A 56616-nucleotide genomic window follows, 5' to 3' on the forward strand; every position below is an offset into this window, starting at 1 on the left:
CATCGCCTGCAAATACACCGATTGTGTCGAGGTATGCCCCGTCGATTGTTTTTACGAGGGCGAGAATACGCTGGTCATCCACCCCGACGAATGCATCGACTGCGGCGTGTGCGAACCCGAATGCCCCGCCGATGCGATCCGTCCCGATACCGAGCCTGGGATGGAAAAATGGGTCGAGTTCAACCGCAAATACGCCGAGATGTGGCCCGTCATCACATCGCGCCGCGACCCGCTGCCCGGTTACCAAGAGATGGACGGCAAGCCCGGAAAGCTGGATCTTTTGTCGGAAAATCCCGGCGAAGGCGGCTGAATCCGCGACTTTGGGTGCGAGCCTCGCTTTGAAATTGCCTAAATTTATGCTATGTAACGCGTGACAGGTTGTACCGCGATCCCGAATGGCATCCGTTTGCACCGCCTCGGTGGGGGTTTCCCGCCGGGGTGTGCTGTGGTGTTCGGGTAGGAAAGGATATTATGAGCAAGTCGAAAAAGCCGGAATTTCATCCGAACGATTACATCGTCTACCCCGCCCATGGTGTGGGGCAGATCATCTCGATCGAGGAACAGGAAGTCGCCGGCTTCAAGCTGGAACTGTTCGTGATCGTCTTTGAAAAGGACAAGATGACGCTGCGCGTTCCGACCAACAAAGCGATCGAAATCGGCATGCGCGCGCTGGCCTCGGGCGATGTGGTCGATCATGCGCTGAAGACGTTGAAGGGCAAGGCCAAGGTCAAAAAGGCCATGTGGTCGCGCCGCGCGCAGGAATACGACGAGAAGATCAACTCGGGCGATTTGATCGCGATTGCCGAAGTGGTGCGCGATCTGCACCGCGCCGACGATCAGCGCGAGCAAAGCTATTCTGAGCGTCAGTTGTACGAGCGCGCGCTGGAGCGTTTGACCCGCGAGCTGGCCGCCGTGAATGGCAAAGACGAAGTCAGCATGGCCCGCGAAATCGATACCCTGTTGGTTGGCCGCGCGGCGTAAGCCCCGCCTGCTACCCACGACGCCGCCCGATCACCCCGCGCCTTTCAGGCTGCGGGGTTTTTCCTTGTTCAAAACCCCGCGGATCGGGGATTGCCCTCTCGCACCGGCGGGGGAAACGCCCTATAACGGTGGGGTGCTGCTCAAGAGGCCTACATGACGACTTTCTTTCCCGCCGACTTTGCACCTGCAGGGCTATCGCCTGTCGAAATGGCGAAATTCGCGTCCGCCCGCCGCGCCAGCGCCTTCGTGGAAAGCGGCATGCGTGTTGGTTTGGGGACAGGGTCGACGGCTGCGTGGCTGGTGAAATGCTTGGGCCACATGGTGCGTGCGGAGGGGTTGCAGATCCGCGCCGTGCCGACGTCCGAACGCACGGCCCAACAAGCCCGCGCCGAGGGGATCGAGGTTGTCAGCTTGCAAGATGTCGGTTGGCTGGACCTGACGATTGACGGTGCAGATGAATTCGACCCCGCCTTGAACCTGATCAAAGGCGGCGGCGGTGCGCATCTGCGCGAAAAGATCGTCGCGACCGCCAGCGACAGGATGATCGTCATCACAGACCCCTCGAAGCAAGTCGCCACGCTGGGGATGTTTCCCCTGCCGGTCGAGATTGTGCCCTTCGGCTGGCAAGCGACCCGGCAGCTGATCGAGGAGTCGCTGCTGGGCGTCGATGTGGGCGCCCGCAAATCTACCTTGCGTATGAACGGCACCCAGCCCTTCACCACCGACGAAGGCAACCTGATCATCGACCTGCATCTGGGGCGCATCGGTAACGCGCGCCAGCTGTCGCTGGTGCTGAACCAAATTGCTGGTGTGGTCGAAAACGGCCTGTTCGTGGATATTTGCGACACTGTGGTCATCGGCCACCCCGATGGGCGCGACGAGGTGATCGACCTGATCCCCGACCTTGAAAGCTTGGTCGATGCGGGCGGCGAAGACAACATTTTCAAAGACATTGCGGACTGAAGCCATGAGCTATGATTTCGACCTTTTTGTAATTGGCGGCGGTTCGGGTGGCGTGCGCGCGGCGCGTGTGGCGGCGGCTTCGGGTGCCCGTGTGGCCTTGGCCGAGGATGACCGCATGGGCGGCACCTGTGTAATCCGTGGCTGCGTGCCCAAAAAGCTGATGGTCTACGCATCGGGTTTTGCGGAGTTTCCTGCTGAAGCTGCCGCCTTTGGCTGGGACTTCAGCGAAGGCCGCTTTGATTGGGCGCGCTTTCGCAGCAGCCTGAATATCGAACTGGATCGTTTGGAAGGCGTTTACGAGCGCCTGCTGTCCGGGTCCGAGGTTGTCACCTACAAAGCGCGCGCTGCGCTGGCAGGGCCGCACGAAGTGCGCCTGAGCACGGGCGAGACCGTCAGCGCCAAAGTTATCTTGATTGCGACCGGTGGCCGCCCGCAGCGCCCCGAAATGCAGAATGCACATCTGGGCTTGATTTCGGATGACCTGTTCGCGCTGCCCAGCCTGCCGACGCGCCTGCTGATTATCGGCGGCGGCTATGTTGCGTGTGAATTCGCGGGCGTTTTCAACGGTTTTGGGACGCGCGTTGTGCAGGCCTATCGCGGCAGCCAGATCTTGCGCGGCTTTGACGAGGAAGTACGGGCCCATGTCGCAGCTGGCATGGTCCGGCGCGGCGTCGATCTGCGCCTAGGGGTTGAAATTGCAGCGATGGGCCCCGCCGGTGCGCCTGACGCCCCCGCACCCGAAGGCTACCGTGGCCCGATCACTGTCCGTTTCAGCGACGGCAAGGTCGAAGAATTCGACACCGTGCTGTTTGCAACCGGCCGCGTGCCGAACACCCGCGATCTAGGCCTGTCGGCGGTGGGGATCAGCTTGGGTAAGCGCGGCGAAATACCTGTCGATGCCTATTCGCAAACCGCTGTCCCGTCGATCTATGCCGTGGGTGACGTGACCGACCGTGCCGCGCTGACGCCCGTCGCCATCCGCGAGGCGATGTGCTTTGTCGACACGGTCTTCCGCGACAAACCGACCGCGATGGATCATAGCCTGATTGCGACCGCCGTTTTCACCCAGCCCGAGGTTGGCACCGTGGGCCTGACCGAAGACGACGCCCGCGCGCGCGGCCCGATCGAGGTTTATGCCACCACATTCAAGCCGATGCGTTCGGCCTTTGCGGGCGGTGACGAGAAGGTGCTGATGAAGCTGATCGTTGACCAAGCGACCCGTAAGGTATTGGGCGTGCACATTGTTGCCCCCGACGCAGGCGAGATGATCCAGTTGGCTGCCATTGCCGTCACCATGGGCGCCACGAAAGAGGACTTCGACCGCACCGTCGCGGTGCACCCGACCATGGCCGAAGAACTTGTGACCATGCGCAGCGTGACGCGTGTTTAGTTTGCGGGATCAAGGGCTTGAACCCAAGCGCCTGATCCCCATTTAAGTGAGTAGATGGGCGGATTTTGCCGCCCCTGATGGAAGGAAGCAGAGGCTCTATGTCTGGAAACAACGGGGGCCCCTGGGGCGGCGGCGGAAATCGTGGCAAGGGGGATGACGACAACCGTCCTGCGGGGAATAAACCCCCGCAGCGACCTACGAACGAGGGCGGGTCTGTTCCCGAACTTGACGCGCTGATGAACAAAGGCCGCGAGCAGCTGCGCGTTCTGATGGGCGGCAACGGCGGCGGGCAGGGCGGCGGCAACGGCCGTGCGCAGATGCCGCGCCAGCCTATTAACAAAGGCATCATCGGTGTGGGTGTCGTGGCACTACTGGGCCTGTGGGCCTTTGCCTCGTTCTACACCGTGCGGCCCGAAGAACAGTCGGTCGAACTGTTCCTCGGCAAGTATAGCTCGATCGGCGAGCCGGGCCTGAACTTCGCGCCGTGGCCGTTCGTGACGCATACGGTGGTCAACACCACATCCGAACGGACCGAAGTTGTCGGGGCGTCGATCTCGAACGCCGCATCGTCGGGCGCGGGGCTGATGCTGACGACCGATGCGAACATCGTCGATATCGGCTTTCAGGTTGTCTGGAACATCAACGACCCGGCAATGCTGCTGTTCAACATCGCCGACCCGCAGCTGACCGTGAACGCTGTCGCCGAATCCGTCATGCGCGAGATTATCGCCGCATCGCCGTTGGCGCCGATCTTGAACCGCGATCGCGGCCTGATCGCCGACACCGCGCGCGAGCGGATTCAGGAAATCCTGAATGAATACAACAGCGGTATCAACATCATCCGCGTCAACTTGGAACGCGCCGACCCGCCGACCGAGGTGATCGACAGTTTCCGCGAAGTGCAAGCCGCCGAACAGGAACGCGACCGTCTGGAACGCGAGGCCGACGCATATTCGAACCGCGTCATGGCCGCATCGCGTGGTCAAGCCGCGCAGATTTTGGAAGGCGCCGAAGCCTATCGCGCCCAGACCGTCAACGAAGCCGTGGGTCAAGCCTCGCGCTTCAGCGCGGTTCGCACCGAATACGAACTGGCCCCCGATGTCACGCGCCAGCGGATCTACATCGAGACGATCGAGAACGTTCTGGGTGCGACGGGTGCGACCGTCCTCGACCCGTCGCTGACGGGCGCGCAGGGGGGCAGCGGTGTCGTGCCGATTTTGCCGCTGAACGATTTGGCCAATACGAACACTGTTGCTGGCGCCGTGGCCGGCACCGCGACGCAGGGGAACTAAAACATGAAAAGTTCAACCGGAATTGGCCTGCTGATCGGTGTGGCCGTCGTCGCGTTTTTGGGCACATCGTCGGTCTATGTCGTGGACGAACGCGAAAAGGCATTGGTGCTGCAGTTCGGCCAGATCAAGCAAGTCCGCGAGGAGCCGGGCATCGGCTTCAAGATCCCGTTCATTCAGGACGTGGTGAAATACGACGACCGCATCTTGTCGCTGGATACTGATGCGATCGAAGTGACCCCCTCGGATGACCGCCGCTTGGTCGTCGATGCTTTCGCACGCTACCGCATTGTCGATGTCGTCCGCTTCCGTCAGGCCGTCGGCACAGGCGGTCTGCGTGTCGCCGAGGATCGCTTGCAATCGATCCTGAATGCGCAGATCCGCGAAGTGCTGGGTGCGAACCAAGTGACGTCGGATACGATCCTTTCGTCGGATCGCGGTAGCCTGATGAACCGCATTCGCGACCGCGCCCGTAGTGCCGCCGCCAGCCTGGGGCTGGATGTGGTTGACGTGCGCCTGAAGCAGACGAACCTGCCCAGCCAAAACCTGGACGCGACCTTTGCCCGTATGCGCGCCGAACGCCAGCGCGAGGCCGCCGACGAGATCGCCCGTGGTAACGAGGCCGCGCAGCGCGTGCGCGCACTGGCCGACCGGACTGTGACCGAGACGATCTCGGAAGCTGACCGTGATGCGAACGTGGCCCGAGGCGAGGCGGATGCCGAAGCGGCCCGCATTTTCGCCGAGGCTTACGGCCAAGATCCTGCGTTCTTCGCCTTCTATCGGTCGATGCAAGCCTATGGCACGGCACTGACCAAGGGGAATACCCGCATGGTGCTGACGCCCGACAACGCGTTCTTCGACTATCTCTATTCGGCAGATGGTCCTGAAAACGAATAAGAAAACAGCCAAGGCGGCCGATCATCCGGCCGCCTTTTCCATTGAAATAATCCTCACATCCCTTTGACGCACGCCGAGTTGTCCCCCCACGCCATTGCAAGACACGGCCGCCCGCATAAATATCCAACGCGGGCGACGGTTCTATCGCCCTGCTTAATCTGAGGAGACTGTCGTGACACAGAAGTCTGATGTAGGCGTTCTGTCGCTTGTCCGGCCCCGCAAGCTTGTGGCTGCCCTGATGCTGGGCAGTGCCATTGCCATTGCGGTCATGCCGCAGGTCCTGCCCGCACAAGAGGTCGTGACGCCCGTTCAAGCCTTGACGCCTGAACAATCGCCCATCCAAATGCGGCCGATGTCGTTTGCTGATCTGGCCGAACAGGTCAGCCCTGCCGTGGTGAATATTACGACCAGCATGTTGGTTGCATCGCCCAGCAACAACCCCGCCGAAGGCACCCCGTTCGAGGATTTTTTCCGTCAGTTCGGGCCGCGCCAAGGCCAAGAGGCCCCTACCCAACGTGCCAACGCGCTGGGGTCGGGTTTTGTCATTTCGGCTGATGGCTATATCGTGACGAACAATCACGTGATTGCCGACGCCGATCAAATCCAAATCGAATTTTTCTCGGGCGACAGCCTGCCGGCGACGGTCGTCGGCACCGACCCCAATACCGATATCGCGCTTCTGAAAGTGGACGCCACCGATTTGCCCTATGTGGAATTCGGTGATTCCAACGGCGATGGCTCGCGCGTGGGGGATTGGGTCATGGCGATGGGGAACCCGCTGGGTCAGGGGTTCTCGGTCTCGGCCGGTATTATCTCGGCGCGTAACCGCGAATTGTCGGGGACGTATGACGACTACATCCAGACCGACGCTGCGATCAACCGGGGCAACTCGGGTGGGCCGCTGTTCAACATGGAAGGTCAGGTTATCGGCGTGAACACCGCGATTTTGTCGCCAAATGGCGGTAGCATCGGCATTGGCTTTGCGATGTCGTCGTCGGTGGTTAAAGGCGTAACCGACCAGCTGCGCGAATTCGGCGAGACGCGCCGCGGCTGGCTGGGCGCGCGCGTCCAGGCTGTCACGCAAGAGATGGTCGGCGCAATGCCGGGGCTGGATAAAGCCGCCGGTGCGCTGATTTCCGATGTGCCCGAGGGGCCTGCCCGTGACGCCGGCCTGAAAGCCGGTGACGTCGTGCTGACCTTCGATGGTAAAGACGTGACGGATTCGCGCGGCTTTGTGCAGATGATTGGTGCCGCCGGTGCGGGCCAGAACGTCACCTTGGGCGTGCTGCGCGATGGCGAGGTCTTCGACCTGCCGATCACACTGGGCCGCCGCGAGGAAGCTGAAGGGCAGGTCGCCGCTGGCGCCAACCAAACCGCGCCTTCGTCTGCCCACTACGAAGGCCTTGGCCTGAAATTGCAGGAAGTGACGCCAAGCCTGGCCGAGCGTTTCAACCTGCAGGCCGAATCCGGACTTGTCATCACTGAAGTCGACCCTGAAAGCGAGGCCGCTGCACGCGGTTTGGCTGCTGGCGATGTGATCACCGATGTGTCGAACACGCCGGTGAAAACCTCGGACGATGTCGAGCAGATCGTTAAGGCGGCGCGTGATGCTGGCCGCACTTCGGTCATGTTGTTGGTGCGTCGCGGCGGAGATCCGCGCTTCGTTGCCCTGCCGATCGACTAACGAACAGTGCAGGGCGCCGGACCACAGGTTTCGGCGCCCTTTTCTTGACTTGCGCACTGGTGCAAGGCAGCTGCAGGCGCTAAAAGCCCGCCGTTATCGTAGCGACAGTATTGAAGCAGGAACGTCCCATGGCCCGCATTACCTATGTTGAATTCAACGGAACCGAGCATGTCGTCGATGTTCCCACGGGTCTGACGGTCATGGAGGGGGCGCGCGACAACGGCATCCCCGGGATCGAGGCCGACTGCGGCGGCGCGTGTTCCTGTTCGACCTGCCACGTCTACGTCGATCCGGCGTGGGTCGCCCAGCTACCCGAACGCGACCCGATGGAAGAAGACATGCTCGATTTCGCGCTTGAGCCTGATCCGGTGCGCTCACGCCTTAGCTGCCAACTGCGCGTTACCGACGCGCTTGATGGCCTGCGCGTGAATATGCCCGAACGTCAGATCTGATCGCGGCGGCGCCTTAGGCGCCACCGGCAATCTGCAGCGCGTAGGTGCGACCGCGCTTGACGTAGTTGATGATATTGTCGCCGATGGCTGTCACTTGGCCGCCATCTAGACCGTCGCCGACACGCACAACCTCGACCCGTCCGTTCGGCATGCGCACCAGTGCGCGACGATCATTTTGGCGGCCCATTACCCCTATCAGATTGATTTCACGCGTATTTATGGCGCGCGCTGTGGTTGCCGCCTGCGCGACCGACCCCGGAACCGCGCCCGTGGGCGAGGCGGGGATATCGATTTCGTCCGCTTCGGCGGCCTCTTCGCGGGTGGGGGCCGCATTTCCGGTGCGCGCGGCAGGGCGGGCCGCAGCTGCGGCTTGTTGTTGTGCCACCGGATCGGGCGCGTTCTGCATGATCGAGTTCAAGGCCGCGACGACGTCTCCGCCGACCGCACCGGGGGAAGCGGGGGTCGCTTGCGCTTGGGCCTGCGCGGCTGCGGCTTGCGCCTCTTGTGCGGCGGCTGCGGTTGCTGCTGCGGCAGCCGTTGTGATCGCGGCAGGGCGATCAGGTGGCAGCGGTGTGATAGGCGCGTTCAGTGCAAGCGCAGCCGTCTCCTCGATCTCGGTCGGGCGCGGTGCAGGGCGCGCGATCGCGGGGCCGGGTTCAACTGCGGCGACGGTATCTTCAGGTCGGGCCGTCTCGGTCAGCGCGACCGTGGCGGTGTCGCTTGTGGTGGCTTCGGGCGTGTCCTGCGCCTCTTCCTCTGTCGCGTCAGGGGCCGTTTGCTCGACTGGCGCAACTGCCGCCGGCACCAGATCATCGGGGCGAAGCGGGGGGACGGTTGCGGGCAGGCCAGCGAAGATACGTCGGCCATCGGGCAGGGGCGTGCCTTCGGGGGTGGCAAGGACGAAGCCGCGGGGGTCGCGCGGCAAGCGCGTACCAGCGGCTGGGGGGGCCGCTTGCGCCTCGGGCGTGTCTTGTAGGGCACCTTCTGCTGTCAGTGGCGGGGGCGCTTGTGGCAACTGCGCTGCCAGCGCGGCCAATTGGGCGTCGGTCGTCGCATTCCGGCCAGACAGGGCCATCTCCCCCTGACGCGGATCGGCCCCAAGTCGCGCGCTCCGGATCCAGACGCCCGTGGAATCGTGGAACGCCTCGGCATCAGCCAGCGCGATGGGGCTGCTGGATGCGGGCCCCTCGCCGGTGGAGGGTTGAGGGGCGGCGGTCTGCATCGCTTGGGCGACCGCATTTGCCGCGCCCTGCGCCGCCGCATCCGGCACGGCCGCAACTTGGGCTTCCGGCGCATCGGGATTGAATAGTGCGCTGATGGTTCGCCCGGCGGGGGTCAACAGCGCCACGATCAGCATCACCACCAGCAACACCACGCTGAGGATTACCCACATATACCGGCGAGACAGGACAGGTTTTTTCTGTAGCGGCGGGAAGGGGTTCGCCGAAGCGGACTTGCCCGTGGGTTGGGTGTCAGCTGGGCGCGCGATGGCCTTGGGCGCCACCAGCACCGCAGGGTCTATTTTGGGTCGCGGGGTGGCCTTTGCCTGAACTGCGCGCTTTACAGGCGCTGCCACGGCGGGCATGGGCGCTGTCGGCACTGTCACCGTGGGCGCGACTACCGTTGGTTTGTCGATTGTGGGCCGCTCGATTGCAGGTGTGGCGATTGCGGATGTGGGCGCGGAAGGGATGTCCGGCAGTAAATCAGGCTTTGCAGCCACCGGCAGCACGGCGGCTGCCGCCTTCGGCGTTTTCTTCTGCACCTGCGGCGCGGCCTGCGACGGCGCCTTCAGACGGTCGCCGAAAAACGCCGTGATGCGGGCGGCTAACTGCGTCGCGTTTTCCAGAAGCTGCGCCGTGTTGTCTTGCGCAGGTTTCGGGGGCGGGGCGGGTGCTGCGGCGTCGGCATGCGCGCGCGCCTCGGCCCGCAGGCTGCGGGCGGTCAGCGCGGGCGAGATCAGGTTGGGCACCTTGACCGCAGGGGTGGGGCCAATCACCGGTGGCGCAGCCTCGGTTTCGACTGGCAAGACAACGGCTGGCACTTCGATTGGGACTACTTCGCCTTGCGCGACATCCTCGGGGGTCGATGGCGGCACGATGGGGCTGTCGACCTCGACAGTTGGTTCGGGCATGACCACGTCATCTCGCACCGCGATGAGCGGCGCGGATGGGCTGTCGGTAGGCGTTTCAATAGCGGCCTCAGCTGCGGGTGCGACGCTGACTGCAATGGCAGGCGCGTCGACTTCCGTCTTGTCCGCATCTTCGGTGTCGTCGGGCATAAGCACTGGCGGCAGGATCACGTCCGCTACGACGTCCGCTGCGACCACCTGCTCGGCGGGGGCTTCAACATCGGCAAGTGCTTCCTCCGGCTGATCGTCTGGCGCGTCGGTAACCTCGGGGTCAGGGGACGCGGCCTCGCCGCTGTTCTCCCGCGCAGCGTTGGGGGTATCAGTTTCATCTATCGCGGCTGCGGCTGTCTCGGCTTCCGTGGCCTCGGGGGTGATAGCTTGAGGCTCGCGCGCTGCCCCCTCAGCTTCGGCTATTGCAAGCGGTGCGTCGGTTGCGACATCTGCTTTGGCACCTAACGCACTAGTGGCCTCGTGCGCCGCCGTTTCGATGCCATCACCCTGCGGTTCCGGCTGGTCGTCCTCGGCTTGATCTTCGGCAACTTCCGCCGCGGCGGCGACTATAACCTCGGTCGTGTTCAGCGGCGGGAAATGGGCAGGGGCGGGAAAGGCGGCATCGGCGCTGCGGCAGGTGTGACCAATGGGGGTGAAGCCGTAATGCGTGGCGAAGCCCTCGGCCTCGGCCAAGGTCTCGGACGCGACAGCGGCGACGTAAATCTTGCCGTCGGCGTTCGCGATGTCGAAATGCAGGTCGGCTTGCGCATAGGGGGTGGCGGCGGCCAGCTCGGCGCGCGCCGCGTCATCGCCAAGATCGGCGTCGAAGGTCATGAACCGTACTTGCGCATTGGGCAGTATGATCCGCACCGGCAAGGCCGACCCCTTGGGCAGGCCCACAGCTTTCGCGCCGCGACCGTGAAGCAGGGTCAATTCTTGCGCAAGGCTGGGGGAATCCAGCGCCGATGTGCCCAGCGTTTCCCAGCCATCCGCGCCCGAGGCAGGGGGATCCACGGGCCATCCGGACCTGCGCCGCAGCAGGCGGATACCATCAAAATCTAAAGCAAGCGCAAGTTCCACAGTCATAATTCAGCCCTATCACGGCGGCCCACATCAGGGAACACTGTCGGGCCTCGGCCCCAGCACCTATAGCAGAAAATCGCCTGAGCAAGACAGAGTTTTCAATTGCACTGCGCTTTGCGCCCATCCACAGATAAAACATCCGTGCAGTGCCATACCGGATGCTGCCGCGCCTTACTCGTTACGAGGATAATATGAAGCATTCCATTACGACGTTGGCCGCCGTCACTGCGGTTGCCCTGATGGCCGCACCGGCATTTGCGGATGACCGCACCATGACCGTCACGGGCAACGGCACTGTTACCCTATCGCCCGACATGGCCCGCGTCAGCGTTGGCGTCTCGGCCGATGCCGATACCGCTGCCGAAGCGATGTCGAGTATGAGCGCCGATCTGGCCGCCGTCATGGCCAAAATCGAGGCCGCCGGTATCGAGGCGCGCGACGTGCAGACCAGCGCGATCAACCTCAGCCCGCGCTACGATTACCCCGAACAGGGCGGCCCCGTCATGGTCGGCTATAACGCATCGTCCAGCCTGCAACTGCGCGTGCGTGCGCTGGACACGCTGGGGTCGGTGCTGGATAGTGTGGTCGCCGATGGTGCCAATCAGGTCACCGGCGTTTCGTTCGATGTGCAGGATTCCAGCGCCGCTGTTGACGAGGCGCGCCGCAATGCCGTTGCCGACGCCGTCGCCCGCGCCACGCTATATGCCGATGCGGCTGGCGTGACCTTGGGCACGCTGCAAACGCTGAACGAATACGGTAACACCCCGCGCCCCATGCCCATGCCCGAGGCGCGCATGATGGCTATGGCCGCCGATGCGGTCCCCGTCGCGGCGGGCGAGCTGTCGATTTCGGTCTCGGTCACCATGGTGTATGAAATCGAGAACTGATCCCGGTCAGTGCGGGTTGTGGATCAGCGGATCCACAACCCCTCGGCCTTGATGCGCTGGCGGTAGCGCTGCTCGTTTCTAGGCGGCTTGTTCTTGTCGAACAGCGCCAGAACCTTGGCGCCTTGGTTCTGGAACACCATCTTGTCGAACGCGGGATAGGTTTTCAGCACGTCGCGGATGGCATCGTCTTTCACGATCCCCTCGAACGCTGCAATAGTCGCCGCATCTTCACGTGCATAAAGCAGGGGCAGGGTGCGATAGTGGCAGGTGAGCGCGCCGTCGAACCCGTCCATCGCGGGGCCGGGGCGCCCGCCGCCCAGCTTGGCGATGACCAGCGGCAGCGCGACCTGATCCAACCACGGGTGCAGCGGCTGGATGACAAGCTCCTCGGGGGCATTGTCGCGGATGCCGCAGGCATATTCGCGGAAATAGGCCTCGAACGCGGCGGGGTCGCTGCCGGTAAACCAGCCCGCGTTGAAATAGAGGTAGCGTTCCCAATATTCGTCAGGCTCGCTCAGGTCCAAGGTCGGATCGAAGGGGATGTCGAACTTGTCGTAAAGCGATTTCCAGATGGCAGTGTAGCCCGGCCAGTACACTTCCTCGACCGGCCATGTCCCCTCGCGCCGCATCGAGGCGGTGGGGCGCGAGAAATCGATTTGCGCGGTTGATATGTCGCCCAAAATCAGCGTGTCGGTATCGAAAAAGATGAAATTTTCGCCGGCGGGCAGGGCGGACAGCGCCTCAATCTTGTTGCCATAGGGGTAGCTTTGGCCGAAATCCCGGTTGGTGAACGGTACGATGCGCGCGCCATATGTGTCTGCCAAAATGGCGCGGATCTGCGGGCTGATGCGTGGATCGCTGTCCCAATGTGACGAAGGCTGCGGCTCGGCTACGATGAAGGCACCGGTGAAATTCGGCGCGTTGCGGCGCAGCGAGGCCGCGAAGACCAGCGCCTCGAATTGAAGACGACCGGCCTGCGCGACGATCATAATGTTGAACGGCGCGGGTTTGGCCGCAGCGCGCGGCTTGCTCGCCGGCTTGGCGGCTACCTTTGTCGGCGCGTTGGGCGTGGTGGCCTTGGCTGTCGCACTTTTGCCCGCCGTCGTTTTGGGAGTAGTGGTTTTAGTGGTCGCGGGCTTTTTGGTGGCAGGCTTTTTCGGCACAATCGCCGCCTCGGGCGCAACGGGTGCTTTGCGCAGGGTGCGCTTTGCTGGTTCGGTCGTTGTCTGTTCGGCCTTCGCGGCTGCTAAGACGGGCTGATCCGCGGCGGCTTGGTTAATGACGGGCTGGTCGGGGGTAGGTTGGTTGAGGGTGGTCTCTGCTGCGGCTGCTGCTTCTGGTGCTTCGGTTTTAGGTTTCTTCAAGGCACGCTCCGCTTGTCGCTGGGCTTTACGATCGGCGCGCTGCTGCTGGTTTACAGCTTTGCGCTGGGCGATTGCCGCCTGTTTCTGGGCTTTGGTCGCCGGATCACCCACCGGATCGCCTGCTGGGCTGGCCTTTTCATCGGTCTTGTTCGAACGTGTCATTGCCTGATCCTGTTGCGACTGCCGCACCCAAAGGATTAGCGGCGTCGCACCAGCCTGGCAAGATTCGTTTGCCTTCAAACGGTTGCTGGCTGGGTTGCCTGCCACTGCACAATCGCTTGTGCGCGCGCATCCGACGGGGCGGTGCCGAACGCCCGCCGGAACTGGCTGGTGAACCATGATGCATCGTTGAAACCGCATTCCAGTGCCAATTTGCTGATGGGAACGCTACGGCGTTCTGGGTCTACGATCATCGCATGCACCCGTGCCAGCTTGCGCGCATTCACGTAATCGGTAAAGGACACTTTGTCTTTGGCGAACAACGACCGCAGATACCGCGCCGAAATACCGTTGAGTGTGGCAATTCGCTCGGCGCTCAGCAGGGGATCGATCAGGTGTTCTTCGATCTTGGCCTTGATGGCCGCAAGCCGACGGCGCGCTTCCAACCCCGCGTTTTGCGCGGCGAGGCCCATCTGTTCGGCGCTTGTGTTGCAGGCCGCTGCGAACAGCTGCCGCAGCTTGATTTCAAATGCGGCGCTGTCGACTGGCATGCCCTGATCTGCCAAGCGGTGCAGGCTGCGCGCATGGTGCAAAACCTCTGCCCATTGCGGGGAGAAAGGCAACCTTTGCCGCAGCAGGGGCGTTGTCGCGGGTGCCAGTTCCAACAGTTTTTGCCACGGGGTCGAGATATACATGATGTGTACGCCGGGGGCATGGTAGTGCACAGTGCCCGGCCTTTGCATCGGGTCAAGATAGATCCAGCCCGGTGCGCCACGCACATCGGGGCCGGCCCCTTGGTTGATCGTGTATTCACCGCCAAGGCAGATGTGTGCCATCACGTCGTCAGGCATCTGCGTGCCCATCGGCAAAGATCGATGGTAAGTCGCTGGGCTGTGCCAAATTTTTGAAACAAGGCTGCCACCCGGTAACTGGGTGATGCGCGCGCGCGACGTTAACGGCGGGCTGGATTTGTCCAGCGTGGGTCCCCCCATGGGGACGACCAGCTTTTCAAAGGCCGCCGCGCGTTGGCTTTTGGCAATGCGCGACGTGTCGATGTTGTGTTCCCGCAAATCCGTTGTCCCCCCACCCCGGCGCGTTGTGGCAACAGCAGATAAAAAAACGACTTAAAAGGCAAGCTTCTTATCTTATTGGAGACAGGGGAACGGATCGCTAAAGATTAGGCCTCGGGCCAGATGTGGTGGAACACACCCTCGCGGTCGAGGCGGCGGAATGTGTGCGCACCAAAGAAGTCGCGCTGCCCCTGGATCAGGTTGGCGGCGCCGCGACCGCGACGCAGATCGTCGAAGTAGGCCAGAGCCGACGACAGGGCAGGCACCGGAACGCCCGCAGCGGCGGCCTTGGCGACGACCTTGCGCAGGGCCACTTGGCCCAGCTTGACGCGTTCGGCAAAGGCGGGCACCAGTAGCAGGTTCTGCACACTTGCGCCGCCTTCATAGGCTTGCATGATGTCTTGCAGCAGCACCGAGCGGATGATGCAGCCGGCGCGCCAGATGCGGGCAATCTCGCCCATGGGCAGATTCCAGCCAAACTCCTCGGATGCGGCGGCCAGCACCGTATAGCCCTGCGCGTAGGCCACGATCTTGGCGGTCTCCAGCGCGGATTCTAGCTCGGCGATATCGGCGGGGGCGGTGCCGAAAATGGCCGCATCAATCCCCAGATCGCCGTAAACCTCGGCTGCGGCCAGGCGCAGATGACGTGCGGACGAGATACAGCGGGCGGCGACAGCGGCTTCCAGCGCCGTCGCGCCGATGCCCAATTTTTGCGCCTCGATCACCGACCAGCGGCCAGTGCCTTTTTGGCCTGCCTCGTCAACGATCAGGTCGACCAGCGGCTTGCCGGTTTCGGTGTCGACTTCCTTCAGGACGGTCGCGGTAATCTCGACAAGGTAGGACGACAGGCCGCGCGTGTTCCAATCGGCGAAAACGTCGCCGATCTGGCCGGCAGGCAGGCCCGAGCCGTCGCGCAGGATGGCGTAAATCTCGGCGATCATCTGCATGTCGGCATATTCGATGCCGTTGTGGATGGTCTTAACGAAGTGGCCCGCACCATCGGTGCCCAGCCAGTCGATGCAGGGGCTACCGTCGTATTTCGCTGCGATCGGCTCCAGCAAGGGTTTCAGGCGTTTGAACGCCTCGGCCGAGCCGCCAACCATGATCGACGGGCCATGGCGCGCACCGGATTCGCCGCCCGACACGCCCATGCCGACAAAGTGCAGGCCGGTGCCGTCATACAATGCATTGCGGCGGCGGGTGTCGTTGAAGTCGGCGTTGCCGGCGTCGATGATGATGTCGCCGTCTTCCAGCAGGGGCTGCAGTTGGGCCAACTGCTCGTCCACGGCGCTGCCCGCGCTGAGCATCAGCACGATCACGCGCGGGGTGGCAAGGCTGGCCACAAAATCCTGCAGCGTTTCCGAAGGGTGCAGACGCTCAGCCAGATCGGGGTTTTCGGCCTTCAGTCGCGTCGCTTTTTCATGCGTGCGGTTATAGAGGCCGACATCGAACCCGCCGTTATCGGCAAAGTTCAGCGCCAGCATCGCGCCCATCACACCAAGACCCAAGACCCCAAGGTCTGCCTTCTTCGTCTGCATTCAATATCCTCCTGCGCGGGGTTGGGCCTAGCTATATCCAAAATGGACGACTTTTCCAACCGCGCCTTTGGTTAGCGCGATCCAACGCCGACGGCCAGCCGATTTATTCGGGCGGCTTGCCTGTATCGTCGGGCGGGGGCAGCAGGGCGGGTCCGTCGGTCTTGCTGTCTTTTTTGCCGCGCCCAAAGCCTAGGCGTTCCAGCCCCAGCTTCGTACCCAGCCCCAGCCCTGCGCCGATGCCGTGCACCGCGCGGCCGATTTCCTGCCGGATCGCGCCGCCTTGGGGCGTCAGACGCACGCGGTTACGCTGCACCATCAACCCCTCGATCACGTTGGCCGCAAGGACCTGATGCAGCGTTTCGATGTTCCACTGCGGCGCGGTGCTGCGGACGGGAATGGGCAGCGGCAGCGGCGCGCCGACCGCGTCTGATAGTTCGTCACCGATGGTGCGCATGGCGGTAGATATCGCGGCGACCGCTTCGGGCGGCAGGGCGACTGCGGTATCGGCGGGCAACAGCGCGTCGACCCAAGCCGCGACAGGGATCAACGGCGGGCGGCGGCGGGCCTTGTTTTCGTCCAAGGCGGCGAACCAGTCGCGCAGCGCGGCCACGTCCGGCGCGCGCGCGGGGCGGTTTGCCTTCAGCACCCAAACAACGATGTCGGCTTGAAGCAGGTGGTCGCGGGCGATCTGGCGGGCACGCTCGCTGCCATCCAGACCGGCCAGATCCAGCAGCGTTGCGGGCACACCGCCCAGCATGGTGGTATAGGCCGTGGCACCGGGGGTGGTGGGCGGCATATCGGTCTCGGCGCGGTTTTCACCCAGCAGTGCGTTGATGAGCGTCGATTTTCCGGCGCTGACCTGCCCCGCAAAAACCACGCGCAGCGGGGTGTCGGGGCTGGCGATGCGGCTTTCGTCCAGTGCGGCGTCCTCGCGGCGCAGTTTCAGCAGCTCGGCATCCGAGAATCGCAGATGCCCCGAATACAAGTCGACGGCGGCTTTGGCGACCTCTTGCAACAACACGGTTTGAACCAGCGATATCGCCTCGCTCGTCAGCATGTTCTGGTGGCCGCCTGCGGCGGCACGGTCGATTTCCTGAATGACGGCCAAGGGCGGGTTGCGCAGCAGGCGCACCACGCGCCACGCGTTTTGCCCCACATTCCACAGCGCCTGCGCGCGGTCGCGGTTGCGCCACAGCCAGATGATCGATTTCAACGACAAGCTATCGCTAAAGGGGATGTGCCGCCGCAGGTCGGCTCGAAAGCGCGACGAGACCCGCTCGGTCAGCAAAAGGGCCTCGGGCAGCGTAAAATCCAGCGCGGATTTGCCTTTTTCACCCGAATGCGCGGCGACGGTTGCAATGACGTCAAACGCCAGTGGCTGCAGGTCTTCCCACGCGGTCGAGGCGCCAAGGCGGGTGGCGATCACCTCGAGCGCGGCATCATAGGCTTTTTGCGCGCGATCGTCCCATTCGGGGTTGGGCGCGACGCCTGTATCGGCCAGCGCCGCTTTGGCAGTGCGGGCGCGGCGCGGCCAGCGGCGGATGATCAGCGCGATCAGCGACAGCGCCGCAGAAATTCCGGCGAAATACAGCAGCCAGCCGTGGTCGAACAACCAAAAGAACCCCAGCACCATTGCTGCGGCCATGGGAATGGCGACCGCACCAATGGCGGCGAGGCGCTCGACACGCAGCAGCCAGCCACGAATAGGGCTACGGCTCATTTATGATCCTTGGGCTGGCGGCGCAGGGCGTCGGCATAGACCGTCCGCAGCGCCTCGGGAGAGGGGGTGGCGCCGTTCATGTGGTGGAACAGAAAGTAGGCAGCCGCGCGGCCCAAGGCGTAAGTTGTCGCAAAGCTGACAGTGCCGGATGCGGCTGCGACAACGGTTTGGCCGTAGACAGGTATGAATTTGCCCAATTGGCGCAGCCCGAACAGCGCGGCATAGCGCGCGGCGGTTCCCGCGCCCAGCGCGATGAAAAACCGCATCAGCAAGGCGCGCGACCACTTGGCCCCATATTCGGTGCCCAGCCAGTTCATCATCGCCAGCTGCGTCCCCGGCACCGAAAGGGCGCCGACGGCCGGAATAATGTCGCTGGTGCCGGCGACGCCTGCGAAGGTCAGAATGCGCGGGCGCAGCAGCGCGAACTGCGCGGCTTCGGCGTCAGCCGCGCTAGATTTGGCAAGGATGTCTGCTACCTCGGGCAGCAGGGCCGACAGTTTGTCGACCAAGGTGTTCAGCCCCTCGGCGGTGTACCCGCCCACGGGCAGTTGCGACAGTTCCAGATAGGGCAGGGCGCGGCCGACGGCTTCTTCGTAATCCTGCCGCGTCAGCGCGATTGCACGGGCGCGGGCGCCGTCTTCTACCAGATCGCCGCCTGTCAGCACCAGCAACACAGGCGATTTGCGTCCGACGCGGCGCAGCACATCCAGCACCTCGCCCTGAACAGGGTCGTCCAGCCGCGCGACGGCGACAATCATATGCGCGCTGCCCGCCAAAACGGCGACGTCATCGGCGGGGTCGTAGCCGACCTCGCCCAAGCCGCGCGTGTCCATGAACCGCATGACCGGCGCATCGGGCGGAAAGTCTAGCGCGCGCGACGTTTTGGTGCAGCTTTGAAACCCGTTGCCGATGGCCACGTCGCTAAGGCCCGTCAGACTGGCGATCAGGCTGCTTTTGCCGGCGCCGGTTTTGCCCAGCAGCCACAGCGTTGGCACGGGGGCGATCTGGGGCAGATCGGCGGCGTTTTTCTTGCGGTCGGCCATGATACACCCTTTCACTTGCGGGCCGCCTAGGGCGGCGGCACAGCTAGAAGATAGGCGCTTCTGCCCCGCCTTCAATGAAAAAACACAGGGAATCACCTGCGGCGCGCCATCCCGTGGGGGCTGGGTATAACCTGCGGCGGCCTGTGCATAACCCTAGGGGAATCCCCCGCGAACGCAAAATCTTGTGGATATGATTGTGGCTTCTACAAGTTGCGCTTGCCCCGCCCGCACCGCGTCTGACCTTATCATCACAACACCGCCGCCCCTGATGAAACACTCGCTGCCCGAGGCCCTATGCCCGTATCCGCCCACCACATATCGCACCCGATCGATCTGGTCGAAGACATCGCCCAGCACCACGCATGGGAATTTGATCGCATCACGCGTGACGACATCGCCATGGTGGTCGAGGGGCTGTGGCGGTCCTACACCATCACCCTGTCATGGAGCCCCGAGGACGAGGCTCTGCGCCTGTTCTGTACGTTTGAAATGGAACCGCCGCCCGCGCGCCTGCCCGCGCTTTACGAGGTTCTGAACCTGATCAACGACCGGTGCTGGGCGGGGTCGTTCAGTTGGTGGACCGACCACCAGATGATGGCGTTCAAATATGCGCTGTTTTTGGCCGGCGGCCAGCAGCCCTGCACCGCACAGATCGACATGATGATCGCCACCGCCATCAGCAACGCCGAGCGGTATTTCCCTGCGCTGCAAATGGCGACATGGGGCGAACTGGCCCCTGCCGAGGCCCTGCGCACCGCCATCACCGAGGTGCACGGTCACGCCTGACCTTTAGTGCTGGTGCAGGTTCACCCTTGGCGCTAGCCTTCGGCAAAAGACTTTAGCCGGGGGTTGAAATGATTGATGATTCCGTTCGCGATAAGGGCCTCGTGCTGCTGGGATGCGGTAAGATGGGCTCGGCCATGTTGGCGGGCTGGCTGGCGGGCGGTCTGCCAGCAACGTCGGTGTGGGTGAACGACCCCCACCCGTCGGATTGGCTGCTGGGGACGGGGGTTCACGTGAATCAACCGCTGCCCGCTCATCCCGCCGTGGTGCTGATCGCCGTAAAGCCGCAGCAGATGGCCGATGCGCTGCCTACCCTGCAGGCGCTGGGTAACGGCGATACGCTTTTCCTGTCGATCGCCGCAGGCATCACCATCGGGCGGTATCAAGACATTTTGGGCGCGCAAACCCCCATCGTGCGCGCCATGCCAAACACGCCCGCAGCTATCGGGCAGGGCATCACCGCGCTGATCGGAAATGCCAATGTCACCGCGACGCAGCTGGAAACGGCCGAAGGGCTGCTGCAGGCCGTGGGCCAGACCGTGCGGCTGGAGACGGAAGACCAGATCGATGCCGTGACCGCGCTGTCGGGCGGCGGGCCAGCCTATGTCTTCCACCTCATCGAAACGCTGGCCGCCGCGGGCGAGGCGGTGGGCCTGCCGCCCGATATGGCGATGACGCTGGCCAAGGTGACGGTGGCAGGGTCGGGTCAGCTGGCCATCCAGTCGCCCGAAACACCCACGCAACTGCGCATCAACGTGACCTCGCCCAAGGGCACGACGCTGGCTGCGCTGAATGTGCTGATGGACGAAGAAAGCGGATTCCCCGCGCTGGTGCCCAAAGCCATCAAGGCCGCACGCGACCGTTCGGCCGAATTGGCATCGGGGGCGTAAGTGATGGCGGATTATGACGATTTTCAGAAGCTCGACATTCGCGTCGGCCGCGTGACCCGCGCCGAACCTTACCCCGAGGCCCGCAAACCCGCGATCAAACTGTGGGTCGATTTCGGCGGCGAGATTGGCGAGAAGCGATCCTCGGCCCAAGTCACGGTGCACTACACGCCCGAGGCATTGGTCGGTAAACAGGTGCTGGGCGTGGTCAACTTCCCCCCGCGCCAGATCGGCAAATTCGTGTCCGAGGTTCTGATTTTGGGCCTGCCCGACACCGATGGCGCTGTGGTGCTGGTCACGCCTGACGTGCCGGTGCCCGAGGGGGGGCGGCTGCATTGAAACTGTTCATATCCCGCCTGATGCCCGACCCCATTCTGGCCCGCGCCCAGAAAGACTACGCCGTCACCCTGCGCCCCGAAGCCGTCCGCCCGCTGAGCGAGGACGAGATGGTCGACGCGCTGACCACGCATGATGCGCTGCTGGTCACGCTGGGCGACAGGTTTACTGCCGAAGTATTCCAGCGTGCGTTGGCGGCTGGGGGCGGCAAGATCCGCGCGCGGCTAATAGCGAACTTTGGCGTAGGCTTTAACCACATCGACGCCGACGCGGCGCGCGCCGCAGGTGTCGAGGTGACGAACACCCCCGGCGCCGTCACCGATTCCACCGCCGACATCGCCCTGACGCTGATCCTGATGACCTGCCGCCGCGCGGCCGAGGGTGAGCGTCTGGCGCGTTCAGGTCAGTGGCAAGGCTGGGGGCCGGTCGAGATGCTGGGCCAGCATGTGACGGGAAAGACGCTGGGCGTCGTCGGTTTTGGCCGCATCGGGCAGGCGATTGCGCAGCGCTGCCTTTATGGTTTTGGCATGGATGTGATTTATTACAATCGCTCGGCCAAGGATGCAGGGTTTCCTGCCGAAAAGGTCGATGATCTGCACGACCTGATGGCGCGGGCCGATATCGTGGTGACGGCGGTTCCGGGCGGGAATACGAATATCGTCGATGGCCCCGCGCTTGCGGCGATGAAGTCGACCGGCGTGATCGTCAACATCGCGCGCGGTGATGTGGTCGAACAAGATGCGTTAATCGATGTGTTGCAGCGCGCGGCCATTGCGGGCGCGGGCTTGGATGTATACCGCGACGAGCCTGCCGTTCCCGCCGCCCTGCGGGCGCTGGACAACGTTGTGCTGCTGCCGCATTTGGGCACATCCACATTGGAAGTGCGGCTGAACATGGGCAACATGGCGCTGGACAATATCGACGCGGTCGCCGCGGGTCAGGTGCCGCCCAACCGCGTTTAGTTGGGTAGCACCTCGCCCATAGCTTCACGCCAGTGACGGCGGCAGAGCGAGACATAAGTTTCGTTCCCGCCGATCACCACCTGATCGCCATCGTGGGCGACTTGACCATCAGGCCCCTGGCGCACCACCATGGTGGCCTTTTTGCCGCAAAAACAGATCGTGCGGACTTCACGCATCTCGTCCGATAGGGCCAGCAGCGTCGCCGAGCCGGGGAACAGCTCGCCCCGAAAATCCACCCGCAGGCCAAAGCACATAACAGGCACGCGCAGGTCATCGACAGCGCGGGCCAGTTGCCACACCTGATCGGGCGACAGGAACTGCGCCTCGTCCACCAGCACGCAGGCGATGGGGCCATCGGCCATGCGCTGGGCGATGCGGGCGAACAGGTCGTCGTCGGGCAGGTAGGTATCGGCATCGGCGCCGATTCCGATGCGGCTTTCGATGCGCCCGACCCCCGCGCGATTGTCGAAGGCGGCTGTCAGCAAATAGGTCTGCATTCCACGTTCGTTATAGTTGTAGGCCGCCTGCAGCAGGACAGTCGATTTGCCCGCATTCATGGTCGAGTAGTTGAAGTAGAGCTTTGCCATTATTTCTGTAGCGAGAAGACATAGGTTCCCAGCGCCAACAGGCCCGCAGGCACAGGGATCGACGCGCCGTCGCGTTCGATCAACACCGGCTCGCCCAGATCACCCTCGCCAAAGGCGGGCATCGCGCCATTGTGGCCGCCTTGGCCAAAACCGTCGATGGTCGACAGCACGCTGTTCCACGGGAAGTTGCCGCCGTTGCGGGCGCTGATCGTGGTCAGGTCGCTGGCGGGCGGGGTCAGGTTCAACCCCATCGCGACCGACCCAGTCGCATCGCGGCCATGGCACGAGGCGCAGTTCGCCATAAACATTTGCGCGCCGTCGAATTCGCGCTCGGTGCTGAAAATCGCGCAAGCGGTGATCAGCGGCAGGCAGACGATGGCCGCGATCAGCGGAATACGGGTTGTGGTCATGGCTGGGCACCCCCTTGTGGTGTGGCTTCGATCAGGCGCCCCGCGTCCAGACGCAGGATTCGGTCCATGCGGGCGGCCAAGTCTAGATTATGCGTCGCGATCAACGCGCCAAGCCCTGTTTCACGTGCCAGCGCGATCAGCGTGGAAAAAACCTGATCCGAGGTTGCAGGGTCAAGGTTGCCGGTTGGCTCATCTGCCAGCAGCAGGCGCGGGCTGTTGGCCATGGCGCGGCAAAAGGCGACGCGTTGCTGCTCGCCCCCCGACAGGGCGGCAGGGCGATGGCTGGCGCGGTGGGCAATGCCGACGCGGTCCAGCAGGCTGGCGGCGCGCGCGGCAGCGTCTTTTTCGCTGGTGCCATTGGCCAGTTGCGGCAGGATGATGTTTTCGGCGGCCGAAAACTCGGGCAGCAAATGGTGGAACTGATAGACGAAGCCGATGCTGGTGCGCCGCGCGGCGGTGCGGCGGCGGTCGTTCGCGCCGGTCATATCGGTGCCGTCGATGCCGATTTTGCCGGTATCGGCGCTGTCGAGCAACCCCGCGATGTGCAGCAGGGTTGATTTGCCCGCGCCAGATGGCGCAACCAGCGCCACAACCTCGCCCGCGCGCAGCGTCAGGTCGATACCGCGCAGAACCGGCACGGCGTCGGCGCGGCCTTTGGCATAGGTTTTTTCGATCCCATGCAGGGACAGGACGATGTCATTCATAGCGCAGCGCCTCGATCGGGTTCATGCGGGCCGCACGACGGGCGGGGAAGATGGTGACGATCCAGCTAAGGCCCAGCGACAGTCCCATGGCCGACAGGATGCTGCCAGCCTCGAGCTTGGCGGGCAGGTGGTAGATACCGCGGATTGACGGGTCCCAGACCCCGCCGCCCGAGACATAGTTCACCACGCTGAAAATCGGGTCGATATAAATGGCAAACAGGCTGCCTAGCATAATCCCCAGCGCCGTGCCGATGGTGCCGATGGATGCCCCGCAGATGAAAAAGACCCGCAGAACAGACCCTTCGGTCAGCCCCATTGTGCGCAAAATGCCGATGTCGCGTCCCTTGTTTTTCACCAGCATTACAAGGCCCGAGATAATGTTCATGGCGGCGATCAGCACCAGTATCGACAGCAGCACGAACATCACGTTGTCCTCGACCGTCAGGGCGCGCAGGTAGGCACCTGCGCTGTCTTTCCATGTCCACGGCATTGCGCGGGGGCCTGCGGCTTCCATCAGGGCGGGGACGATCGCGTCGACGTCTTCGGGGTCGGCGACCATCACCTCGATCTCGTCCACGACGCCGTCGCGGTTGAGGAAGCGCTGGGCTTCGGCCAGCGGCATATACAGGCGGACGCGGTCGATGTCGTAGCGGCCTGCGGTGAAAACATAGGTGACGGTATAGGCGTTCGCGCGCGGCACGGTGCCCATAGGCGTGCGCGCGCCGTTTGGGGATGTGATGCGGATGGTGTCCCCGACTTGCACGCCCAGCGTCCGCGCCACGCCCGAACCAATCGCGACGCCGCCTTCGAAATCGTCCAGCGTGCCTTGCGATTCCTCGGGGTGGGCGACGCGGGGGATGGTTGCTAGATCGGCGGCGGAAATGCCGTAGATGTCGACGGGCGCGTTATAGCTGCCTGCCGTCGCCAGCGCGGTGGCGCGCACCAAGGGTGCCGCGCGGGTGACGCCCGGCACGGCGGCCACATCAGCGGCCATCTGCGTGTAATCGGAAATGGTGCGACTGCTGACGCCGTTTTTGTCTGTCAGCGGATATTGCATCAGTGTGACGTGGGCGTTCGACCCCAGCATGGTATCCACGAATTCCTCGCGGAAACCGGCGCGGATCGACAGAGTGGCTACCAGCGCGAACACCGCCAGCGTAATGCCGATCAGGCTGATCCATGTCATGACCGAAACGCCGCCTTCGGCGCGGCGGGCGCGCAGGTAGCGCCAAGCGATCATCCATTCGAAACGGGCGAAGGGCGGGGTGGATCTGGCCATGACGCGCCTTTAAGTCTTGGGGCGCCCCCGAAGGGGCACCCCTGTTGATCAGATGTTGGCGTAGATTGCCGCGATGCGGGCGATGGCGTCCGCGGGGGTCATTTCCTCGGACACACCGGTGCGGCGGCTGGTCAGTTCGACCACGCCGTTTTTCAGCCCCCGTGGGCCGACGGTGATGCGCCACGGCAGACCGATCAGATCCATGGTGGCGAATTTGCCGCCCGCACGTTCGTCGCGGTCGTCATACAGCGGGTCAAGGCCAAGGGCGATCAGGCTGTCGTGGATGTTTTCGCATGCAGCGTCTGCTTCGGCGTCGCCTTGCTTCAGGTTCACGATGCCGACGTGGAAGGGCGTAACGCCCTCGGGCCAGATGATGCCCTTGTCGTCGTGGTTCGCCTCGATCAGCGCGCCAATCAGGCGGCTGACGCCGATGCCGTGGCTGCCCATTTCGACGGGGACTTGCGTGCCTTCGGCGGTTTGGACTGTCGCGCCCATCGGCTCGGAATATTTGGTGCCGAAGTAGAATATCTGGCCGACTTCAATGCCGCGGCCCACCTTGCGGCGCTCCTCGGGGATCTGGTCGAACAGGGCGGCGTCATGCGTCTCGTCGGTGCGGGCGTAAAGGGTGGTGAACTCGCGGCAGATCTCGGCAACCTCGTCGCGGTTGTCGAAGTTTACTTTGCGATCACCCAGCTTCAGATCGGTGACGGCCTCGTCGTAGAAAACCTCGGATTCGCCGGTGTTGGCCAGCACCAGGAATTCATGCGTGTCATCGCCGCCGATCGGGCCGCTGTCGGCGCGCATCGGAATGGCGGTCAGGCCCATACGCTCGAAGGTGCGCAGGTAGGTGACCATGTGGCGGTTATAGGCGTGCAGCGCATCTTCCTTGGTCAGGTCGAAGTTGTATCCGTCTTTCATCAGGAACTCGCGGCCGCGCATGACGCCGAAACGGGGGCGCAGCTCGTCACGGAATTTCCACTGGATGTGATACAGCGTCAGCGGCAGGTCTTTGTAGCTGCGGACATAGGTGCGGAAGATGTCGGTGATCATCTCCTCGTTCGTGGGGCCGTACAGCATGTCACGCTCGTGACGGTCTTTGATGCGCAGCATTTCGGCGCCGTAATCGTCATAGCGGCCGCTTTCGCGCCACAGGTCTGCCGATTGCAGTGTCGGCATCAGAAGGGGGATATGGCCCGCGCGCTGCTGTTCCTCGTGGACGATCTTCTCCAGGCGCGCCAGCACCTTATAGCCCAGCGGTAGCCAAGCATAGATGCCGGCCGACTCTTGCTTGATCATGCCCGCGCGCAACATGTAGCGATGGCTGACGATCTGCGCCTCGGCGGGGTTTTCTTTCAGAACGGGCAGGAAATAACGGCTGAGGCGCATGCAAGGCGTCCTTGGGCAGGTGATTACAACTTAACAGCAGGTGATAGGCGGTTGGGCGGATACAGGCAAGGGCGCGTTGGCCGCACTTGCGCGTTGGGCGAAGCTGGGTCACTACTGGCGGAATTGATCCTACGTATTGGCAGGGGGTTTTGGTGCAGAAACAAGCGATTTACTGGCTTTTGGCAACGGTGGTTTTCATCGCCTTGCTGTATACGGTCAGCGGTGTGCTGTTGCCGTTCGTGTTGGGGGCCGCCATCGCCTACCTGCTGGACCCAGTGGCCGATAAAATGGAACGTTGGGGCCTCAGCCGTGTCTGGGCGGTGTCCATCATTTCGCTGGTGGCGCTGCTGGTGGTGGTGATCGCGATTCTGATCATCGTGCCGATGCTGATCAACCAGGCCCTGCAGCTCGTCAATTCGATGCCGCGCTTTGCCGAGCAGTTCATCAACTGGGCGCGCGAAGCATTCCCCGAGCTTTCTGACGAACAAAGTACCATGCGCCAGACGCTGAACCAGACGCTGACCAACATTGCGAATGCCATTCAGGCCCGCGGCGGCGAGGTGATCGGCAGCGTCGTCGGCAGCGCCATGAGCGTTGTTTCCATCGCGATGGTCATGTTTGTGGCGCCGGTGGTGGCATTCTATCTGCTGCTGGACTGGGACCGGATGGTAAGCCACGTCGACGAGTTGATCCCGCCGCGCAACCGCACTGTCGTCCGCCAGATTTTTTCCGATATCGACCACACCCTTTCGGCTTTCATTCGCGGGCAGGGTTTGGTTTGCGTCATCTTGGGGGCGTTCTATGCCGTCACGCTGATGCTGGCGGGGCTGAATTTCGGGATGGTGATTGGCTTTGGCGCGGGCATGGTATCGTTCATTCCCTACGTCGGCACCCTTGTGGGTGGCGTGGCTGCGATTGGCCTTGGGCTCTATCAGTTCTGGGGCGATTGGCTGCATGTCGGCCTGATCATCGCCATCTTTCTGATCGGCCAATTCCTGGAAGGGAATGTGCTGGTGCCGAAGTTGATGGGCGGTTCGGTCGGGTTGCATCCGGTGTGGCTGATCTTTGCGATTTCGGTTTTCGGCGCGCTGTTCGGGTTCGTCGGCATGCTGGTGGCGGTTCCCGTGGCGGCGGTTTTGGGTGTTCTGATCCGCTTCACCTTGCAGAAATACAAAGAAGGGCCCATGTATCGTGGCCCATCAGATACCGTTTGATCCGAAGGACGACATGCCCCAGCAACTGAGCTTCGATTTGCCGGTGCGCCCGTCGCTGGCGGCGGGCGACTATGTCGTCTCCGAGGCGAACGAGGCCGCTTATGTCATGGTGTGCGAGCAGGCCTGGCCTGTTGGCAAGATGGCTCTGATCGGCGCGCCGGGCGCGGGCAAGACCCATTTGGCACGCGTGTGGCAGGCCCAGATGGGCGGCCATATCTGGCAAGCGGGCGGCTTGGACGCGGGTGGCGGCTTGCCGCCCGACGGGGCTAATCTGGTGATCGAGGATATGGAGCGGCTGCCGCGCAGCGCCGAGGAATACGTCTTCCACGTGCACAACCATATTCTGAACACCGGCGGCCAACTGCTGGTCACATCCGACCGCGGCCCGGGCGATTGGGCGATTCGTCTGCCCGATCTGGCTAGCCGCATGCAGGCGATGCCCGCAGTATCCATCGGCGATCCGGATGAATGGCTGATGACGGCCGTTCTGGCCAAGCTTTTCGCCGACCGCCAGTTGGTGCCGACGCCCGATGTCATTCCGTTTCTGGTCTCGAAGTTACCGCGTTCACTTGCGATTGCAGCCGATGTTGTGGCGCAGATGGATGCTGCGGCACTGGCACACCGGCGGCCCCTGAACCGCCCGTTGGCGCGGCAGGTGCTGGACAATCGGGCCGTGCACGGATGAAACTGGGCAAAACGCGTCATCAAGCCGTCATGTCGATGTGACACCAGCGGGGCGATGGTTAAACAACAGGTCGCTATGAACACCCCCACCGCGCACGTCACGCCCCCGTCCGAAACTACAGCGCCCAATGCGGCAGATTTTCTGGCGTCGCCCTTTCCGGCTGCGGTGGCCGATGATGCCGACCTGACCGGCCCCGCGCGGTTCTATAACCGCGAACTTAGCTGGTTGGCGTTCAACACTCGCGTCTTGGAAGAGGCTGAGAATCGCCGCGTGCCCCTGCTGGAACGCCTGCGGTTTTTGTCGATTTCGGGCACGAATCTGGATGAATTCTATACGGTGCGCGTGGCTGGCCTGCGCGAATTGGCGCGCGCGGGCAACACGACCCCCGCATTGGACGGGCTGACACCAGCCGAGCAGCTGTCGCGCATCAACGATCGCGCGCGCGAGCTGATGAAGCGGCAAGAACGGGTCTTCGTCAGCCTGCGCGATGAATTGGCCGAAAACCGCGTCACGCTGCTCAGCCGGAACGACCTGACCGAGACCGACTTGGCCGCGCTCGAGGATATTTTCCTCAATCAGGTGTTTCCGGTGCTGTCGCCGCTGGCCATCGACCCCGCACACCCGTTTCCGTTCATCCCGAACGAGGGGTTTGCGCTGGCCTTGCAACTGGAACGCCGCGCCGACAAGCGCGCGCTGCGGGTGCTGCTGCCGGTGCCGCAGCAGGTCGGGCGATTCGTGCGGCTGCCCTCGGCGGCGGGCGAGGATCGCTTTTTGCTGCTCGAAGAACTGCTGCAGTTGCATATAGACCGCTTGTTCCCCGGCCATCGCATTGGGGGCGCCTGTGCGTTCCGCGTGTTGCGCGACAGCGACATCGAGGTCGAGGAAGAAGCCGAAGATCTGGTGCGCGAGTTTGAAACCGCGCTGAAGCGCCGCCGCCGCGGCGAGGTGGTGCGGCTGGAAATCTCGGCCGATGCGCCTGCGGGCCTGCGCCGCATGATCACGCGCGAGCTGCTGGTTCATGACGAAGAGATTTTCGAAATCGCTGGCCACATCGACATCGGCCGGCTGAAGGAAATGGTCATCGACACGCGGCCCGACCTGCTGTGGCCGACCTTTACGCCGCGCGTGCCCGAACGCGTGACCGACTATGACGGCGACATGTTTGCGGCGATCCGGCAAAAAGACATGCTGCTGCACCACCCCTACGAGACGTTCGATATGGTGGTGCGGTTCTTGCAGCAGGCCGCGCGTGACCCCGATGTGGTGGCCATTCGCCAAACGCTTTACCGCACCTCGCGCAATTCGCCCATCGTCGAGGCGCTGTGCGTCGCCGCCGAGGAAGGCAAGTCCGTCACCGCGCTGGTTGAGCTGAAGGCCCGCTTTGACGAGGCCGCGAACATCCTGCAATCGCGCCGGTTGGAGATGTCGGGCGCGCATGTGGTCTATGGCTTCACCAACTACAAAACCCACGCCAAGATGTCCGTCGTCGTGCGGCGCGAGGGCGACCGGCTGGTGACCTACAGCCACTTCGGCACGGGGAACTACCACCCGATCACCGCGCGCATCTATACCGACCTGTCGCTGTTTACCTGCGACGCAAAGCTGGGCCGCGATGCGACCAAAGTCTTCAACTATATCAGCGGTTACGCGCAGCCGGATGGCTTGGAAAACTTGGCTATTTCGCCGCTGACGCTGAAGCCGCGCCTGCTGGAAATGATCGCCGCCGAGGCTGACCATGCCCGCGCGGGGCGTCCCGCCGAAATTTGGGCCAAGATGAATTCCTTAACCGAGGAGGACGTGATCGACGCCCTCTATGCCGCCAGCCAAGCGGGGGTAAAGATCAGTCTGGTCGTGCGGGGGATTTGCAGCCTGCGCCCCGGTATTATCGGGCTGTCGGAAAATATTCGCGTGAAATCCATCGTCGGGCGCTTTTTGGAACACAGCCGTATCGTCTGCTTCGGTAACGGGCGGGGGCTGCCGTCGCAAAAGGCGCGCGTGTTCATCAGCTCGGCCGACTGGATGGACCGCAACCTGACCCGCCGCGTCGAGACGCTGGTCGAGGCGGTGAACCCCACGGTCAAGGCGCAGATCGTCGACCAGATCATGGCGGCGAATCTGGCCGATGTGGCGCAAAGCTGGGTCGGCGATGCCAGTGGCGACTTCCACCGTCCCATCCCGCCCGATGGTGTGTTCGCCTTTAGCTGCCACCGGTTCTTCATGGAAAATCCGTCGCTTTCGGGGCGTGGTTCCGCCGGTGCAGCCGACGTTCCGCAGTTGACCCACGGCCACGACTAAGGGATAGCTAGGCCCCAAGGGGGGTGCGCCCGCACCCCCGCGCAAGAGCATGAGGGGCTTCGATGGGTAAGATCGCAACCGCTACCGGCGCATGGCTTCCGTTTGATCAACGGCTGTTTGACGAAACCGCCGTGCCGCAGGGTGGCGATCAGGGGTTGCGGCGTGTCGGGGTTGTCGATGTGGGGTCGAACTCGATCCGGTTGGTGGTGTTCGATGGTGCCGCCCGCAGCCCCGCCTATTTCTACAACGAAAAGGTTATGTGCGCGCTGGGCGAGGGGCTGTCGCAGACAGGCCGCCTCAGCCCCAAGGGGCGCGCACGGGCCTTGGCCGCGCTGTCGCGCTTTGCGGCGCTGGCGCGCGGCATGGGGATCGAGCTATCCGCCGTAGCGACCGCCGCCGTGCGCGAGGCCGAAGACGGCCCCGAATTTTGCGCCGAAGTTCTGCGCGACACCGGCATCGAGCTGCACGTGATTCCCGGCGAGGAGGAAGCCCGCCTGTCGGCACAGGGCGTTTTGCTGGGCTGGCCGCGCAGCTACGGGTTGGTCTGCGATATTGGCGGCTCTTCGATGGAGCTGGCCGATCTGGCTGACGGCAAGATCGGCGATCGCGTCACGTCCCCGCTGGGGCCGCTGAAACTGCGCGAGGTATCCGGCGGGCAGGCGGGCTTGGATGCCTATATCGCGCGCGAGATCAAGCTGCTGCACGGCATGATGCACGATGAGACCGCAATGCGCCTGTTTCTGGTCGGCGGGTCGTGGCGGGCCATCGCACGGATCGATATGGACCGGCGCGACTACCCCCTGACGATCGTGCATGAATACCGCATGACCGCTGAGTCTGTCGCCGCCACACGTGCCTATATCGCCAAAAGCAATCTGGATGATCTGCGCAGCCGCTGCGATATTTCCGAAGACCGTATGGCGCTGGTGCCGCTGGCTATTCAGGTGCTTGATGCGCTCTGCCGCGTGTTCAAGCCCAAAGACATTGCCATCTCGTCCTACGGCATCCGCGAGGGGATGCTTTACGAACAGATGACCCCCGCCCTGCGCGAGAGCGACCCGCTGATCGCTGCTGCCCGCCATTCGGAAATACAGAACGCGCGCCTGCCGGGCTTTGGCGATGTGCTGTATGATTTCGTCATGCCCCTGTTCCCCGATGTTGACTGGCAGCGCCAGCGCATCATCCGCGCCGCATGCTTGCTGCACGATGTCAGCTGGCGCGCTCACCCCGATTTTCGCGCCGAAGTCTGCTTTGAAAACGCCACACGCGCCAACTTGGGCGGGCTGAAGCACGAGGAGCGGATTTTCATGGGGATGGCGCTGATGGCACGCTATTCCAGCAAAAAGCAGAAGCGCTTTGCCGATGTGTTTGCCCTGCTGCCCGAGGCCGAGCAGAAACAGGCCGGTATTTTGGGGCGCGCCATGCGATTGGGCGCCATGCTGTGGCTGGGGGCGCATGATGCACCCGGCAAACTCATCTGGCGGCCCGAACATGACGGCGAAAAGTCCGAGGTGCTGTTGATGCTGGAACGCCGCGCCGCGCCGCTGTTTGGGGAAGTGGCGCAAGCGCGCCTTAAAAATCTGGCGAACGCGATGGGCGCGCGCCATGCGGTTGCGTTCAGCGACGACTGATCAGCTGATCTTTTCCAGCTGTTCCTTGGTCATATCGCCGGGCACCAAAGTGACGGGCACGGGCAGCACACCGGCTTGCCGCATCAGCGCGGTGATGATGGGGCCAGGGCCCTTGTTGTCGCTGCTTGCCCCCAAGACCAATACGCCGATTTCGGGGTCTTCGCGGATCTGGTTCAGGATCTCGGTGACGCTGTCACCCTCGCGGATGACCAGCTCGGGGTTAATGTTCTGGCGATCGCGCATCCATTTGGCGAAAACCTCAAAATGCACTTCGATCCGCTCGCGCGCCTCGGCACGCATCAGCTCGGCAACGCCGATCCACTGGCCGAATTCTTCGGGGGAGATCACCGACAGCACCTGCACGCCGCCGCCGGTTTTTGCCGCACGCATGGCGGCAAAACGGATGGCGTTCAGGCATTCGCGCGTCTCGTCCAACACAACTAGGGATTTGCGCATGGGGGTCCTCCGGCAATTCGGCACATGTTTCACCCATCAACGGGCAGCGCGCAAGCGCTTTAGCGCCCGCGCAGGCTGCGGCGCAGCACGCGCGTGGCAAATTGCGCCAGCAGGCCGCCCAGCAGCGCGGCCCACTGGCCCGCCATCAACAAAAGGCCGGTAATCAGGCCGATCACATTGTCGGATAGCCGCGCGGCGATGCGGAACACGCGCGATTTTCCCAACACTTCGAATGTGCGGGGCGCATCCTTGCCGACAGCGTCGGTAACGCGGGCGATGCGCGCCATATCGCCCGCGTCATCGACATACCCCAGCAGGCGGATGCCGTCAGCGACAGATGTTCGGCCCACGACCTGCCCGAAATCGCCCGCCATGCGGCCCAGCGGGGCAAGGCGCGCGGTATCGACGACGGAAGATAGGGGCGCGCGCGCCAGCGCCAGATCATCAAGGCGCGACCAGTTGATCGGGATGTCTGCCGCATCGCGCAGGGTGCGCAGCAGCGCGGGGGGCAGGCGGCCCATTTTCTTGGCGATTTTCAGCGCGCCTGCGCCCGCCTTGATTAGATAACTGCTGCCGCCCGTCACCAGAACCAGCGCTGTCGCGCCCAAGCCGACCGTCGCCAAAGCGACGTCCAGCCGGTCAACCTCGCGGCCCTGCAGCGCGGCAAGGCCCGCGTCGCTGAGCACGAAAACATCGTCGACGGGGGTCAGGATAACCGGTCCCTTGCACCACAGGGTCTGGCTGATCGACTGGCAGTTATCGAACGAAAAGGCACAGGCCACACAATCGCCCGCGCGCGTCAGCGGGTTGTCCAGCCGTGCGACCATGTCGTCATAGGCGGCGCGGGTGGCTGCGGGCAGGGCGATGCCGCGCGCGGCCGCCAGCGCGACCAGCGCATCGGCCATTTCGCGGTCGCTTGTCGCCACGGCACTGTCGATCAGCGCGGCAAGGTGGTCGGGTGTTGCGGCTTGGTTGACGGCGCGGGTCAGGCTGGCGTGTAGCTGCGCGGCGGTCTGCTGCGCGGCGATTTCAGCGAACGGCATCGCTTTCAGCAATTGCAACGTTTGGCTAGAGGTGAATAGGGCAAGCGCTGCCAGCAGCACATAATGGCCGACCCGCCCGCCCGTGCCCAGCCAGCTGCGCCGACGGGGCGCGGGCTGGTGGGCCAAATGGGGCGGGCGGGGCGCTGTCAATTAGCGCACGAACCCGACGATGTCATAGGTGCGGGCCAAGATCGGGTCGGCAATCTCGCGGGCGCGTTCTGCACCGCGGGCCAAGATGCGGTCGATCTCGCCGCGCTCATTCATCAGGCGCTTCATCTCGGTCGAGATGGGGGCCAACTTGTCGACGGCCAGATCGGCCAGCGCGGGCTTGAACTTGCCCCAACCCTCGCCGCCATATTCGGCCAGCACCTGATCGACGGTAAGATCGGCAAGTCCGGCGTAGATGTTCACAAGGTTCTTGGCCTCGGGGCGGCTTTCCAAACCTGCGGCGGTTTCGGGCAGGGCCTCCATATCGGACCGCGCCTTTTTGAACTTCTTCGCGATGGCGTCGGCATCATCCAGCATGTTGATGCGTTCCATGTCGGATTCGCCCGACTTCGACATCTTCTTGGTGCCGTCGCGTAGGTTCATGATGCGCATGGCGGGCCCCTCGATCACGGGGATGGTTTCGGGGAAGAAGTCGACGCCGTAGTCGTGGTTGAACTTGTTCGCGATGTCGCGCGTCAATTCAACGTGTTGCTTTTGGTCTTCGCCCACGGGCACGTGGGTCGCGTGATACAGCAAGATGTCCGCCGCCATCAGCGAGGGGTAGGCATAAAGGCCCAGCGACTGCTTTTCAGCGCTGCTGCCCGCCTTTTCCTTGAACTGTGTCATGCGGTTCATCCAGCCGACACGGGCGACGCAGTTAAAGATCCAGCCCAGTTCGGTATGGGCGGGAACGCGGCATTGGTTGAACAGGATCGACTTTTCAGGGTCGATGCCAGCCGCAAGGTAGCCTGCGGTGACCTCATAGGTTGCTTGGCGCAGATCAGCAGGGTCTTGCCAGACCGTGATCGCGTGCAAGTCTGCAATGCAATACAATGTGGTCTCAAACTCGCCCTGGTTCTGCGTCTGGACGAACCGCTTGATAGCGCCCAGATAGTTGCCAAGGGTCAGACCACCCGAGGGCTTGATGCCCGAGAACACGCGTTTCGCGAAAGTCATGGTGATTGTCCCGCTGGATTAACAGTACGTTTGGGCTTACCCATGCGGCAAAACTACGTCAAGGATCGGTCATGCGACAACCCAGCCCCTTCAAGCCCGAAAGTGCCGTCAACCCGTTGCCGCCGGTGGTGGTCGCCCTGTTTTTGATCTTGCTGGGGGTCGAGCTGGCCCTGTCGCTGGCGGATGTGGGGCTGTTTGGCGGGCAGGCGCGCGCGTCATGGCGCAGCCAAGCCATGATGGAATACGGCTTTTTCCCGCCCATGCTGGACTATGTCATGCATGGCGGCTTCGACCCGATGGTGCTGAAAAACTTCGTCACCTATGCTTTTGTGAACGTCTCGACGCTGGGATCGGTGTTTAGCATCGTGCTGCTGGTGGCGCTGGGTAAGTTTGTGGGCGAGGCGTTCAGCCAATGGGCGCTGACGGCGATTTTGCTGGTGTCGGCCATCGGCGGCGCCGTGATGTTCGGGATTTTTGCGCCTGATCGCGCGGTGTTGATCGGCTTCTACCCCGCGGCCTACGGCTTGATCGGCGCCTATACCTACATCCTGTGGCTTAGCTATGCGCAGGGCGATATGCGCCGCCTGCAGGCCTTCCGCCTGATCGGTGTGCTGATGTTGTTGCAACTGGCCTATGGGCTGATTTTCGGCGCGCATCCGGCGTGGATTGCCGAGCTGTCGGGCTTTATCTTTGGCGGGCTGATTTCGGTTGTCGTCGCCCCCGGCGGCGTGCAACGCCTGCGCCGCCGCCTGCAACAGCGCCGCTAGCTAGCGGCGTTGCCATTGGCGGAAGACCTCGGACGCACCCCAGCCCGCCACCAGCGCCAGCACAAGCGACAGCAGCCCGTAAAAAATGGGCTGCTCGTGCGCGGTGGTGTAAAGCCAGCGTTCAATTCCCACCTTGTGCACGTCGATAGGCGTTTCCTGCGTGTCGATCACCCGGCCGCCGCGCAACAGAAAGATGCGCGCGCGGTAATCGCCTTCGGTCAGGTTCGCGGGCAGGGCGATGCGGGTGCGGAAAAGGGTCTCCTCCTCCAGCGCGACATCGCCTTCCAAGGTGCGATACATCCCTTCGGATTCGCGGATGCGAATCAGCGCGGCAGAAAAGTCATCGGCATCATCCGACGGCACGCCGGTCGCATAAACGGCGCGAGGCACGGTGATTGCGTAAATTTCGTCCACCAAAGGTGGCAGAATATGGGCCAGCGGCGCGGTGGAGGCAGCGGCATAGAACGAGGGCGCCAGATTGATCCGCTCGCGCTGCGCATTGACCCAGATCCCGAAAACGCGGTCGCGCTTGCGCACCATCACGGGCGTCAGCGGGCCGGACACTGTTACGATTACCTCTAGGGGGCCGTCGGCATCTGGGGGCGGGGCGTCGCGTTTGACGGCCCCGAAAATCAGAATATCATCACCATCAAAGCGCGCGGTGATACCCACGCTTTCGGCGGAAAGGCCCAGCACGATTTCCTCGGCCCGCGCGGGCAGGGCGATCAGGATGAAAAGGGCCAGCAGATACCGCACCATCACCGCCCCCTGACAACTTCAAGCGAGTAAAGCTCGCGCGGTTCAAGCACCAGCCCCAGCGCCAGTTGCAACGCGACCAGCAGCACCAGCAGCGCCATTAGAATACGCAGCTGTTCGGCCCGCAGGCGCATACCAATACGGGTGCCGATCTGCGCGCCGACAACCCCGCCCAAAATCAGCATCAATGCCAGCGCCATATCGACGCTGTAGCTGGTGGTGGCGTGCAACATGGTTGTGAAGGCAGTGACGAAGATGATCTGGAACAGCGATGTGCCCACCACCACTTTGGTCGGCATGCCCAGCAGGTAGATCATGGCGGGCACCATGATGAACCCACCGCCGACGCCCATGATCCCCGACAAAACGCCAACGCCCGTGCCCACCAGCGCCGGCGGTATGACCGAGATATAGAGTCCCGAGACGCGGAATTTCATCTTCAGCGGCAGGCTGTGCACCCAGTTATGGCGTTTGCGCGGCGGGACGACGCCGCTGCGGGTGCGCAGCAGGGCGCGGGTGCTTTCGATGAACATCATCGTGCCGACCGTGCCCAGCAATACAACGTAAGACAGGCTGATCAGCAGGTCGATCTGGCCCATGCTGCGCATCCAGTTGAAGATCCACACCCCGATGGCGGCACCGAAAAGGCCGCCCACCATCAGCACTGTGCCCATGCGCAGATCGACATTCCGGCGCCGTAAATGTGCGAACAGCCCCGAAATGGACGACGCTACGATTTGGTTGGTTGCAGTCGCCACCGCGACGGTCGAGGGGATGCCCGAGAAAATCAACAGCGGCGTGATCAGAAACCCGCCGCCCACGCCAAACATGCCCGACAGGATGCCGACGATCCAGCCAAGCCCAAAAATCCAGAGGGCATCAACCGAGACTTCGGCTATGGGCAGGTAGATCGGCATCGCGGCCCGGATGAAAAAGGGAACTTTCCCAAGTCAAATCATCCCTTACCGCGAAAGGGAAGGGTGCAATTCAGGAAAGTGAACGCAAGTAGCTGCGAAGAACCATTTCCAGTTTCGCAGCGCCGATCGGGGCCATGGCTTTGGTCTGCGCATGGCTGAGGGATTCATCGCTGAGGCCCGCGCCCATATTTGTGATGGTCGAGATGGCCGCGACCTTGAGGCCCAGAAAGCGCGCGAGAATCACCTCGGGCACGGTGGACATGCCCACTGCATCGGCCCCCAGTGCGCGGATGGCGCGAATCTCGGCCGGCGTTTCAAAGCTGGGGCCGGAAAACCATGCATAGACCCCTTGGGCCATCGCCACATCGGCGCTGGCCGCAGCATTCAGCAAGGCGCGGCGCAAAGCGGGGTCATAGGCATCGGTCATGGGCACGAAACGGGCGTCGCTTTCCTCGCCAATCAGCGGATTCAGCCCCGAGAAATTGATGTGGTCGGTGATCAACATAATGTCGCCCGTCGGCACATCGGCGCGCAGCGAACCGGCGGCGTTGGTGGCGATGACTGTATCTGCCCCTAGGGCCTGCAGCACGGCCAGCGGCAGGCGCATTACATTTGCATCGCCCTGTTCGTAATAATGGCTGCGCCCGCCGAATATGGCGACGCGCTGCCCCTCAAGATTGCCGATGACCAACTGTTTGTCGTGGCCGCTGACATTGCCGACGGGAAAGCCCGGCAGGTCGCTGTAGGGGATGGAAACCCCCTCGACCGCCCCTGTCAGATGGCCCAGCCCCGAGCCGAGGATGATCCCGAGGCGTACGGGGGCATCCCCCGCGCGCGCTTGGATGATGTGGGCGAGGTCAACGCTCTTTGACATAGGGGATGCCGCCTGCACGCGGGCCGATGGCTTTGCCGACGAAGCCCGCAAGGATGATGACCGTCAAAATATAGGGCAGGGCATCCATGAATTGGCCGGGGATGCGGAAGCCCATGATGTCGACGCTTTGGTAGCGGATCGCTGCAGCTTGCAGCACGCCGAACAACAGGCAGGCCCACATGGCTTGCCAGGGGCGCCATTTTGCAAAAATCAGCGCGGCCAGCGCGATATAACCGCGGTTCGCGGTCATGTCCTTCACGAAGCCTGCGGCGGGAACGGCGGTTGCCAGTTGTGCGCCTGCCATGGCGCACAGCACCGCACAGATGCCGACTGCGGCATAGCGCAGCTTCACAACCGAAATGCCAGCGGTGTCCACAGCGGCGGGGTTTTCACCCACGGCACGCAGGCGCAGGCCGAAGCGCGTGCGGTACAGTAGCCACCACGTCAGCGGCACCGCGACAAAGGCCGCATACGTCAGGATCGAGTGGCCCGACAGCACGCGGGAATAGAAGGGGCCGATGTAATCGATACCCTTGATCTGGTCGACAAAAGGCAGCTGAAGACGGCTGAATCGTGCATCGCCCTGTAGTTGCGGGGTGCGCCCGCCCTGGCCAAACCACGCGTTCGCCAGCATCACCGTCATGCCCGCCGCCAGGAAGTTAATTGCAACCCCCGAGATCAGCTGATTGCCGCGGAAGGTAATGGCCGCCAACCCGTGGATGCCCGACATGATCAGCGTGGCGATAATCGCCATGCCAAGGCCCGCCCACGCGTTACCGGTATAATAGGCAAAGGCGGCGGCAATACAGGCCGAGAGCAGCATCTTGCCTTCCAGCCCGATGTCGAACACGCCTGCGCGCTCGGAATAAAGACCGGCCAGACAGGCCAGCAGCAGCGGTGTCGCGATCCGGATAGTGCTTTCCAGAATCAGCATGATGTCCATGTAGGTCATGATTTACTCCGCCGCCTTTGCCGCTTTGCCTTGACGCAGGCTGATGAAGAACTTCTCGACGGGCATGCGAACCATGCTGTCCAGCGCGCCGGTGAACAGGATCACAAGGGCCTGAATGACCACCACCAACTCGCGCGGGATGCGCAGCGTTTGGTCTTGGCTGAGGGACATCCCCCCTTGATACAGAACCCCGAACAGCAGCGCGGCCAGAAAAATCCCGATCGGGTGGTTGCGGCCCATCAGGGCCACGGCGATCCCGATAAAGCCCGCACCTTCGACCGAGCCAAGGATGAGGCGTTCAGCCTCGCCCTGCACGTTGTTCAGTGCCATCATGCCAGCCAATCCGCCCGAGATCGCCATGGTGATCATGATGATCTTGAAAGGGCTGATGCCCGCATATTTCGCGGCAGGTTCCGACTTGCCGAGCGAGCGCATCTCGTAACCCAGCCGCGTGTGCCAGATCAGCACCCAAACGGCGACGCAGGCCAAAATCGCCACAACGAACGAGAAGTTCGCCATCGCCCCGCGCGAGAATGCGATGCCAAACGGCGCCAGCATGTCGTGGAAGTTCGGCAGATGCGTTGTCGCCGGGAAGGTGGCCGACGCAGGCTCCATCCCGCCGGGGGCTTTTAGGGGGCCGACCAGCAGATAGTTCAGCAGCGCAAAGGCGATCTGGTTGAACATGATCGTGGTGATGACGATATGGCTGCCGCGCTTGGCTTGCAGATAGGCGGGCACGAGCGCCCAAAGCGCGCCCGCCGCCGCAGCCCCCGCGATGGAACAAATCAGCGCCAGCGACCAGTGCGGAAACGGGATCATCAGGCAAACGATGGCAACCCCAAGGCCACCGAGCATGGCCTGACCCTCACCCCCGATATTGAACAGGCCCGCATGTGCTGCGACGGCTACGGCAAGACCGGTAAAGATGAAGTTAGTAGCGTAATACAGTGTGTTGCCAAAGTTATATTGGCTTCCCAATGCGCCATGCACCATGATTTTCAACGCGGCAATGGGGTTCGATCCCAACGCCAGAATGACGATTCCGGAAATGATGGCAGCCAGCAGCAGCGAGATCAGCGGGATCAGCACCACATCGGCCCATTTGGGCATCTTTTCCATGTTAAGCGGCCTCCCCGGCGGTCATACCGGCCATCAGCAGGCCCAGTTCGTTTTCGTTTGTGGTTGCACTGTCACGCTCGCCCATCATCTGGCCGTCGAACATGACGGCGATGCGGTCGGACAGCGACATGATCTCGTCCAGCTCGACCGAGACAAGCAGCACGGCCTTGCCCTTGTCGCGCAGCGCGACGACTTGCTGGTGGATGAACTCGATGGCGCCGATGTCGACGCCGCGCGTCGGCTGGCCGATCAGCAGTACATCGGGATTCCGCTCGATCTCGCGGGCGATGACCAGCTTTTGCTGGTTGCCGCCCGAAAAGTTCCGCGCTTCCAGCATCTTGTTCGGCGGGCGCACGTCGTATTGCGCCATTTTCGCGTCGCAATCGGCCATGATGGCGGCGTTATCCATCAAGATCGCGTTCTTTTGGAAACGTGCGTCATCTTGATAGCCAAAGGCCACGTTTTCCCACGCGCGGAAATCCAGAATCAGCCCCTCGCGGTGGCGATCTTCGGGGACGTGCGCGATGCCGTCGGCGCGGCGGGTTTTGCCGTTCGATTTGGTGCCGGTAATATCCAAATCACGCCCGTTGACGCGCAGCGTGCCGCTGGCGGCGGCGCGATACCCGCCCAGCACTTCCAATAGTTCGGACTGCCCGTTGCCCGCGATGCCTGCAATGCCGACAATCTCTCCAGCATGGACGGTCAGGCTCAGGTCTTTGACGCGGTGGACACCCTTTGAATCATAGACGTTGAGGTTTTCAATCTCGAGCAGCGGGGCACCCGGTTGCGCGGGCGTTTTTTCGACGCGCAGCAGCACCTTGCGGCCGACCATCAACTCGGCCAGCTCGGTCGGGTTGGTCTGCGCGGTCTGCACGGTCGTGACCATCTCGCCACGACGCATGACGGAAACCTCGTCCGTGATTTCCATGATCTCGCGCAGCTTGTGCGTGATCAGGATGACGGTTTTCCCCTCGCGGCGCAGGTTCGCCAGAATGCGGAACAGGTGGTCGGCCTCGGCGGGGGTCAGCACGCCGGTGGGCTCGTCCAGAATCAGGATCTCGGCCTTGCGATAAAGGGCCTTCAGAATTTCGACGCGCTGCTGCATGCCCACGCCGATATCTTCGACGACCGCATCGGGGTCGACCTGCAATTCGTATTCACGCGACAGATCGATCAGCTGCTTGCGCGCCTTGGCCAGCGATGGCCGCAGGAATAGCCCGTCTTCTGCGCCCAGAATGACGTTTTCGAGGACGGTGAAATTTTCAACCAGTTTGAAGTGCTGGAACACCATGCCGATGCCGGCCGAAATGGCGGCTTGGCTGTCGTTGATGTCAACGGGTTTGCCGTTGATCAGAATCTGGCCGGAATCGGCCCTGTAAAATCCGTACAAAATCGACATCAGCGTCGATTTTCCCGCCCCGTTCTCGCCAATGATGCCGTGAATGGTTCCGGGCATCACCTTGATCGAAATGTCGCGGTTAGCGTGAACCGGCCCGAATGATTTCGAGATGCCCTGCAACTCGATGGCAGGCGGAAGAGGAACGCTCATGCAGGTATTCCATGGCTTTGTAAAAGGAACCCCGGCCGCACCGTTGCGCGGCGGGCCGGGGCAAAGGCGCGTGGCCCGATTAGAACGACAGAACCGGGCAGGTTTCGTCGCTGTTGTAGTTGTGCACGGCAATCTCGCCCGAGATGATCCGGGCCGAAGCAGCTTCAACGGCGGCCAGCATTTCCGGGGTCAGCAGGTCGGCGTTGTATTCGTCTTGGGCAAAGCCCACGCCGCCCGAGGCCAGATCCATCACGACCAGACCGGTTTCGATGTCGGCGCCTGACATGAAGGATTCGTAAACCGCATTGTCGACGCGCTTCAGCATCGAGGTCAGCATGTGGCCAGGGTGCAGGTAGTTTTGGTTGCTGTCGACGCCAATGCCGTAGATTTCGCTATCGGCCGCAGTTTGCAGCGCGCCAAGGCCCGCGCCGCCAGCGGCAGCGTAGATCACGTCCGACCCTTGGCCGATTTGTGCCATGGCCAGTTCGGTCGCTTTGGGCGAATCAGCCCAAGCTGCGGGCGTGGTGCCGACCATGTTCGAGATGACGTTGACGCTGGGGTTCGCAGCCTTGGCACCTTGGGCGTAGCCGCAGGCAAAGTTGCGGATCAGCGGAATGTCCATGCCGCCGACGAAGCTGACGGTGCCGGTTTCCGATTTCAGCGCGGCCAGCATGCCGACAAGGAACGACCCTTGCTCTTCCGCGAACAGGATCGAGCGGACGTTCGGCGCGTCGACGACGCCGTCGATGATCACAAATTTGGTGTCGGGGTAATCGGGGGCAACTTCCGCCAGCGGGGTTGCGTTCGAGAAACCGGCCATGACGATGGGGTTATAGCCCGCTTCGGCAAAGTTGCGGATCGCTTGGCTGCGCTGCGCGTCGGACGACAGCTCGACCTCGGCAAAGCTGTTGCCGGTCTCGTTCGCCCATGCGGTCGCGCCGTTGAACGAGCTTTCGTTGAAGGATTTGTCGAACTTGCCGCCGAGGTCATAGATAACAGCGGGGCCATCGGCCAATGCGGCACCAGCGGTCAGCGCGAGGGTGGCGCTGGCGCAAAGGAACAGGGACTTCACGTTCATTTCATTCTCCCGGTTGGCTGGGGGCGTGCGTTCCGACCCCCGATCGTTTTTGATCTGCCCATGATCATGTCGGATTCGCACCCATCCGCCAAGACTTCAACAACGGATTCACGGCGTCAGATCGCTAATTTCGATTAAACGCCAGCCGTTTCGGCATTTTTTTATTGATCGGTCGAGTTTTTGCCCGATTCCATGTCCAGCCCCATCACAATCGCGTCGACCTGCGTGCCGTCGGTCAGGTGATAGTAGCCGCGCCTGCGCCCGATCTGCGCAAAGCTCGCGCGCGAATAAAGGGCTTGGGCCGCATCGTTGGTCACCGCAACTTCGAGGAAGACTTGCGCTACGCCGCGCAGGGCGAGCGAAGCCAGAAATTCCCGCAGATTGCGGGCCGCCAGCCCTTGGCGCTGGGCGGCGGGCGCTGTGGCGATAGTGAGGATCTCGGCCTCGTCCGCGACGATGCGGGCCAGCAAAAAGCTGCGCGCATCGCCGACCAGCGTGACGCCGGTCTGCTGCAGCAACGCTGCAAATTCAGCCTCGCTCCACGGGCGCTGCTGGGTGAAGGCCTGCGCGTGGGTGGCGGCGAGTTCTGCGGGCGAGGGAGGCATAGGGGATTAGGGAAGAATCTGGGGGGCAGGGTCGCGCGGCGGGGCGGCGTCGGCTGCGCGGACATAGACCGGCGCCGGGCGCGGCTGCGGCTGGCCCGCGCGCGCCGCACCAATGCGGGCGATGGCGGCGACGAGATCTGCGGGCGCTGGTGGCTCGGCGGGGGGCTTTTCGGGGTCGAAAACCTCGGGCGCGGCGGCGGTGCCATCAGCATCAAAGTGCTGGCGATAGGCTTGGCCGCGGCTGCCGGGCAGGGTGATGGTTGCGGGCAGGGTTGCGCCTTGTGCCAGCACGTCGAATTGACTGACTCCTATCGCGGGCACGCCCAAGCCCAGTGCCAACCCACGCGCGGCGGCCACGCCAATGCGGATACCGGTGAAATTGCCCGGGCCGGTGCCGACCGCGATGCCACGCAAATCAGCCATTTCATGGCCGCTTTCGGCGATCAGCGTGGCGATCATCGGCATGAGCCGTTCGGCCTGACCTTTGGCCATTGTTTCGACGCGGGTGGTGAGTGTGCCGTCATCGGACAGCAAAGCGGCCGCGCAATGCGCGGCCGATGTATCTATCGCCAAAATCATCGATCAGGCCGCAACAGGGCGCACTTCCAGCACTTCGGGGATGTAGTGGCGCAGCAAATTCTCGATCCCCATTTTCAACGTCAGCGTCGACGAGGGGCAGCCCGCGCACGAGCCTTGCATATAGAGGTAGACGATACCGCGGTCGAAACCGTGGAACGTGATGTCGCCGCCGTCTTGGGCGACTGCCGGGCGCACGCGCGTATCCAGCAATTCCTTGATCTGTTCGACGATTGCGCCATCTTCGCCGTCGTGCGCGCGGTGGGCGCTGACGGTTTCGCCTTCCATCACGGGCAGGCCCGACTGGAAGTGTTCCATGATCGCGCCCAGAACGGCAGGCTTCAGGTGCGCCCATTCAAGGTCGTCGGCCTTGGTCACGGTGATGAAATCATACCCGAGGAAAACGCCGTTCACACCCTCGACCGCGAAAAGACGCTGCGCCAGCGGCGATGCGGTGGCGGTCTCGACCGACGGAAAGTCGGCGGTGCCCAGTTCCAGCACTTGCTGGCCCGGAAGAAACTTCAATGTGGCGGGGTTCGGGGTCGATTCGGTCTGGATGAACATGGCGGCACCCTTTCTCGTTCAAGGCTTGATTATGCCGCAAAACCACACTCGCGGTCAAGGTCGTTTATTAGAATGATTCTAAAATATACTGTAATATAGAAATGCTTCGGGCCAGCCCCCGAATGGGGCCGGCCCGTGCACATGCGATGGATTGACGCTTAGTTCAGCTCGATCAGCTTGCTGTCGACAACGTCACCGTTGATTTTTAGTTGAGCGATCAGGTCGCTGGCGGGAACCTTGGTGCTGATCAGGCGGATGTCAGCGGTGGCACCAGCGCCAACTTCTTGGCTCGAGACCAGTTGGCCCAGCTCGCCACCGTTCGAAGTGTAGACTTCCAGCGTAGCGGGGCTGCTGGCGTTGACGACATCAAAAGTCAGGCCTTTGCCCGGTTCGATTTTGTCGGCGGTTTGGAAGAAACCACCGGGTTGGGCGGCGATCGAAGCGGTACCGACAACAGCGGCAAGAACAGTGGCGGTAGCAAGGGTAAACACGTTTTTCATTTTTCTAATCCTTTGATCCGCATGGGGCATTGCCCAACAGTACGGTGTTTATAATATGACGGCTGGATGGTCGTTTTGGTGAAGCACCGCATCCTGTCGTCGTTGTGTGAACCGTACTTGTAGCCACCAAAAGAAATGTTCCAGATCCGCGCTGTTCACAAAAAATGGCTGAATTTGTGATCGGCTTTGCCCCTTGAAAAATCGCAAAACGCTATATTCGGCGCGGAAGTTGCCGGTTTCAAAGAGAAACTTGGGGTTTGAAATGCACTTGGCCCCCGAAATTTGTTCTTTTTTCGCCACAAAAAACGGCACATCACAGATTTGTGAATGTACCGTTTTTACATTTCTTTACGTATTACAGGGAGTTAACCGCTGGTAACCCTTAGTGCCACCATTGGTCTATCGACGCGATATCGTCGTCCGACCACCCGAAATGGTGGGCAAATTCGTGAATCGTCACGTGACTGACCAGTTCTGCAATGGTGACATTGCCGCGTTCTGCCCATTCGTCCAGAATGGGGCGGCGGAACAGCCAGACGGTATCGGGCCCGCGCGGAACATCCCAGTTCGATTTCTCGGTCAGGGGGATCCCGTCATAAAGGCCCGTCAGGTCGAACGGCTCCAGCTCCATCTCTTCCAATATCTCATCGGTTGCGAATTCGGCGACGCAGATGGCAACGGCCAGCGCGCGCTCGCGGAAGGGCAGGGGGAAATTCGCCACCGTTTCGCGGGCCAGTTCTTCTATTTCGTCAATCGAGGGGGCAATATGATCCATGCTGTTTATATGGACAAAAGCGCGCCGCTGTGAAAGAGGCTGGCCTATCGGTGGCAGCAGTTTTGCCGCGCTGACCAAGGATGATTTGCGATGACCACGACCCGTTTCGCCCCCTCGCCGACCGGCTGGATTCACATTGGCAACCTGCGGGCTGCTCTGTTCAACTATGCTATCGCGCGACAGCAGGGCGGAAAGTTTGTCCTGCGCATCGACGACACCGACCTAGAGCGGTCGAAGGAAGAATATGTCGAGGGGATCAAGGCAGACCTGACATGGCTGGGCTTGAACTGGGACCAAGAGGAACGTCAGTCCGCCCGTTTCGACCGTTATGCCGCCGCACGCGACCAGTTGATCGCTGAAGGCCGTATTTACGAATGCTTTGAGACGCCGGTCGAGCTGGACCTGAAGCGCAAGAAACAACTGAACATGGGCAAGCCGCCGGTCTACGACCGCGCTGCGCTGCTGTTGTCGGACGATGAAAAGAATACGCTGCGTGCCGAGCGCGGATCGCACTGGCGGTTCAAGCTGGATCACACGCGGATCGAATGGAACGACGGCATTTTGGGCCAGATTTCGATAGATGCGGCCTCGGTGTCCGACCCGGTGATCATCAAGAACGATGGTCAATGGCTGTATACGTTCGCCTCGGTGGTGGACGATATGGATATGGGCATGACCGATATCGTGCGCGGGTCCGACCACGTGACGAACACGGCTACCCAAATCCAGATGTTCGAGGCGCTGGGCGGTGCGGTGCCGCGCTTTGCCCACCATTCGCTGCTGACCGGCCCGCAGGGCGAGGGGCTGTCCAAGCGTTTCGGGGCCCTGTCGCTGCGCGATTTGCGTGCCAAAGGGCTGGAACCTTTGGCTGTGCTCAGCCTGATGGCGCGTCTGGGGTCGTCCGATCCGGTCGAGCTGCGGGATTCGGTTGACGAGATCGTCGCGAACTTCCGCGTTGAAAGCTTTGGCGCTGCCCCGACGAAGTTCGACGAGAACGACCTGTGGCCGCTGACCGCCAAAGTGCTGGCCGCGATGCCGTATGAAAAAGTCGCCGATGATGTAGCCGCTGCTGGCGTTCCCGCCGCGATCGCGCCGCAATTCTGGGCGGTGATCCGCGAAAACATTGCCACCCGCGCCGACATCGCCCCGTGGTGGCAGGTGTTCGCCGCAGGCGACAAGGGCAGCGTGGCCGAGGAAGACCAAGACTTCATCCGCGCAGCGTTGGAGTTGTTGCCAGCGGCCCCCTATGGTGCGGATGCGTGGTCAGAATGGCTGTCGGCTGTCAAAACCCAGTCGGGCCGCAAGGGTAAAGGCCTGTTCATGCCGCTGCGCAAGGCGCTGACCGGCGCGGAACACGGCCCCGAGATGGCCGATATTCTGCCGCTGTTTCAAGTGAAGCCCGCGCCGCAAGGGATCTAAAAGAATTCCCCCACCTTTCGGGGTGGGGTGCCAAAAGAAAAGGGCGGGGAAATCCCCGCCCTTTTCCATTTGAAATCCGACTGGATTACAGCAGCGACAGGTTCACTGCCGACTCGCGGCCGTCACGGCTGCTTTCGATGTCGAAGCTGACTTTTTGGTTGTCTTTCAGACCTTCAAGGCCCGAACGCTGAACAGCCGAAATGTGGACGAAAACGTCCTTGGTGCTGCCTTCGGGGGCAATGAAACCATAGCCCTTGGTGGTGTTGAACCATTTCACGGTGCCGGTAGCCATCGTGAGAACTCCTCGTAGAATTCCGCTCGCGGAAGTGCAGCGGACCGGCTTGTCAGCGCTAGTCGAAGCAGCTGGGCCCGGCAGGGAGTCAGATGGTCGATAGAGATAACTCGCACTGTCATATTAATCAGGTCAGTTGCTTTCAGGCAAGAAAAAGGATTTCCTCTATTCGCATTTTCAAATGAAATGCGCGTTCTGCGACATTGCTGCCACCTGCCACAGTTGCCCTTTTGCGCGCGTGGCCCTATGTGATGACGCTGACATCCCATCAGTCATCTAAGCTTCAAGAGGTTCGACATGGCCAGTTACCAGTTCGTTTACCACATGGACGGCGTGTCCAAAGCCTATCCCGGCGGCAAAAAGGTGTTCGAGAACATCCGCCTTAACTTTCTGCCGGGCGTAAAAATCGGTGTGGTCGGTGTGAACGGCGCGGGTAAATCCTCGCTGCTGCGCATTATGGCCGGCGTCGACAAGGATTTCACCGGCGAGGCGTGGTCCGCCGAAGGGGCCAAGGTTGGCTACCTCTCGCAAGAGCCTGACCTTGACCCGACGCTGAACGTGCGCGGCAACGTCATGGAAGGTGTCAAGGCCAAGCAGGAAAAGCTGGATCGTTATAACGAACTGGCGATGAACTACTCGGACGATACCGCCGAGGAAATGGCCCGTCTGCAAGACGAGATCGACGCAGAAAACCTGTGGGATCTGGATACGCAGGTGTCCATCGCGATGGAAGCTTTGCGCTGTCCGCCAGATGATGCCGACGTTGACACCCTGTCGGGTGGTGAACGCCGCCGCGTTGCCCTGTGCAAGCTGCTGCTGGAAGCCCCCGACATGCTGCTGCTTGACGAGCCGACCAACCACTTGGACGCTGAAACCATCGCGTGGCTGCAAAACCACCTGATGAGCTACAAGGGTACGATTCTGGTCGTCACCCACGACCGCTACTTCCTGGACAACATCACCAGCTGGATCCTTGAACTGGATCGCGGCCGCGGTATTCCCTACGAGGGCAGCTACTCCAGCTGGCTGGACCAAAAGGCCAAGCGCCTGCTACAGGAAGTGCGCGAAGACAAGACCCGTCAAGAAACGCTGGCGCGCGAGCTGGAGTGGATCCGTCAGGGTGCCAAGGCCCGTCAGGCCAAGCAAAAGGCGCGTATCAATGCTTATAACGAAATGGCCCAACAGTCCGAGCGCGAGCGGATTACCAAGGCTCAGATCGTCATTCCGAACGGCCCGCGCCTTGGCAGCAAGGTGATCGAGGTCGAGGGGCTGAAGAAAGCCATGGGCGACAAGCTGCTGGTCGAAGACCTGTCGTTCAGCCTGCCGCCGGGCGCTATCGTCGGTGTGATCGGCCCGAACGGCGCTGGTAAGACCACGTTGTTCCGCATGCTGACCGGCCAAGAACAACCCGACGAGGGTTCGGTAAGCTTCGGCGATACTGTCAAACTGTCGTATGTCGATCAGTCGCGCGGCGCGCTCGACCCCGATAAGACCATCTGGGAAGAAATCTCGGGCGGTGCGGAACTGACCGTTTTGGGCGATGCGACCATCAGCAGCCGCGTTTACTGTGGCGCGTTCAACTTTAAGGGCACCGACCAACAGAAGAAGGTCGGCATCCTGTCGGGTGGTGAACGTAACCGCGTGCACATGGCCAAGCTGTTGAAAGAAGGCGGAAACGTTCTTCTGCTTGACGAACCGACCAACGACCTTGACGTGGAAACGCTGCGCGCCTTGGAAGATGCGCTGGTGGACTTTGCCGGTTGCGCCGTGGTCATCAGCCACGACCGCTTCTTCCTTGACCGGATTTGTACCCACATTCTGGCGTTCGAGGGCGACGCCCACGTCGAATGGTTCGAAGGCAACTTCGAGGACTACGAAGAAGACAAAAAGCGCCGTCTGGGCGTCGACGCGCTGGAGCCGAAGCGTCCCAAGTTCAAGAAGTTCGTGCGCTAATCCATGGCGGGTGGCCCCTTGATCCTTCCGCCTGCCGGGCGTGGTCAGATCGTGGGGTTGCTGGGCGGGTCGTTCGATCCGCCCCACTTGGGCCATGTGGCCATCACCAAACAAGCCATGGCGCGGTTCGGATTGGATCGCGTCTGGTGGCTGGTCAGCCCCGGCAATCCGCTGAAACCGAACGGCCCGGCTAGTATGGCCCGCCGCGTGGCCGCCGCCCGCGCGATGATGACGCATCCGCGCGTCAGCGTGACCGACATCGAGGCGCGCCTGCACACCCGCTACACCGCCGATACGCTGGCCGCGCTGCAGCGCTTGCGGCCCGATTTACGGTTCGTATGGCTGATGGGCTCGGATAATCTGGCGCAATTCCATCGCTGGCAAAACTGGCGCGGGATCATGGACAGTGTGCCGATTGGCGTTTTGGCCCGGCCGGGCAGTGGGCTAGGCGGGCAATTGTCACCTGCTGCCCGCGCCTATGCCGGGGCGCGGCTGACTGAAACGCAAAGTCACCTCTTGGGGCGCAAGGCCGCCCCAGCGTGGGCTTTCGCGCATATTCCGCTGAACGGGCTGTCATCAACGGCCATTCGTGCCAAAGGGGGCTGGTGATGGTTTCACGCCGCGGGGTTCTGACGGGGCTGCTTGCGACATTGGCGGCACCCGCACTGGGGCAGGTGCCATTCCCGCCATCGCGCCCGACATTCGTGCCCGCTGCGCTGCGGGTTTCGCCCGCGCAGATGCTGGCCGAGGCTCGGTTGGGGGATGGTGTCGGCTATCTGGTTGCGCGGTTGTCCGATGGCCAAATCATCGAATCGCGCGCAGCCGACCTGACCTTGCCGCCGGCCAGCACGGCCAAGGTTGTGACTGCGGCCTACGCCTTGGGCCATCTTGGGCCCGATTATCGTTTCGACACATTGGTGCTGGGCCAGGGCGCGATCCAAGATGGCGTTTTGCAGGGCGATCTGATGCTGGCGGGTGGAGGCGATCCTGTATTGGATACGGCTAATCTCGTGGGCTTGGTGGGGCAGCTAAAAGCGGCAGGCCTGCGCCGTGTGGCGGGGGCGTTTTCTTATTTCGATGCGGCGCTGCCTGCGATTGCGGAAATCGACCCCGGCGCACAAACGCCGCAAGCGGCCTATAATGCCGCAATCTCTGGCCTGAACCTGAACTTTAACCGTGTGCATTTTCAGTGGACACGCGTGCAAGGGGAATGGCAGCTGAAAATGGACGCGCGCGGCGGCGGGGTCGAACCGGCTGTTTCGATGGTGCAGATGGCTTTGGCCACGCGCGGCGCGCCTATTTTCACGCACGCCACCGATGGCGTGGTCGAGCGATGGACCGTTGCCCGCGAGGCGCTGGGCAATGGCGGCTCGCGCTGGCTGCCGGTGCGTAACCCCGGCCTTTATGCGGCGGATGTGTTCCGCACGCTGTGCGCGGCGCAGGGTATCGCACTGCCCGCGCCCCAGCGCGCAACGACGTTGCTGGCCGGCAATGTGCTGGCCCATCATCAAAGCCCAGAACTGCTGATTATCTTACGCGATATGCTGGCCTATTCCACCAACCTGACTGCCGAGGTGGTCGGGCTGACGGCCAGCCTGCGGGCGGGCGGGGCGGTAAGCAGCCTTGCGCAATCCGCGCAGCGCATGGCCGCATGGATCGCCGCCACCCACGGCGCGCAGATGGTGCTGGTGGACCATTCCGGCCTTGGCGGCGCGGCGCGTGTCTCGCCCGCGCAGATGGTGGCTTTCTTGCGCAGCGTTGCAGGCGGCCCGCTGCGCGGCATTTTGAAACCGTTCGATCTGCAGGATGCGGCTGGCGACAAGCTGATGGGCGCCCAGCCACAGGTGGCGACCAAAACCGGCACACTGAACTTCGTCAGTTGCCTTGTCGGCTACATCGACCCGCTGGATGCGGAAGATGTGGTCTTTGCAATCTTGTCCGGTGACATCCCCGCGCGCGAGGCTACGCTGCAAACCCCCGAGGAAATTCCCCCGGGGTCGCGCGCATGGAATACCCGCGCGCGTCGCCTGCAGCAGCAGCTCGTCCAACGCTGGGGTGCTATTCAGAGCACCATGTAACGCGCCCGCGCGCCGCGTTCGATGGCAGCGGCGTGCAGGCGGTCCAGTTCAAACTCGTCTCGAATTTCTTCCAGCATACGTGCCTCGGGGCCGGTGATTTGCCCATCGGCGGCGGCCACGTCGCAGGCCATCGCATAGGCGGTCTCGAAAAGCTTTTCGGGCAGCGCATCGCGGATCAGGCCGAACAGGGCATCCAGCCCGTCCTCTTGATCCAGCAGGTCGAACACAGTGCGCGCGACCAGCGCCAGATGGTCGGAATCATAATTTGCGAAAATCGGCATCGTGTTCACGATGGTGGTGATCTGCACCAGTTCCGACGTGCGGATGTTTTCATCTGCCGCCGAGACACTGATCATGACCGCAACCAGCGCATCTTGCGGGCTGAGCGAGGGGATGTCCTGCATTGGGCTTCTCCGGATATTTTTGCCATCCTAGCTGCGGATTTGATCGCCGCACAGATGCGACTTTGTTGACGCTGCGCCCGCAAGTCCCTAATTGGGGGCGCTACGGCCAATTCCGGCCCAAGATGATGGATGAAAGAGATGTCTGAACTGCGCGACGTTGCGATGCAAAGCAAGGCCTGGCCCTTTGAAGAAGCGCGCGCGCTGCTCAAACGTTATGAAAAAGCGCCGCCTGAAAAGGGCTATGTCCTGTTTGAAACGGGCTATGGCCCGTCGGGTCTGCCGCACTTGGGCACCTTTGGCGAAGTGCTGCGCACGACCATGATCCGCCGCGCGTTCGAGAAAATCTCGGATATTCCGACGCGTCTGATCTGCTTCTCGGATGACTTGGACGGGATGCGCAAGGTGCCCGAAAACGTGCCGAACCAAGAGATGCTGTATGCGAATATTCAAAAGCCGCTGACCTCGGTGCCCGACCCGTTTGGCGAGTACGACAGCTTTGGCGCGCATAACAACGCGATGCTGCGCCGTTTTCTTGATACGTTCGGGTTCCAGTACGATTTCTATTCGGCCACCGAATTCTATGGTTCGGGCCAGTTCGACGCGATCTTGCGAGCGGTTGTGGATAACTATGACGCGATCATGGCTATCATGCTGAAATCGCTGCGCGAAGAACGTCAACAGACCTATTCCGCCTTTTTGCCGATTCACCCCGAAACCGGCCGCGTTCTGTACGTGCCGATGAAAGAGGTGAACAAGGAAAACTACACGATCACTTTTGACGATGAAGATGGCCGCGAATGGACGCTACCTGTCACCGGCGGCAATGTGAAATTGCAATGGAAGCCCGACTTCGGCGCCCGCTGGGCCGCGCTGGGCGTCGATTTTGAGATGTACGGCAAGGATCACGCGACCAACACGCCCATCTATGACGGTATCTGCCGCACGCTGGGGGGCCGCGCGCCGAACCACTTCACTTACGAGCTGTTCTTGGACGAGCAGGGCCAGAAGATTTCGAAGTCGAAGGGCAACGGCCTGACGATCGACGAATGGCTGCATTACGCATCCACCGAAAGCCTTGCCTATTTCATGTATCAAAAGCCCAAAACCGCCAAGCGGATGCATTTTGACGTGATCCCGAAGGCGGTCGATGAATACCATCAGCAACTGCGGGCCTATGCCACGCAAGACCTGACGGCGCAGCTGAACAACCCCGTCTACCATATCCACAACGGCGATGTGCCCGCATCGGATATGCTGATCCCGTTCGCGATGCTGCTGAACCTTGCCTCGGTGTCCAGCGCCGAAAGCAAAGAGACGCTATGGGGCTTCATCGCGCGGTATGTGCCCGACGCCAGCCCGGCCACCAACCCCGGCATGGATGCCGCCGCCGAATTCGCGGTGCGCTATTACAATGACAAGGTGAAGCCGCACAAAGTCTTCCGTCTGCCGACGGATGCCGAACGTGCCGCCATGGAAGACCTGCTGGCCGAACTGCGCGTGTGGCAAGGCGGTGCGGATGCCGAGGAATTGCAAAATCTGGTCTTCGCCATCGGCAACAAGCACGCATTCCAGCCGCTGCGCGATTGGTTCAAGGCGCTGTATGAAGTGCTGCTGGGCGCATCCGAAGGGCCGCGCTTTGGCGGGTTCATTGCGCTTTACGGTGTCGATGAAACCATTGCGCTGCTCGAGCGCGCCTTGGCGGGCGAGCTTGTAGCCTAAACCCATCAGACAACGCGCGGTGCTGCTGCGCGTTGTCAACCTCGCTTGCCTAAAGCCTTGTCCGAACCGGAAAAAGGGGCAAGCGATGAACAAGGCAATCACGGACGGGCTGGTTTTGATGCCGGCCAGCTTTGCGGCGGGGCTGGCGAATTGGTCACGGGGCGATGGCACGCCGGGGTCGGCCACATATGCGACGGGCGGGGCGGGCACGCTGGTGCCAGCCGACCAAGACTTTGGCGCCGCGCTCGAGCTGCAAAAAACCGCAGCGACGCAGAAAATCCGTTACATGACCGCGACGCCGCTGCTGCCGGGGCTGTATTTGCGCATCACCGCGCGGGTCAAGGCTGTTGCGGGCGCGCTGCCCGCCGTGCAGATCGCGGGCTATCCGACGAACGGGTCGGGCGCGGCGATCACGGGGCTGACGGTGGTCGGGGCGGCCAAACAGCTGACGACCTATGGCGAGGTGGTCGAGGTCTCGGCCGTTGTCGCCACCGGCCAGCGCGCTGGCGTCAATATGGTCTGGCGTAACGCGGCCTATGGGTATTTCGGTATCAACTTTACCGGCCCCAATGGCGGCCTGCTGCGCGTTGATGATATCGAGATTGAGGACATCACCCATGCCTTCCTGCGCGATATGATGGCGCAGGTCGATGTGCGCGACTATGGCGCGGTCGGCAATGGCGTGGCCGATGATTCCGCTGCGTTTCTGGCCGCCGATGCCGCCGCCGCAGGGCGCGAGATTCTGGCGCCGGCGGGCACCTATTTTCTGGATCAGGACGTGACCTTGCTGGCGCGCACCAAGTTCGAGGGCCGCGTGATCGTGCCCGACAACCGCCGTTTTATCCTGCAGGGCAACTTCAACCTGAACGCCTATATCGAGGCCTTCGGCGACGAGGAACAGGCCTTCCGCAAGGGCTGGCAGGCGCTGCTGAACAATGCCGACCACGAGGGGTTCGACCTGTGCGGGCGCCGTATCACCCTGACGCGCCCGTTGGATATGCAGGCCTGCGACCCTGGCCGGACGACCTTTGCGCAGCGCCGCGTGATCCGCAACGGCCAGTTCCAACCCGACGAAAGCCCCCTGTGGGACGCGCAAACCGTTACCGCGCAGGCGACCTATACCGCCGCAAACAGCACACGGTTGACCGGCGTCAGCGGGATCGGCGCGATTCAGCGCGGCAGTTTGGTCACAGGCACCGGTGTCGGCCGCGAGGTTTATGTGACCGATGTAGACGTGGCGAACAACACGCTCACCCTCTCGGCCGAATTGTATGACGCCGAAGGCACCCAAACGTTCACCTTCACGCGGTTCAAATATCTGCTGGATTTCTCGGGCTATACGACGCTGAGCCAAGTCATTCTGGCGGATGTCGATTTTCAGTGCCAAGGCCGCGCCAGCGGGGTGATGCTGGCGCGCGGCGGCACTGCATTCCACATCCGCGACTGCTTCTTCACTCGCCCCAAAGACCGCGGCGTCACCTCGATCGGGCGGGGCTGTCAGGGGTTGCAAATCGACCGCTGCCAGTTCCTCTCGAACGAGCAAGACCTGCCGGTGACTAGCCGCGTGTCTATCGGCTTCAACACCAATGCGAACGATGTAAAGCTGCGCAACACCCGCGCCGTGATGTTCCGCCATTTCGGCGTTCTGGCGGGGTCGGGTAATATCGTCATGGGGAACCACTTCTTCGCGGGTGATTCCGAAGGGACGGGCGTGCGTTATGCGGGGCTGGTCATCACTATGCCGAACCCGCGCATGACGATTATGGGCAACTACATCGACAACAACTCGTTGGAATGGACGAATGAGCATTCATCCAGCCCGGCGCTGGGCGTGCAGTTCAGTTTTGGCGGATTGACGATTTCGGGCAACAACTTCACCGCTGGCAATGTCGCGCCGTGGTTCAGCTGGATTGTCATCAAGCCATATGGGGCGGGTCACTATATTCAGGGCCTGACCGTCACCGATAACGTCTTCCGCACCATCGCTGGCACGGTCGAGCGGGCCGAGCGTGTCGACACCACCTTCGCTGATTTGGACTTTGGCCGTGTGCGCAACGTGCTGTTCACCGGAAACGTCTTCAACGCCGTCACGAACGAGGCGCGCAACCCGCTGAACGTCAGCTTTACCCAAGGGGGCGCCAGCCGAACATGGGTGCTGGATGGGGGCGCGAACCTGCCCTTTGGCGGGCGGCTGCGCACAGTGGAATCGGTCGTGGCGATGGGCGGCTTGACCACAGGCTCGGGCGGGGCGGTCTACGAGAACCCCTCGGTCGAGGTCGAGTTCGGCGACAGCCGCAGGCAAGCGCGGCTAACCTTCGGCACGGCGTGCCGTGGCACGGTGCGCTGCATGGTGCGCATGGATAACCCGAACTAAGGCGGATCAGGGCGGCCCGATGGGTCGCCCTTGCTGCATTTAGGGGGCTGGCGCGCAGCGCAGGGCTGCCATACCTTGGGCGAAAACAACAGGGTATGCAGTTGACGACGCCAGCCTCACCCCCCCGCCAGCCCCGATCCGAGGGGCAGCTGGTCATCACCGCCAAATACGATGGCGGTCGCGCGCGCTTGGGCGATCTGCGCCAGCAGGGGTCATTTCGTGCGCTGTTTCCCCATGGCGCGCGTGATGACGTGTTGGCGATCATGCTTAACACCTCGGGCGGGATTACGGGGGGCGATCGGTTCGATACCACCGCCATTGCCGATGCCGGTGCCGCGCTGACCCTGTCGACCCAAGCGGCCGAGCGCGCCTACCGCATCGCAGGCGACGAACCCGGCAGCGTGACGGTGCAATTGCGCGCCGCAGAAAACGCCGTTCTGCACTGGCTGCCGCAGGAAACCATCTTGTTCGACGGCGCGGGCCTGCACCGCACGCTGGACATCGACATGCACCCTACCGCCCGCGTCGTCATGTGCGAGCCGCTGATTTTGGGCCGCCGCGCGATGGGCGAGCGTGTCGGTACCGCCCGCCTGCACGACCGCTGGTCGGTGCGACGCGGCGGGACGCTGGTGTTTCTGGACGCGCTGCATCTGGATGGCCCGGTACAGGATATGGCCGACCAGATCGGCGTTGCCGACGGGGCAGGGGCGATGGCGCAGGTGATGCTGGCCGCGCCTGATGCAGATGCTGAACTTTTACGCATTCGCGCGCTTTTGCCCCCCACGGCAGGGGCCAGCCTTGTGCGCGACGGTCTTTTGTTTATCCGTATTCTGGCCGAAGATGGGTTTACGCTGCGCCGCAGCCTGATCCCGATTCTGGAAATT

53 protein-coding genes (2 of these 53 cut by a window edge) are annotated in these 56616 nt (G+C 62.5%); 25 read left to right on the forward strand and 28 right to left on the reverse strand.

Annotation, left to right across the window (positions count from 1 at the left end):
• From fdxA to BVG79_RS03095, 8 genes are all read left to right on the forward strand, one after another.
• Positions 1–310, forward strand: the 3' portion of a protein-coding gene (gene fdxA / locus BVG79_RS03060; RefSeq protein ID WP_085785588.1) for a ferredoxin FdxA. It extends 26 nt beyond the left edge of the window; the window shows 310 of its 336 coding nt (coding positions 27–336); its start codon lies beyond the left edge, outside the window; it ends in the stop codon at positions 308–310.
• A gap of 161 nt (positions 311–471) precedes the next feature.
• Positions 472–981: a CarD family transcriptional regulator gene (locus BVG79_RS03065; protein WP_085785589.1), complete on the forward strand. Its 510-nt coding sequence runs from the start codon at positions 472–474 to the stop codon at positions 979–981.
• A gap of 153 nt (positions 982–1134) precedes the next feature.
• Positions 1135–1944 carry a ribose-5-phosphate isomerase RpiA gene (gene rpiA / locus BVG79_RS03070; RefSeq protein WP_085785590.1) on the forward strand — a complete coding sequence of 270 codons (810 nt, stop codon included), beginning with the start codon at positions 1135–1137 and terminating at the stop codon, positions 1942–1944.
• A gap of 4 nt (positions 1945–1948) precedes the next feature.
• Positions 1949–3334, forward strand: a complete 1386-nt coding sequence (gorA, locus tag BVG79_RS03075; RefSeq protein ID WP_085785591.1) for a glutathione-disulfide reductase — start codon at positions 1949–1951, stop codon at positions 3332–3334.
• A gap of 98 nt (positions 3335–3432) precedes the next feature.
• Positions 3433–4626, forward strand: coding sequence for an FtsH protease activity modulator HflK (gene hflK, locus BVG79_RS03080; RefSeq protein WP_198167882.1), 1194 nt, complete (start codon positions 3433–3435; stop codon positions 4624–4626).
• 3 nt (positions 4627–4629) lie between these two features.
• Positions 4630–5520, forward strand: coding sequence for a protease modulator HflC (hflC, locus tag BVG79_RS03085; protein WP_085785593.1), 891 nt, complete (start codon positions 4630–4632; stop codon positions 5518–5520).
• A gap of 172 nt (positions 5521–5692) precedes the next feature.
• Complete coding sequence (locus BVG79_RS03090) at positions 5693–7204, forward strand: Do family serine endopeptidase (RefSeq protein WP_157115608.1); 1512 nt, start codon at positions 5693–5695, stop codon at positions 7202–7204.
• Positions 7205–7332: 128 nt separating this feature from the next.
• On the forward strand, positions 7333–7656 hold the full coding sequence (locus tag BVG79_RS03095; RefSeq protein WP_085785594.1) for a 2Fe-2S iron-sulfur cluster-binding protein: 324 nt from the start codon (positions 7333–7335) through the stop codon (positions 7654–7656).
• Between the two features lie 13 nt (positions 7657–7669).
• Here the strand turns inward: BVG79_RS03095 and BVG79_RS03100 are convergent, their stop codons facing one another.
• Positions 7670–10789, reverse strand: coding sequence for a hypothetical protein (locus BVG79_RS03100; protein WP_157115609.1), 3120 nt, complete (start codon positions 10787–10789; stop codon positions 7670–7672).
• A gap of 260 nt (positions 10790–11049) precedes the next feature.
• Here BVG79_RS03100 and BVG79_RS03105 point away from each other — a divergent pair, with 260 nt between their 5' ends.
• On the forward strand, positions 11050–11745 hold the full coding sequence (locus tag BVG79_RS03105; RefSeq protein WP_085787212.1) for an SIMPL domain-containing protein: 696 nt from the start codon (positions 11050–11052) through the stop codon (positions 11743–11745).
• Positions 11746–11768: 23 nt separating this feature from the next.
• On the opposite strand, the gene BVG79_RS13850 is transcribed toward BVG79_RS03105, so the two are convergent.
• The 5 genes from BVG79_RS13850 to BVG79_RS03130 form a co-directional block, all read right to left on the reverse strand.
• On the reverse strand, positions 11769–13271 hold the full coding sequence (locus BVG79_RS13850; RefSeq protein ID WP_335617557.1) for a cell envelope integrity TolA family protein: 1503 nt from the start codon (positions 13269–13271) through the stop codon (positions 11769–11771).
• Between the two features lie 74 nt (positions 13272–13345).
• Positions 13346–14119: a helix-turn-helix domain-containing protein gene (locus BVG79_RS03115; RefSeq protein ID WP_198167883.1), complete on the reverse strand. Its 774-nt coding sequence runs from the start codon at positions 14117–14119 to the stop codon at positions 13346–13348.
• A gap of 326 nt (positions 14120–14445) precedes the next feature.
• Entirely contained in the window at positions 14446–15876 is a 1431-nt protein-coding gene (gene gndA, locus BVG79_RS03120; protein ID WP_085785597.1) for an NADP-dependent phosphogluconate dehydrogenase, read from the reverse strand.
• A 103-nt stretch (positions 15877–15979) separates the two neighbouring features.
• Positions 15980–17596 carry a GTPase gene (locus tag BVG79_RS03125; RefSeq protein WP_085785598.1) on the reverse strand — a complete coding sequence of 539 codons (1617 nt, stop codon included), beginning with the start codon at positions 17594–17596 and terminating at the stop codon, positions 15980–15982.
• Complete coding sequence (locus BVG79_RS03130; RefSeq protein WP_085785599.1) at positions 17593–18639, reverse strand: YcjF family protein; 1047 nt, start codon at positions 18637–18639, stop codon at positions 17593–17595. The genes BVG79_RS03125 and BVG79_RS03130 overlap by 4 nt, the downstream gene beginning before the upstream one ends.
• Positions 18640–18933: 294 nt before the next feature.
• Between BVG79_RS03130 and BVG79_RS03135 the strand changes: the two genes are divergently transcribed.
• The 4 genes from BVG79_RS03135 to BVG79_RS03150 all read left to right on the forward strand — a co-directional run bounded on the left by BVG79_RS03135 (position 18934) and on the right by BVG79_RS03150 (position 21607).
• Complete coding sequence (locus BVG79_RS03135) at positions 18934–19425, forward strand: type III secretion system chaperone family protein (protein WP_085785600.1); 492 nt, start codon at positions 18934–18936, stop codon at positions 19423–19425.
• 68 nt (positions 19426–19493) lie between these two features.
• A complete protein-coding gene (gene proC, locus BVG79_RS03140) occupies positions 19494–20312 on the forward strand; it encodes a pyrroline-5-carboxylate reductase (RefSeq protein WP_085785601.1) in 819 nt (272 codons plus the stop codon).
• Between the two features lie 3 nt (positions 20313–20315).
• A complete protein-coding gene (locus BVG79_RS03145; protein ID WP_085785602.1) occupies positions 20316–20648 on the forward strand; it encodes a tRNA-binding protein in 333 nt (110 codons plus the stop codon).
• Complete coding sequence (locus BVG79_RS03150) at positions 20645–21607, forward strand: 2-hydroxyacid dehydrogenase (RefSeq protein WP_085785603.1); 963 nt, start codon at positions 20645–20647, stop codon at positions 21605–21607. The genes BVG79_RS03145 and BVG79_RS03150 overlap by 4 nt, the downstream gene beginning before the upstream one ends.
• Here BVG79_RS03150 and BVG79_RS03155 read toward each other — a convergent pair.
• The 5 genes from BVG79_RS03155 to proS are packed head-to-tail and all read right to left on the reverse strand — an operon-like array spanning position 21604 to position 25973.
• Entirely contained in the window at positions 21604–22194 is a 591-nt protein-coding gene (locus tag BVG79_RS03155) for a thymidine kinase (RefSeq protein ID WP_085785604.1), read from the reverse strand. The genes BVG79_RS03150 and BVG79_RS03155 overlap by 4 nt on opposite strands.
• A complete protein-coding gene (locus BVG79_RS03160) occupies positions 22194–22604 on the reverse strand; it encodes a c-type cytochrome (RefSeq protein ID WP_085785605.1) in 411 nt (136 codons plus the stop codon). Before BVG79_RS03160 ends, BVG79_RS03155 begins: the two co-directional genes overlap by 1 nt.
• A complete protein-coding gene (locus BVG79_RS03165) occupies positions 22601–23308 on the reverse strand; it encodes an ABC transporter ATP-binding protein (RefSeq protein WP_085785606.1) in 708 nt (235 codons plus the stop codon). The genes BVG79_RS03160 and BVG79_RS03165 overlap by 4 nt, the downstream gene beginning before the upstream one ends.
• Positions 23301–24587 carry an ABC transporter permease gene (locus BVG79_RS03170; protein ID WP_085785607.1) on the reverse strand — a complete coding sequence of 429 codons (1287 nt, stop codon included), beginning with the start codon at positions 24585–24587 and terminating at the stop codon, positions 23301–23303. The genes BVG79_RS03165 and BVG79_RS03170 overlap by 8 nt, the downstream gene beginning before the upstream one ends.
• 48 nt (positions 24588–24635) lie before the next feature.
• Positions 24636–25973, reverse strand: coding sequence for a proline--tRNA ligase (gene proS, locus BVG79_RS03175; protein WP_085785608.1), 1338 nt, complete (start codon positions 25971–25973; stop codon positions 24636–24638).
• A 152-nt stretch (positions 25974–26125) separates the two neighbouring features.
• Between proS and BVG79_RS03180 the strand changes: the two genes are divergently transcribed.
• The 4 genes from BVG79_RS03180 (at position 26126) to BVG79_RS03195 (ending at position 31798) form a co-directional block, all read left to right on the forward strand.
• Positions 26126–27187, forward strand: a complete 1062-nt coding sequence (locus tag BVG79_RS03180) for an AI-2E family transporter (RefSeq protein ID WP_236951402.1) — start codon at positions 26126–26128, stop codon at positions 27185–27187.
• A gap of 13 nt (positions 27188–27200) precedes the next feature.
• Positions 27201–27872: a P-loop NTPase family protein gene (locus BVG79_RS03185; protein WP_085785609.1), complete on the forward strand. Its 672-nt coding sequence runs from the start codon at positions 27201–27203 to the stop codon at positions 27870–27872.
• A gap of 75 nt (positions 27873–27947) precedes the next feature.
• Complete coding sequence (locus BVG79_RS03190) at positions 27948–30167, forward strand: RNA degradosome polyphosphate kinase (protein ID WP_085787215.1); 2220 nt, start codon at positions 27948–27950, stop codon at positions 30165–30167.
• Positions 30168–30229: 62 nt separating this feature from the next.
• Entirely contained in the window at positions 30230–31798 is a 1569-nt protein-coding gene (locus BVG79_RS03195; RefSeq protein ID WP_085785610.1) for a Ppx/GppA family phosphatase, read from the forward strand.
• Here BVG79_RS03195 and BVG79_RS03200 read toward each other — a convergent pair whose 3' ends face one another.
• The 3 genes from BVG79_RS03200 to trpS are packed head-to-tail and all read right to left on the reverse strand — an operon-like array spanning position 31799 to position 34461.
• Positions 31799–32254, reverse strand: coding sequence for a universal stress protein (locus BVG79_RS03200; RefSeq protein ID WP_085785611.1), 456 nt, complete (start codon positions 32252–32254; stop codon positions 31799–31801).
• A gap of 59 nt (positions 32255–32313) precedes the next feature.
• On the reverse strand, positions 32314–33447 hold the full coding sequence (locus BVG79_RS03205) for a hypothetical protein (protein WP_236951403.1): 1134 nt from the start codon (positions 33445–33447) through the stop codon (positions 32314–32316).
• Positions 33448–34461: a tryptophan--tRNA ligase gene (trpS, locus tag BVG79_RS03210; RefSeq protein WP_085785612.1), complete on the reverse strand. Its 1014-nt coding sequence runs from the start codon at positions 34459–34461 to the stop codon at positions 33448–33450.
• 71 nt (positions 34462–34532) lie between these two features.
• On the opposite strand from trpS, the gene BVG79_RS03215 reads away from it, so the two are divergent.
• The gene (locus tag BVG79_RS03215) at positions 34533–35228 is read left to right on the forward strand and encodes a rhomboid family intramembrane serine protease (RefSeq protein WP_085785613.1); all 696 of its coding nucleotides are present in this window, start codon (positions 34533–34535) and stop codon (positions 35226–35228) included.
• Here BVG79_RS03215 and BVG79_RS03220 read toward each other — a convergent pair whose 3' ends face one another.
• From BVG79_RS03220 to BVG79_RS03280, 12 genes are all read right to left on the reverse strand, one after another.
• Positions 35229–35987, reverse strand: a complete 759-nt coding sequence (locus BVG79_RS03220; protein WP_085785614.1) for a TIGR02186 family protein — start codon at positions 35985–35987, stop codon at positions 35229–35231.
• On the reverse strand, positions 35987–36901 hold the full coding sequence (locus BVG79_RS03225; RefSeq protein ID WP_085785615.1) for a sulfite exporter TauE/SafE family protein: 915 nt from the start codon (positions 36899–36901) through the stop codon (positions 35987–35989). Before BVG79_RS03225 ends, BVG79_RS03220 begins: the two co-directional genes overlap by 1 nt.
• 70 nt (positions 36902–36971) lie before the next feature.
• The gene (locus BVG79_RS03230) at positions 36972–37775 is read right to left on the reverse strand and encodes a purine-nucleoside phosphorylase (RefSeq protein ID WP_085785616.1); all 804 of its coding nucleotides are present in this window, start codon (positions 37773–37775) and stop codon (positions 36972–36974) included.
• Entirely contained in the window at positions 37759–38727 is a 969-nt protein-coding gene (locus tag BVG79_RS03235; protein WP_085785617.1) for an ABC transporter permease, read from the reverse strand. Before BVG79_RS03235 ends, BVG79_RS03230 begins: the two co-directional genes overlap by 17 nt.
• Positions 38728–38730: 3 nt before the next feature.
• Positions 38731–39846 (reverse strand): ABC transporter permease, encoded by a 1116-nt coding sequence (locus tag BVG79_RS03240; RefSeq protein ID WP_085785618.1) that lies wholly within the window; start codon positions 39844–39846, stop codon positions 38731–38733.
• A gap of 1 nt (position 39847) precedes the next feature.
• A complete protein-coding gene (locus BVG79_RS03245) occupies positions 39848–41395 on the reverse strand; it encodes an ABC transporter ATP-binding protein (protein ID WP_085785619.1) in 1548 nt (515 codons plus the stop codon).
• Between the two features lie 79 nt (positions 41396–41474).
• A complete protein-coding gene (locus BVG79_RS03250) occupies positions 41475–42473 on the reverse strand; it encodes a BMP family lipoprotein (protein ID WP_085785620.1) in 999 nt (332 codons plus the stop codon).
• A 161-nt stretch (positions 42474–42634) separates the two neighbouring features.
• Positions 42635–43078: a GNAT family N-acetyltransferase gene (locus tag BVG79_RS03255; RefSeq protein ID WP_085785621.1), complete on the reverse strand. Its 444-nt coding sequence runs from the start codon at positions 43076–43078 to the stop codon at positions 42635–42637.
• A 6-nt stretch (positions 43079–43084) separates the two neighbouring features.
• Positions 43085–43657: a tRNA (adenosine(37)-N6)-threonylcarbamoyltransferase complex dimerization subunit type 1 TsaB gene (gene tsaB, locus BVG79_RS03260; protein WP_085785622.1), complete on the reverse strand. Its 573-nt coding sequence runs from the start codon at positions 43655–43657 to the stop codon at positions 43085–43087.
• Between the two features lie 3 nt (positions 43658–43660).
• Positions 43661–44218 (reverse strand): NifU family protein, encoded by a 558-nt coding sequence (locus BVG79_RS03265; protein ID WP_085785623.1) that lies wholly within the window; start codon positions 44216–44218, stop codon positions 43661–43663.
• Between the two features lie 158 nt (positions 44219–44376).
• On the reverse strand, positions 44377–44718 hold the full coding sequence (locus BVG79_RS03270; RefSeq protein ID WP_085785624.1) for a hypothetical protein: 342 nt from the start codon (positions 44716–44718) through the stop codon (positions 44377–44379).
• Between the two features lie 382 nt (positions 44719–45100).
• Positions 45101–45493, reverse strand: coding sequence for a metallopeptidase family protein (locus BVG79_RS03280; RefSeq protein ID WP_085785626.1), 393 nt, complete (start codon positions 45491–45493; stop codon positions 45101–45103).
• 90 nt (positions 45494–45583) lie between these two features.
• Here BVG79_RS03280 and gltX point away from each other — a divergent pair, with 90 nt between their 5' ends.
• Positions 45584–46912 carry a glutamate--tRNA ligase gene (gene gltX, locus BVG79_RS03285; protein WP_085785627.1) on the forward strand — a complete coding sequence of 443 codons (1329 nt, stop codon included), beginning with the start codon at positions 45584–45586 and terminating at the stop codon, positions 46910–46912.
• Positions 46913–46997: 85 nt separating this feature from the next.
• Here gltX and BVG79_RS03290 read toward each other — a convergent pair whose 3' ends face one another.
• A complete protein-coding gene (locus BVG79_RS03290; protein WP_085785628.1) occupies positions 46998–47204 on the reverse strand; it encodes a cold-shock protein in 207 nt (68 codons plus the stop codon).
• A gap of 297 nt (positions 47205–47501) precedes the next feature.
• Here BVG79_RS03290 and ettA point away from each other — a divergent pair, with 297 nt between their 5' ends.
• The 3 genes from ettA to dacB are packed head-to-tail and all read left to right on the forward strand — an operon-like array spanning position 47502 to position 51235.
• Positions 47502–49157, forward strand: coding sequence for an energy-dependent translational throttle protein EttA (gene ettA / locus BVG79_RS03295; protein ID WP_085785629.1), 1656 nt, complete (start codon positions 47502–47504; stop codon positions 49155–49157).
• Positions 49158–49178: 21 nt separating this feature from the next.
• Complete coding sequence (locus tag BVG79_RS03300; protein ID WP_236951448.1) at positions 49179–49766, forward strand: nicotinate-nucleotide adenylyltransferase; 588 nt, start codon at positions 49179–49181, stop codon at positions 49764–49766.
• Positions 49766–51235 (forward strand): D-alanyl-D-alanine carboxypeptidase/D-alanyl-D-alanine endopeptidase, encoded by a 1470-nt coding sequence (gene dacB / locus BVG79_RS03305; protein WP_085785631.1) that lies wholly within the window; start codon positions 49766–49768, stop codon positions 51233–51235. Before BVG79_RS03300 ends, dacB begins: the two co-directional genes overlap by 1 nt.
• Here the strand turns inward: dacB and BVG79_RS03310 are convergent.
• On the reverse strand, positions 51220–51639 hold the full coding sequence (locus BVG79_RS03310) for a tellurite resistance TerB family protein (RefSeq protein ID WP_085785632.1): 420 nt from the start codon (positions 51637–51639) through the stop codon (positions 51220–51222). The genes dacB and BVG79_RS03310 overlap by 16 nt on opposite strands.
• Before the next feature lie 138 nt (positions 51640–51777).
• On the opposite strand from BVG79_RS03310, the gene BVG79_RS03315 reads away from it, so the two are divergent.
• From BVG79_RS03315 to BVG79_RS03325, 3 genes are all read left to right on the forward strand, one after another.
• Positions 51778–53358 (forward strand): lysine--tRNA ligase, encoded by a 1581-nt coding sequence (locus BVG79_RS03315; protein WP_085787217.1) that lies wholly within the window; start codon positions 51778–51780, stop codon positions 53356–53358.
• A gap of 85 nt (positions 53359–53443) precedes the next feature.
• Positions 53444–55732 (forward strand): glycosyl hydrolase family 28-related protein, encoded by a 2289-nt coding sequence (locus tag BVG79_RS03320; RefSeq protein WP_085785633.1) that lies wholly within the window; start codon positions 53444–53446, stop codon positions 55730–55732.
• Between the two features lie 101 nt (positions 55733–55833).
• A protein-coding gene (locus BVG79_RS03325) for an urease accessory protein UreD (protein ID WP_236951404.1) crosses the window boundary here: on the forward strand, positions 55834–56616 show its 5' portion. Its footprint extends 39 nt past the window's final position; the window shows 783 of its 822 coding nt (coding positions 1–783); it begins with the start codon at positions 55834–55836; the stop codon falls past the right edge of the window.

It is taken from the genome of Ketogulonicigenium robustum (assembly GCF_002117445.1).
Classification (GTDB): domain Bacteria; phylum Pseudomonadota; class Alphaproteobacteria; order Rhodobacterales; family Rhodobacteraceae; genus Ketogulonicigenium; species Ketogulonicigenium robustum.

Excerpts from the sequence above, each read along its gene's own strand:
- BVG79_RS03065 (WP_085785589.1), top strand. The coding sequence starts at position 472 with ATGAGCAAGTCGAAAAAGCCGGAATTTCATCCGAACGATTACATCGTC.
- rpiA (WP_085785590.1), top strand. The coding sequence starts at position 1,135 with ATGACGACTTTCTTTCCCGCCGACTTTGCACCTGCAGGGCTATCGCCT.
- gorA (WP_085785591.1), top strand. The coding sequence starts at position 1,949 with ATGAGCTATGATTTCGACCTTTTTGTAATTGGCGGCGGTTCGGGTGGC.
- hflK (WP_198167882.1), top strand. The coding sequence starts at position 3,433 with ATGTCTGGAAACAACGGGGGCCCCTGGGGCGGCGGCGGAAATCGTGGC.
- hflC (WP_085785593.1), top strand. The coding sequence starts at position 4,630 with ATGAAAAGTTCAACCGGAATTGGCCTGCTGATCGGTGTGGCCGTCGTC.
- BVG79_RS03095 (WP_085785594.1), top strand. The coding sequence starts at position 7,333 with ATGGCCCGCATTACCTATGTTGAATTCAACGGAACCGAGCATGTCGTC.
- BVG79_RS03105 (WP_085787212.1), top strand. The coding sequence starts at position 11,050 with ATGAAGCATTCCATTACGACGTTGGCCGCCGTCACTGCGGTTGCCCTG.
- BVG79_RS13850 (WP_335617557.1), bottom strand. The coding sequence starts at position 13,271 with ATGACACGTTCGAACAAGACCGATGAAAAGGCCAGCCCAGCAGGCGAT.
- BVG79_RS03115 (WP_198167883.1), bottom strand. The coding sequence starts at position 14,119 with ATGCCTGACGACGTGATGGCACACATCTGCCTTGGCGGTGAATACACG.
- gndA (WP_085785597.1), bottom strand. The coding sequence starts at position 15,876 with ATGCAGACGAAGAAGGCAGACCTTGGGGTCTTGGGTCTTGGTGTGATG.
- BVG79_RS03125 (WP_085785598.1), bottom strand. The coding sequence starts at position 17,596 with ATGAGCCGTAGCCCTATTCGTGGCTGGCTGCTGCGTGTCGAGCGCCTC.
- BVG79_RS03130 (WP_085785599.1), bottom strand. The coding sequence starts at position 18,639 with ATGGCCGACCGCAAGAAAAACGCCGCCGATCTGCCCCAGATCGCCCCC.
- BVG79_RS03135 (WP_085785600.1), top strand. The coding sequence starts at position 18,934 with ATGCCCGTATCCGCCCACCACATATCGCACCCGATCGATCTGGTCGAA.
- proC (WP_085785601.1), top strand. The coding sequence starts at position 19,494 with ATGATTGATGATTCCGTTCGCGATAAGGGCCTCGTGCTGCTGGGATGC.
- BVG79_RS03145 (WP_085785602.1), top strand. The coding sequence starts at position 20,316 with ATGGCGGATTATGACGATTTTCAGAAGCTCGACATTCGCGTCGGCCGC.
- BVG79_RS03155 (WP_085785604.1), bottom strand. The coding sequence starts at position 22,194 with ATGGCAAAGCTCTACTTCAACTACTCGACCATGAATGCGGGCAAATCG.
- BVG79_RS03160 (WP_085785605.1), bottom strand. The coding sequence starts at position 22,604 with ATGACCACAACCCGTATTCCGCTGATCGCGGCCATCGTCTGCCTGCCG.
- BVG79_RS03165 (WP_085785606.1), bottom strand. The coding sequence starts at position 23,308 with ATGAATGACATCGTCCTGTCCCTGCATGGGATCGAAAAAACCTATGCC.
- BVG79_RS03170 (WP_085785607.1), bottom strand. The coding sequence starts at position 24,587 with ATGGCCAGATCCACCCCGCCCTTCGCCCGTTTCGAATGGATGATCGCT.
- proS (WP_085785608.1), bottom strand. The coding sequence starts at position 25,973 with ATGCGCCTCAGCCGTTATTTCCTGCCCGTTCTGAAAGAAAACCCCGCC.
- BVG79_RS03185 (WP_085785609.1), top strand. The coding sequence starts at position 27,201 with ATGCCCCAGCAACTGAGCTTCGATTTGCCGGTGCGCCCGTCGCTGGCG.
- BVG79_RS03190 (WP_085787215.1), top strand. The coding sequence starts at position 27,948 with ATGAACACCCCCACCGCGCACGTCACGCCCCCGTCCGAAACTACAGCG.
- BVG79_RS03195 (WP_085785610.1), top strand. The coding sequence starts at position 30,230 with ATGGGTAAGATCGCAACCGCTACCGGCGCATGGCTTCCGTTTGATCAA.
- BVG79_RS03200 (WP_085785611.1), bottom strand. The coding sequence starts at position 32,254 with ATGCGCAAATCCCTAGTTGTGTTGGACGAGACGCGCGAATGCCTGAAC.
- trpS (WP_085785612.1), bottom strand. The coding sequence starts at position 34,461 with ATGACTTTCGCGAAACGCGTGTTCTCGGGCATCAAGCCCTCGGGTGGT.
- BVG79_RS03215 (WP_085785613.1), top strand. The coding sequence starts at position 34,533 with ATGCGACAACCCAGCCCCTTCAAGCCCGAAAGTGCCGTCAACCCGTTG.
- BVG79_RS03220 (WP_085785614.1), bottom strand. The coding sequence starts at position 35,987 with ATGGTGCGGTATCTGCTGGCCCTTTTCATCCTGATCGCCCTGCCCGCG.
- BVG79_RS03225 (WP_085785615.1), bottom strand. The coding sequence starts at position 36,901 with ATGCCGATCTACCTGCCCATAGCCGAAGTCTCGGTTGATGCCCTCTGG.
- BVG79_RS03230 (WP_085785616.1), bottom strand. The coding sequence starts at position 37,775 with ATGTCAAAGAGCGTTGACCTCGCCCACATCATCCAAGCGCGCGCGGGG.
- BVG79_RS03235 (WP_085785617.1), bottom strand. The coding sequence starts at position 38,727 with ATGACCTACATGGACATCATGCTGATTCTGGAAAGCACTATCCGGATC.
- BVG79_RS03240 (WP_085785618.1), bottom strand. The coding sequence starts at position 39,846 with ATGGAAAAGATGCCCAAATGGGCCGATGTGGTGCTGATCCCGCTGATC.
- BVG79_RS03245 (WP_085785619.1), bottom strand. The coding sequence starts at position 41,395 with ATGAGCGTTCCTCTTCCGCCTGCCATCGAGTTGCAGGGCATCTCGAAA.
- BVG79_RS03250 (WP_085785620.1), bottom strand. The coding sequence starts at position 42,473 with ATGAACGTGAAGTCCCTGTTCCTTTGCGCCAGCGCCACCCTCGCGCTG.
- BVG79_RS03255 (WP_085785621.1), bottom strand. The coding sequence starts at position 43,078 with ATGCCTCCCTCGCCCGCAGAACTCGCCGCCACCCACGCGCAGGCCTTC.
- tsaB (WP_085785622.1), bottom strand. The coding sequence starts at position 43,657 with ATGATTTTGGCGATAGATACATCGGCCGCGCATTGCGCGGCCGCTTTG.
- BVG79_RS03265 (WP_085785623.1), bottom strand. The coding sequence starts at position 44,218 with ATGTTCATCCAGACCGAATCGACCCCGAACCCCGCCACATTGAAGTTT.
- BVG79_RS03270 (WP_085785624.1), bottom strand. The coding sequence starts at position 44,718 with ATGAAAAACGTGTTTACCCTTGCTACCGCCACTGTTCTTGCCGCTGTT.
- BVG79_RS03280 (WP_085785626.1), bottom strand. The coding sequence starts at position 45,493 with ATGGATCATATTGCCCCCTCGATTGACGAAATAGAAGAACTGGCCCGC.
- gltX (WP_085785627.1), top strand. The coding sequence starts at position 45,584 with ATGACCACGACCCGTTTCGCCCCCTCGCCGACCGGCTGGATTCACATT.
- BVG79_RS03290 (WP_085785628.1), bottom strand. The coding sequence starts at position 47,204 with ATGGCTACCGGCACCGTGAAATGGTTCAACACCACCAAGGGCTATGGT.
- ettA (WP_085785629.1), top strand. The coding sequence starts at position 47,502 with ATGGCCAGTTACCAGTTCGTTTACCACATGGACGGCGTGTCCAAAGCC.
- dacB (WP_085785631.1), top strand. The coding sequence starts at position 49,766 with ATGGTTTCACGCCGCGGGGTTCTGACGGGGCTGCTTGCGACATTGGCG.
- BVG79_RS03310 (WP_085785632.1), bottom strand. The coding sequence starts at position 51,639 with ATGCAGGACATCCCCTCGCTCAGCCCGCAAGATGCGCTGGTTGCGGTC.
- BVG79_RS03315 (WP_085787217.1), top strand. The coding sequence starts at position 51,778 with ATGTCTGAACTGCGCGACGTTGCGATGCAAAGCAAGGCCTGGCCCTTT.
- BVG79_RS03320 (WP_085785633.1), top strand. The coding sequence starts at position 53,444 with ATGAACAAGGCAATCACGGACGGGCTGGTTTTGATGCCGGCCAGCTTT.